The sequence below is a fragment of the Limnothrix sp. FACHB-406 genome, assembly GCF_014698235.1.
Taxonomy (GTDB): domain Bacteria; phylum Cyanobacteriota; class Cyanobacteriia; order CACIAM-69d; family CACIAM-69d; genus CACIAM-69d.
Genome location: NZ_JACJSP010000008.1, coordinates 57,672 through 115,342, shown reverse-complemented (window position 1 = coordinate 115,342; position 57,671 = coordinate 57,672). Strand labels below are relative to the sequence as shown.

Here is a 57,671-nt window from a genome sequence, read left to right as displayed (position 1 = left end):
GCCACCCCGATCGACACCCTCTACTCCCTCGCAAGATTCTGCAAATTTCGGCTCAATCAGTGGGTTACCAACGATCAGTCCAGCCTCGCCCTGATTTCCGAAGACCGGGGACAGGAAGCGAACTTATTAGCCTGTTTGCGGCAGTTTTGCGAAACCTCCTCAGAACCTTTGGAAATTGAGATCCTCAAGAGCGAGGCGATCGATCTGAGCGAACCCAGATATCAGAACTGGCTATTTCAACTCTGTAATTATCGGTTGTGCAGCATTTTCAAAACCATTAATCCCCATAGCGCCAAGAAAGTTCAAGAAACTCGCAAACGAATTTATTCCAACGAACCGCCGATGCAAATTCGGGATCCCCAAGGTCGAATTATTGCCGAAGCAAGACGATATTTAACCTTTGATTTTTGGCAAAACTCGGCGGGATTTCTCTTCCTAACCTTGCACTTTCGGAATGAATACCAATCCATTGGTACGATCGACCAATTCGATTGGCAGCAGTTTCCGACCCAACAGCGCCTGATTCATACTTACGATGGCAAAAGTTGCCAATTTCTGGGTGTTGCACCGATCACCATTGGTCAACCGCTCGCGGAATTAGGCAACCAAAGCCTATTAGACTATCACCGCGATCGGCAAAATCTGCCCCCAGAATTGGCCGCACAACTGGATCCCAATCAACCCGCCGTTGCAGTGGGCTATCCGCCTCGCTACCAACCGTTTCATCATCTACCGCAACTATTAAAACGAATCTATGCCCGTGAAGACCTACCCAGTAAATCGCTGAACCATTGCATTTTGCCACTGGCTAAGCGTCGGGAATTAATGCAAAAGACCATCGACCTTTTAAACAAACGAGAATTTATTTGTGGAGATCGAATTGAATTTGATCCTAACCCTTGGCATCCCGATCACCTCACTCAATTGACCGCTGGCTCCATGGCCAGAAACCTATCCTTTGGAGCAGATCCACAACAGCCCGATCGACCAATCCTCGTAGACGAAGCTTGGCGTGGTTGGAAGCAACGTGCCCTTCACCAAAAACCAGCAGAAATTCGGACGCAAGTGCTGTATCCCCAAGCCTGGGAAGCAGAGGTGAAAAAGTATATGTCAGCCCTCAAAAGTCGGTTCCAAGAATTTGGAATTACACTCACGAGGGCTGGCGATTTACGTCCCTACGATCCGCAAAATTCCCTTTCCCTACGTCAGGTTTGCCAGAACTTGCCCGTGAATGCTAATGACCTAATTTTTGCCTTTGTCCCCAACGGAGCAGACCCAATTTACAACGCCCAAGTTAATCCCTACTTCACCTTAAAAAGAATCCTCAATCAACAGAGTTACTGTTCGCAAATGGTGACGCGCGAAACCATGCGCGTGGTTAACAAGGAGAACTATAACCAAAAGCTGCATGAGGGGTGCGATCAAAACGTGGTGTTCGGTATTCTGGCAAAACTGGGCTATGCTCCCTGGCAGTTGCACCAAATGCCGGGTACTGCCCAAGCTTTTGTGGGGCTAGATTTGGGCCGCAAAGAGGAACGGACGATCGGGGCCTCTGCCTTTGTGGTCAACCGCCAAGGCCAGGCGATCGGCTGGTCAAGCGCCTCCATGCAGCGGGGCGAAACCTTCAGCGAAACCAGCCTGCGCAATATTTTGCTCGACTTATTTGGCGCATTCACTGAGCAAAGCGGTGAACCCCTACGCCACGTGGTGATTCATCGCGATGGAACCGTCAAAAACAGCGAATTAGCCACCCTGCAAGCCCTAGAAGCCGAATTGCGACCCCATGGGTTGGAGCAATTGGAGGTGGTGGAAGTGGTGAAGGATGTGCTGGCGCGGGCGGCGGTGCGGGCGATCGACCCCAACACCAACCAAGAACAGTGGCAAAACCCCGATCGAGGTTGGGCTTGGGTTCACAACGATCATGAGGCGATCGTCCTCACAACCGGTGCTAAACAGGCCAAAGTTGCCCCCAACGCCAGTCCCCAGCCCCTTTTGGTGCGTCGCCGCCACGGCCAAACGGACATCCTGACGATCGCCGCCCAAATCTATTGGCTCAGCGAAATGCACATCGGCAGCACCCAAGTGATTCGCCTGCCGATTACCACTTACTACGCCGATCGAATTGCCGAAGTTGCCCTCAAGGATTGCCTTCCAGCCGATGTGCGCTGCGAACGCCGCCTCTATTTTGTTTAGAGGATGTTTAACAAGTATTCTTTGGCACGGGCAAGCACCAATAGTCGGGGGGACAAGGGGCTTAAGCCCCTTGTTTAAGTCGATCACTGGGGCGTACAGAGTAGCAATTTTGGCTTTTCAGGCATCCTCTTTAGGTTTCTTTTTCGTTTAGGTTTATTTAGGGAATATCAACCCATTCAAAGTCATTGGGGCCTGACCCAAACTAACACTAATCCAAGCCTCGATAGAGTTGCTCAAGGGGGAAGGTTAAATTAATACTTTGAAGCGCAATCTGATCCCCTGTTCCATAGATCACCGTTGTCCAAGTATTGTCCGGTTGGCGGCGGTGGCATTCCACCCAGCGCTGATCCTGATCGATGAGAACGTATTCCTCTAGGTCTGGGATTTGCCGATAATCCTCGAACTTTTGACCCAGATCAAAGGCTCGCGTGCTTTGGGATAGGACTTCGGCAATCAATTTTGGGTGGCGTTTGATGTAGCGGTCGGCGCGATCGCGGGGATCGCAGGTCACGAAGGCATCAGGGTAATAGTAAAACTCATCTTTGTAGTTGACCTTGACCTCGTTGTAAACACGGCACGGCGTATTTTCTAGATGACGGTCAATCAGACCCAGTAGCTTGATTGCAATCTGTGAGTGGGCATCGCTGCCGCCTGCCATCGCGTAGACGAGGCCGCGACGGTATTCGTGGCGGGTGGAACTATCGCGATCGATGATCAGGTATTCATCAGGATTGATGTAGTTTGGAATGGCGATCATGGCAGCCTATAAAGTCGTTGTGGTGTTCGGCTTGGGCGATCGAGTGGAGTTTGGGAGTATTGGGTTGAAAGTGGCGATCGGGGATTTGTATGGGGGTGTGAGTGTCTTGTGATGATTAGTCGAGATCAAGATAGAGTTCGGCCACATCAAGTTCAAGACCAATGCTGTTCAAGGTGACGCGATCGCCATTTTTGTAGACGGTGGTTGCCCAGGTATTGTCGGGTTGGCGGCAGCGGCATTCCACTTGCTGAGTGTCTTGGGAGATGAGGACGTATTCTTCGAGGCTTTCGAGCTGCTGGTAGTCGGTAAATTTAAGGTTACGGTCAAAGTCTTTGGTGCTGTCTGAAAGAACCTCAGCAATCAGTTTGGGATAGCGTTTGATGGTGCGATTTTCGCGATCGCGTGGGTCACAGGTAACGAAGAGATCTGGGTAGTAGTAGAATTCGTCGCGATAGTTGACTTTGACATCGCCGTTGTAGAGACGGCAGGCTGTGCCTCGAAGGTGAAAGTTAATCAAACTGAGGAGATTAATGGCAATTCGGGCGTGAGTGTCGCTGCCGCCTGCCATGGCATAGACAAGACCGCGACGGTATTCATGGCGGGTATTGCTATTGCGATCAAGCAGTAGGTATTCGTCAGGATCGATGTGGTTTGGAATGGCGATCATGGCAGCCTGTAGAGTCGTTGTGGTGTTCGGCTTGGGTGATCGGGTGATGCTTGAAAGTATTTGGCCGGCAGCGGCGATCGGGGATTTATACCGAGGAAAAAATATTTGAAATTGGCGATCACAATCTTAATTAGAGGCTGATGCTATTTTGATTCTGACTGATCAAAAACCAAAAGCACGTCGATCGGGTGGATCGGCGTGCTTTGGTGAAAACGGGATGGACTTCGGCAAGAAGCCCCAAAACGGTGCGGTAATGGTACTGCTGATGCTGGCCAGTTCGTGGCTTACCAGCTCGACTTGACCACACCGGGCAGCAAGCCTTGGTGAGCCATTTCGCGCAGAGCATTCCGGCACAGACCAAAATCGCGGTAGTAGCCACGGGGACGGCCAGTTAACCAGCAGCGGTTTTGGTGGCGGTTCCGGGCGCTGTTGCGGGGCAGGCGCTGAATTTGGCGATGCAGGGCCAGCTTTTCCATCGGATCCTGGGCGGATTCAAACTGCGCCTTCAGATCGGCACGCTTGGCGGCATATTTAGCAATCAGGCGATCGCGCTTCTTTTCGCGCTCGACCATGGACTTTTTAGCCATTGCGGTGTTTCTGCTTGTTGACTAAGGGTTGGACTGTCGAAACTCGACAGGGGCTAATGCTTGAGACCGCTGGACTGCACAGCCCTAAACAGATGCTGGGTCTTGGCGGCAAAAAAGGGTATAAGCAAGCATCCTATTGTACGGCAAGGCGACCGATCGCGATCAACGGGTCATGATCAACAGGTTGCAATCAACTGGTGGGCGGGATTAACCCGATCGGGGGGTGGTGGCTTTGGGTGGCGGCCGGCTCCAGGGACTGACCGATTCGCAACTCAGCGATCGCCCGGCCCAGTTCCCAGCGTTGGGCATGGGCCACGGCTTTTAGGTAGTGGAATTCGGGCACTCGGGGAGCCAAGGCTAAGGCTTGTTGGATGGCGGGCCAGGCGGCATCGGTTTGAAATTCATAAAGCCGCACCACGGCCAAGTAGGCCTGGGCCCAAGGGTTGCGTGGTTCCGCTTGGGTGATTTGCTCGAAGGTGGCGATCGCGCCGCTGGTGTTTTGATCCAACACTTGGGCCAAGCCGAGGGCATAGCGCCAACCGAGTCGATCGGGCTGTTGACTGAGGCGATAACGGAGGGTCAGTTCCGCTTGGGCCACGTAGGTTTGATTGGGATTGTATTGGTTAATTCGGCCAATGGTGTTGAACACGGATTCCAAGCCCGATCGCCCCGATCGCAATTGCAATCCCAGCAGCCGCAGTTGGGCCACGCCGTCCAGTTCGGGAGCCGGTTGGGCCGAGGCGGCCGGGTCAATCACCACGGTGGCTTCTGTGGGAATCGCGATCGGCTGGGCCCGATCGCCCAATTGGGGATCGTTGGGCAACAAACTCGCCCAAAGACGATACCGACCGGGGGCCAAGTCCGGCGGTAAGACCATGGCCGATCGATCCCAAACCTCCCAGGCCTGGCCGGCAGACGGGGGAAGAGGGGTCATTAACCGGCCGCGACCAATGGCCCGATCGTCAATCCAACCGGTGCGACCCGCCGGGCGATCGGGCGTGGGTTCCCGCTGCCAGGTCAACAGGGCCAAGCCCCCTTGCAGTTGGGCCGCCGGGCCCTGCCAACGGTAGGTGACCGGCGCAACTTGGCCCGGGGGCAGCCGCTCCGGCAGTTGGGCCATGAGCTTCAAGGGAGCCGGATTGGCCAAGGGGGTGACCGTCACCGATGGAGATCGCCGCTGCCAAAGTTGCCATTCGGAATCCGCCGCCACGGGCCAATGTTCCACCAACTGCAACTCGGAACTTTGGCGCAGGGTTTGGCTGGTGGCCGCTTGGGCTTCTCGTCGTCGTCGGCCGCGCATTGATCCCTGGTCACCGGTTTTCAGCAAATACCAATCGAGCGATCGGGCATCTTGGGCCACGGCTTGCGGATCAGTGCCCACCTGCCGGCCATAAACCTGAAAATTGCGGGCGGCTCCAAAGAAGTTGAGGTTGTGTTGATTTAGTTCGGCGGTGGAGGGCAACACGCCCACAGTGGATTGTAGATGGGGTGCGTGATCGATCACAGCCTGCACCACTTGGGCATGGGGCAAGGCGGGCCCCCATTGCACCACCCGCATTGGCCCGGGAACCAAGGGAGCCACCCCGGCGGCCGTGGGCGGCAACCAACTGAGCACCGACAGCAACACCGTCAGCCCCAACAGGCTCCACCGCACCCGCGCTCCCCAAACCAGCCAGCCTCGGGCCAAGACGATCGCCCCCACGGGCCAATAGGGCAAAACGTAGCGCCAGTCTTTGTTCACCAGCAAGGAACACAACAGATAGGCTCCGAGCCAAAAGCCCAACGTCCAGAGCCACCCCCGGCGATCGTCCTTGGGGACTGGTGAACTGGGCCAGGGCCGATCGGGCCAGGCCAGTTGTTGTTGATATTTCAGAAAGGCCAAACAGCCCCCCGAGATCGCCAGACCCAGCAGGGGCCAAGACAGATGTTGCGGAAAAAGCTTCAGGTAATAAATCCAAGCATCAAGGGTGTTGAGGGCCGGGTCACCCTCCACGATCGCGGAATCCACCGTGGCCCGCTTGCCGCCACTGAGCACAAAGAGCCAATTCGCTTGATACCAAGGAGCCGCTACGATCCAGGCGATCCCCAGGGCCAACAGGCCTTGGGTGACCCGTTCCCAGCGCGATCGCCAGAGGGCAACGGCCAGCAATCCCGCCCAGGGCAACCCCAGGAAGAAAACCACCGGTTGCTTGGTCAGCAGCCCAGCTCCCAACAACAGCCCCAGCCCGATCGCCCACAGCCAATGGGCCAAACGTCCGCGCCAGGGGCCAAACCGGCCCCCCGTTGCCCAAAACACCAGGGCCGCAAAGGCCGCCGTTACCACGGTCACCAAGGGGAATTCGGTGAGATAGTCCAGCCGCACGCGCCACAGGCCGGGCATCACACTGCACAGCAGGGCGGCCCACCAGCCCGTGGTGCGATCGAACAATCGCCGCCCGATCGCATAAACCGACCCCAGCAAAAGCAGCGAACAGGCGGAATTTAACGCCGTCGCAGCATCGGCCGTGGGGCCAAACAGCCATAAAAACGGCACGGTGATGATTGCCACCAGGGGCGGCACTTTGGGGGAGAGTCGCCAAAAATCCACCCACCAGGAACCAGACAACCACTGGGGATCCCGCAGGGCATCGGCATAGGTCAGGGCCGCCGTCAGATATTCCGCTTGATCCCAGGCGGGGGCTGATTGGTCGATCGCGAACCAAGCCCGATCGACCAGCAACACCAACAGCCACAGACCCAGCAGCTTGGCCCAATCGGTCTGCCACCGACCCTGCCACCGGCTTTGCCAATGGTCTGGATTGAGCCAGTGGTGAAACCTGTGAATTCTGAACCCGTGAACCTTGAACCCGCTGCCTAGTTGGCCGGCGCGATCGCCCAAATCTTGACCCATGCTCAAAATGCTCTCCCAAAACCAAAGGCAGGGGATGATCAGCCGATCCCCTGCCCCCATCGGCGGGCCCAACGCAGTACCCGATGGACTTTCTCTGTCCCATGTTCGATCGTCGTTGGTTGACCCGCCACTTCCGTTCTCAGTTTTATATCCGTGCTCGATTATCCTTCCGGCATCGGATTATATTCATCACTTGGCTCAGTGGCCCCGATCGCCCCTTGATCTTGGTTAATGCAACCTCCCCGATCGGCTACAAATTTACAAACTCGGCTCCAGAGACGCGCCCTCGTGCCTGGGCTGCCATAGGAAAACAGCACTCGATCACCCAGCGGATTCATTTCAATCCGCACACCGCAAGTCGAGCAAGTCTGCACATTAGCCATAGGGGATCTCCTCGCGCCAAAATCTGGCATAGGGCGGCACTCGTAAACCGATCCCCAAGGCAATTGTCGGGGATCGGCACAAGTTCCATACACCATAGCGCGCCAATTCAATTTGGCAATTGGCCCAGGCAAATAACCAAATTCGGGAAACCTAGACTCTATTTGGCAATTGGCCCAGGCAAATCAGCCGATTCGGGGAACACGGCAGCAACGATCTCAGCGGTTTCTACAGCGGTAGATCCATGGTGGAATTGGGGGCACTCATGGGAGCATTGACCGTTGGGTCGATCGCCCCGGGCCCAGGGTTAGCCGGTTGCGTTGCGGTCGCTGTTGGTTGGGGCTTGGCCGTGGCTCGGGTGCTGGCGGAGCGGCTGGCTTGGGCCCGCAGTTGCAAGAGTTCCGGCATGGTGACGAAGCGGTAACCCTGGGCTTTCAGTTGCCGAATGATGATCGGCAAGGCTGCCACCGTGTTGTGTCGATCGCCCCCGCCATCATGCATCAGCACAATATCGCCCGGGTGCATGGTTCGCATCACCCGATCGACAATGGTGGCCGCCGGAGGTCTGCGCCAATCGCCCGTATCCGTGCCCCACAGAACCGTGGCGTATCCATGACCTTGGGCGTAGGTATCCATCCCATTGTTCAAAACGCCACCCGGCGGCCGATAGAGGCGAGCCACCTGGCCGGTTTTGGCTTGGATGATGGCGGCGGTTTGGTCAATTTCACGGGCCGCCGCCGCCGGAGCATGGCGATGGTAACCATGGGACCAGGTGTGATTCGCAATCACGTGACCTTCCCGGGCCACGCGCTGCCCGATCGTCGGGAAGGCCTGGAACATGCGACCAATCACAAAGAACGTGGCCTTCACGTCTTCCTGTTTCAAAATGTCCAGCACCTGATCGGTGTAACGGGGGGCTGGCCCATCGTCAAAGGTCAACGCCACCACCTTCTCACCACTGGCCAGGCGTTGATCCCGCACCAGTTTGCCCACAAAAGCTTGGGGCAAATTCCCCAAAGCCATCAAAATTTCCTGCTCTTGGCTGGTCACTTGCTGGCGAAAGTTACCAATGCTGCGATCGAGTGCCTCACCTAGGGAAAGGGGCGGAGCCGACTGAGAGGCCACGGCGGAATTGTCCAAGGCGGTTTTCAGCGAAGCATTGTTGGTCGTCCAGGCATAGCTGCCTCCCAACACCGCCGCACAGGTCACCAACGCCAACAGCCACCATCGCCAAGAAAACCGCGATCGCTGATTGAAGTTTTGCCCCACCTTACTGGAACGATAGCCACGGGCGGCTTGGGATCGCGAAGAGCCAGATCGTTTAGAAAACAGCCGAGTCATAGGGGCAACAGGAAGAGCCGGAAGGGTAGGAATAGCGGTTGAGAAAACATCGCGGAGCAACGGAACTAACCGACAGACTCACGATGAACGAGGCAAGTTGAGGGTTGATGCGGTCAGGGGACGTGAGCAATAGGTATCGGTGGTTATCAGTTGCTAAAAATTAAGGGTTCTAAATCCATAGAATTGGATGATGAATAGAACGAAATTCCGTTTAGTTCAAGAAAAGCTTTTGAAAATGAAACTGCAATGACGTGAAAAATGACATGAAGAACAGCAAAATTCAGACGAAATTAGAAATTTAGCCAACTCCTAAGCATTTTGAATGGGTTATTTAGAGACAAATATTTAGGGTGCATGGGAATGCTACTTAGCCTTTCAGCAAACTCCCCATCAGTTTTACCCGATCGCGCCGGTTATGCCACCTTGATTGCATAACCCGATCGCTCGGTGCTGAAAACCGGATTGTTCATGGAGATTTTGAACAACGGCTTTGAACAGCGGCTTTGAACAGCGGTTTGGAATAGCCGGGGGCGGGGTGAGCGATGATTGCGGCCTTGGCACGATACAGCGCAAGGTAGCAGAAATTTTGGAAATTGAGGGGGAAATTCTGTCCCTAGCGCAAAATACCGTGGCCGACCGCCATGGACTGGCTAGATTTTTGACTCAGCGCCTGGTTAATGCCGGGTCAAGGCTTGGTCAAAGGCTTGGTCAATGGTTAACGGGGGCGTTAAACGAGGGGTGGCCCATCTGGGATGCGGTTTGAGTCTGTGGAATAGCCTTCACGCTAGGGTTCCAGCGTTGCGGCGAATCTGTTCGATCGCCCCAATTAACCGAGTCGCAACTCGATCGATCGTGGCGAAGTCATGGAAGCGACCCAATCCAAACCGCAGCGTTGTGGTCAGGGGGCCGGCTGACTGCCCGAGCGCTTTGAGCACATGGGATTGGCGGCCGGTTTCCGATTGGCAAGCGGAGCCGGAAGAGACAGCGGCGATCAACTGGATAGCTTTCAAAACGGCTCCGTTGGGCAAGCCCTCGATCGTGACGTTCAAGTTACCCGGCAGGCGGAGGCTGGGGTGGCCGTTGAGTTCCAGGGCCAAACCCGGCGCGGTGGCAAAGTAGGTTTGCAATCGCTCCCAAAGCCGATCGCGCAGCATTTGCAGTTGTTCTGCTTCAGTGGCCAGGTGCTCCATTGCCAGCTCGATCGCCCGGCCAAACCCAACAATTTGCGACACGGGCAAAGTTCCCGCCCGCAGCCCCCGTTCCTGGCCGCCGCCGTGTAATTGGGGAGCCAAGGCCACGCGGGAGTTGCCCCGCCGCACGTACAGGGCCCCAATGCCCTTGGGCCCATAAACCTTGTGGGCCGTCAGGGACATGAGATCGATCGACTGGGTTTGTACATCAAGGGGTACTTTCCCGATCGCCTGGGCCGCATCCGTGTGAAACAGCACGCCCCGATCGCGACAGAGGGCCCCAATTTGCTCGATCGGCTGCAAAACACCGATCTCATTATTCGCCACCATCACCGACACCAGCACCGTTTCCGGTCGCATGGCCTGGGCCAGGGCCTCCAGATCCAACAAACCCAGGCGATCGACCGGCAAAACCGTCACCTCAAACCCCAGGGACTGCAAATAGCGACAGGGATCCAGCACCGCCGAATGCTCCGTGGCCACCGTAATCAAGTGCCGCCCTTTGTTGAGATAGGCCTCGGCCACGCCCTTGATGGCCAGATTGTTGGCTTCCGTTGCACCGCTGGTGAACAAAATTTCCTCAGGGCTGGCGTTGATCGCCGCAGCCAAAGTAGCCCGGGATCGATCGACCGCGGCCGCCGCGGCCCAACCATAGGCATGGTTGCTGCCTGCGTTGCCAAAATAGTCCGTTAAAAAAGGCCACATGGCCTCCGCCACTCGGGGATCGGTCGGGGTTGTGGCATGACAATCTAAATAAACCAAATTCGCCATCTTGGGCCAGGCGGCTTTGGCAAGTGGGAGCTGCTGTAGTTTAGTCATCGTCCATAATTGCGTTCATATCAAAATTGCGAGTTAAACGCCGCTCCACCCCATTCAAGCGCAAGACTAGGAAAGCCATCAGGGCCCCTAGGGTGGCCACCCCTAACAAGCCGCAGCCCGCCGCGAACCCCAATCCGGCTGAGACCCAAATGGCTGCTGCTGAGGTCAATCCCTTCACCTTCTCTTCGCTGCGTTTGGTGCGTAAAATTTCCCCCGCGCCCAAGAAACCCACCCCGGTGGCCACACCTTGGGCCGATCGGCTAATGGCATCAATATTCGCCCCCATTTCCGCCGGAATGATGGCAAACAGGGCAGCTCCCAAACTCACCAGCATATGAGTGCGCATTCCGGCGGGCTTGTGTCGCAACTGGCGATCGATCCCAATGGCTCCCCCCACAAACAGAGCCAGCCCTAAACGAATCAACAAATGGAACCAGGAGGGATCGGGGGGAAGATTCATCAGAAGTTGAGGAGAAGTTCAGAATCGGCGGTATTTTAAGGAGCGGTTTGGCGGTGACCGTTGGGCAACGGCCCGGGGCGGGGCCATAGGGCTAATCAAGGGCGAATTAACAGGCAGCGAATGACGGAAACGATGGCGCAATTCACGGGCGATCGGGCAGCGGACGATGGGACAACTCCGGCAACATCACCGACGGCAGCACCAAGAGCAACACCCACAACAGTACCCACGACAACACCACTAACAGCGCCAGTCACGGCAAAAATAACGCCGCAGATGGAACCTTTGCCTTGCCCCCAGGACAGCGATTCGACTTCGGGGCAGAATTTGGCGGATTCTATGAATCTGGCACAGAGGGAGCCAACGCATTCAACACCCACGTATTCAATACCCAAGCATTCAACATCCAAGCATTCAGTATCCTGTGCGATCCCCTGTGCGATCGCCCTGGGGGGCAACTTGGGCGACGTGGCCGCCACCTTTGAGCGGGCCTTGGCGGCTTTGGATGCCACACCGGGAATTCAGGTCACGGGTCGATCTCGCTGGTATCGCAACCCGCCGATGGGCCCACCCCAGCCGGACTTTCTGAATGGTTGTGCCCTGTTGAAGGTCGCCCTTAGCCCAGAGGCCTTGCTCGATCGGCTACAAGCTCTGGAAAACGAGGCGGGGCGAGTGCGGACAGTGCATTGGGGGCCGCGCACCTTGGACTTGGATTTGTTGCTTTATGGCGATCGGGTGATGCAAACGCCTCGGCTACAAGTGCCCCATCCAGGATTGGGCGATCGGGCATTTTTTGCGGTTCCCTTGGCGGAAATTGCCCCCGACTGGGTGGAACCGCTCACGGGCCGGGCGATCGCGCAAATCGTCCAAACGCTAGACTGTTCAGCAGTCATTCCCCTAGCCTAACTCACGATTCATCCGTCCTATGCCCCTTGGAACCGAACTCGCCCACAAACTCCGCGATCGCCTCACCTATCGCGGTCGTAAGTTTGCCTTTGAGGTTGCCCAATTGCGGTTACCCAACGGCGCAGAGGGGGAATGGGAATGTATTCGCCATCCCGGCGGGGCCTTGGCCGTGCCGGTCACGAACGATGGGCAACTGGTGTTGGTGCGGCAATATCGCTTCGCCATGCAAGGGCGCTTGTTAGAGTTTCCGGCTGGAACCGTGGAATTGGGTGAAGATCCGGCGGAAACCATTCGGCGGGAAATTGAAGAAGAAACGGGCTATGCGGCCGCCACTTGGCATTGTTTGGGAGATTTCCCGATCGCCCCAGGCTATTCCGATGAGCTAATTTATGCCTTCTTGGCCACAGATTTGACCAAGCTAGAAAAACCACCGCTACAGGATGACGATGAAGATATTGAAGTGGTGTTGATGACTCCTGAAGTGTTTGAAGAAACAGTGCGATCGGGGGCGATGGTCGATGCCAAAACCGTCACCAGCTATTTTCTAGCCAAACCCTTTTTCAGCAGTCTCTAGCTCAGCAGTTCCTTGCTCAGAGACTATCTGATCAGTCATTTGGAGATCTTGCAAAGTACCCATAGTCGTCGGGGCCAGAAGCTCAAGCCTCTGATCTTTGTCGATCAATCAGGCTTACAGTTACAGGGGCATAGTTCTGGCTTTTCAGGTATCTTCTAAGGCGTGATCGGTAGCTTAATTGTAAATGTTGTGCCTTGACCAGGGCAGGAGTTGACCTCAATCACGCCATGATGCATATCTGTGATGATTTGGTAACTCACGGCTAACCCAAGTCCTGTTCCTTTTCCGATGAGCTTGGTTGTGAAGAATGGGTCAAAAATTTTGGCTTGAACTTCCTCTGAAATCCCCGAGCCGTTATCAGAAATTGAAATTTGAATTTGGTGCTCTGAAATCAGGAATGTTTGAAGCCAGATATGACGAGAAAAATGATTGAGCGAGTCGCTTTTTCGGTCAAATTGCTGTTGTTGATCGAGTTCTTCTAAGGCATCAATGGCATTGTTCAGAAGATTTAAAAATACCTGATTGAGCTGTGCAGGAGAGCAATAAATATGGGGTAAATTACCATAGGTTTTGTTAATGGTGATCTTTGATGTTAGTCCCTCGGCTTGTAAGCGCCCCTGCACAATAACTAAAACAGACTCCAGACTTTCATGAATATCCACAAACTTGAAAGTCGATTCATCCAGGCGTGAAAAGGTTCGGTAGGACTTCACAATGTCGCCAATTCGCTGGGAACCTTGCTGCATAGATTGAAACAGTTGATAGATGTCTGTTCTTAGAAAATCAAGGTCGATCGCTTCCAGCTTATCTTGAATGGCTTGGCTGGGCTGAGTATGTTCTTGTTCGTAGAGTCGGATCAGCTCCAATAGCTCATCAAAATATTGACGAGCATGGGATAGGTTTCCATGAATGAAACTAATCGGATTATTGATTTCATGGGCAAGGCCCGCGACCATGTTTCCTAGGCTTGACATTTTTTCCGCATGAATCAATTGCATTTGAGTTTGCTTGAGCTGATTCAGCGTGGTCTCTAAGCGGAGATTTTTTTGTTTTAGTTCGCGTTCGGTTAGTTGTCGTTCAATTTCTGCTGCTGAACGAGCCGCAAAAATTTTGAGAATGGCTGCCTGCTCCTCATAACTGCGGGTTAAGGGCTGGACGTGTAAACCAGCAATGTGACCAATCGTTTCTCCTGCCATATTACAAATTGGGATCCCTAGATAGCTCTCTGCCCCCATGGTCACGAGGTCAATGTCTTCAGGGAATTTTTGCTGAATTTTGCAATCATAAATTTGCAGCCCCTTATTAACCACAACTCCACAGGGTGTTCCCTCCAAAACATAATCAAAATCCATGCCAAAATCATCACCAGCCCAAAAAGCTAGGGTTTTTGCCTTAGGAGGTTCACCATCAATAAATTCAGCAATTAATGCATAGCGAATTTGCAACAGCTCTGCTAGATACCGAACACAGGCTCGAAAAAACTCTTCGCCAATTTGAGAAGCAATTCCTTCAACAATGAGCTTTAAATCTGACTCCCAATGTCGATGTTCGGCCGTGTCAGCGGGCGCTAACGAATGTGTGAGCGCAGCGTCAGGTGTATGAGGCTGAGAGTACATAGTTGTTTGATGAATTGGGGATTGATTAGGGATTGATCGAGGATGGCAGCCCGATCAGCCATTAGAGGATAAAACTCGTTTGATCGTCACCTTGGAGGCTACTCACGATCGCGCCCAGTTGCTTGATGCTGGGATTAAACAAAATCGAATAAGTCATCCTACTGGCTTAAGCTCTTCCATTTCTTAAAATACTGATTGAGAGCTACACAACGCCAAGGCATGTTACTTTTGATACATAGAAAAACGATTGATGATGACTAATTGGGCATTGCCTGTTTTGATGATTAGGAATTTAGATACAAAACATTACATTTTTCTGAATTGTGTACAATGGGGTTATCAGTAATAAATCATTTTGCCCCAGGATATCGCACAGAATCGCGAATCACGAATAGGCATTGTGTGGAAACTTGGCAGAGCTTTTGTGTCACCTATGTCCGAATTGCTGTTGTTTTGGCATCGAAAAGACCTGCGAATTTCCGATAATTTAGGTCTAGCCCAAGCCGTTGCTCGATCGCCCAAAGTTGTCGGTGTTTTCTGTCTTGATCCTGGAATTCTCGATCGGGATGATGTGGCTCCCGCACGGGTGGCTTATCTGATCGGCTGCTTGGCAGAATTGCAGCAAACCTATCAAGAACGGGGTGGGGATTTCCTGATCCTCAAAGGGGATCCCACGGTGGAAATTCCCAACTTAGCCGATCGCCTCGGAGCTGTGGCCGTGGCCTGGAATTGGGATGTGGAACCCTACGCCTTGCAGCGCGATCGGGCCCTGTTGGCTGCCCTGAAGGAGCGGGGCGTTGCTGCTCAAACCCAGTGGGATCAACTGCTCCATGCGCCGGACGAAATTCGCACCGGCTCCGGCACGCCCTACACGGTCTATGGGCCCTTTTGGAAAAATTGGCAGTCCCGATCGAAAGCGACCCCCGCGCCCGCGCCCGATCGCCTCTTGCCCCTCACCGAAGCTGAACGGGCCAAAACCCAGGCGATCCCGCTGCCCACCGCTCGCCAATTGGGGTATCCCTGGGATGGGCCTTGGATTTTGGAACCGGGAACCGCCGCCGCCCGATCGCGCTTGGAAACCTTCTGCCAACGGGCCATTGAAGCCTACGATCCCGATCGCAACTTCCCCGCCTTGGAGGGCACATCGGGCCTGAGCGCCGCTTTGAAATTTGGGGCGATCGGGATTCGGGAAATTTGGCAGGCCAGCGCCAGCGCCCTCGACCATGCCCGCAGCGAAGAAGCCATCAACAGCATTCGCACCTGGCAACAGGAATTAGCCTGGCGCGAGTTTTATCAACATGTGATGTATCACTTTCCCGAACTTGCGGAAGGAGCCTATCGTGCGCCCCTCAAAACTTTTCCTTGGGAGAACAATGAAGCTCTCTTTGAAGCTTGGTGCAATGGCCAAACGGGTTATCCGATCGTTGATGCGGCGATGCGTCAACTGAATGAAACTGGCTGGATGCACAACCGTTGTCGCATGATTGTGGCCAGTTTCCTAACCAAAGATTTGATCATCGATTGGCGTTGGGGCGAAAAATACTTTATGCAAAATCTGGTCGATGGCGATCTTTCAGCTAACAATGGCGGTTGGCAGTGGAGCGCTTCCAGTGGCATGGATCCAAAGCCGTTACGCATTTTTAATCCCGCTAGCCAAGCCCAAAAATTTGATGCGGAGGGTGACTATATTCGCCAGTGGGTTCCTGAGTTGCGCCGGTTGGATACGGGATCATTACTCACGGGAAAAATTACCCCGATCGAGCGTCGATCATTGGGTTATCCCGCCCCGATCGTTGATCACAAAATTCAGCAGGAACGCTTTAAGCAACTCTACAAAGCCCAAAAAGCCTAATCATCTAAATGAAGGGCTGAAAAGTCGGTTGTGGGCAAGGGTTAGCAGTTTAGCGAATTAACCAATTCTCCAATTGCAATCCTTGCACGCGAGAGAGATCAGAATCGTTGGAAATCAAAATCCAGTTGTGGGCGATCGCCGTTGCTGCAATCAAAATATCTGCATCTTGAATCAAGCAACCGCGCGATCGCAGATCTGCATAAATCTCGCTAGCAATTTCCACAATTTCCGGATGCGTCACTGGTAAGATATCGACCAATTGGCAAAAATCAGTAAAGGCTTGGATTTTCTTTTGCGACTTGTTCGCCAACAACCCACGCCGACATTCAAAGTAGGTAATAGCGCTAATAGCGATTGGCATCACCACAATTACCTCAAGAAACTTAGCTTTTACTGAGATATTGCCCTGAATGATGGCACTCACAATATTCGTATCCAGCAGATAGCCAACCAACACTATTTCCCCTCAATGATGGCTACGAGTTCTGCTTTTTCTGCGTCAGATTCTTCGGCTGCAATCTGACTAAATGTTTCCATAACTAGCCACAAGCTCACACGCTTCAGAAGCGTTTCCTCTGGTGTGGCTAAGATGGCTCGCCAACGATCGGGCGATTGCGAAAGGGAAGATGCCACCCGATCGAGTACCGGCCGTTTCAAGCCAGGATCCCAGTCGGGATGTGCTGCCAAGGCCTGGTCAATTAGTTGTTCAATCCGGTCGATCGCCCGTTCTAGGCTAGGTTCTGCGGGTGCGGCCGGCTCGATCGCCCCATCCCAGCCCAGGAGCGATCGCACCAAGTCCCAAATCAGCCGCAACCGATCGCCCACTGATAACCGCAGCGCTGCCGATCGCAAGTCCCCTGGATTCATCGCTTGATCCTCCATTGTTTTTTAGATTCAACGAATCAGCCAATTTTCCAATCGTAATCCTTGCACGCGAGAGAGATCAGAATCATTGGAAATCAAAATCCAATTTTGGGTGATCGCCGTTGCCGCAATCAAGATATCTGCATCTTGAATCAAGCAACCGCGCGATCGCAGATCTGCATAAATCTCGCTAGCAATATTGACAATTTCGGGATGTGTGACCGGTACGATATTCACAAGCTGGCAGAATCGATCAAATAGTTCTAATTGTTTGGGTGCGGCCTTTGCTAATAGACCCCGCCTAATTTCATAGTAGGTGATAGCGCTAATGGCTACGGACTCAGTTGCCAACAACAACCGAAGCTGAGACAGCAGTTGAGAATCCCGTTTTAAAAACTCACTGACGATATTGGTATCTAGTAAATAAACCATTCGGTTTATCGCCCTTCAATCAGTTGCTGTAATTCTGCCTGATCCGCCTCAGATTCGTTTTCACTGGCTGCTAGCAGGGCTTCAGTGGCTAACAGCAACGCTACTTTTTCTGATAACGCCGCCTCTGACATGGTTAATAGGGTTTGCCAATGGCTAGGGGATTGGGCAAACGTGTGGCGCAAGTTATCCAGCAAACGGGTCTTGAGTTGTGGTTGATAGTGCGGTTGGTGACTTGCCGCCTGGTCAATCAGCGGCTCAATTCGGGCGATCGCCCCTTCTAGGCTGGGTTCTGCGGGTACGGAGGGTTTGATCGCCCCATCCCAGCTCAGGAGCGATCGCACCAAATCCCAAATCAGCCGCAACCGATCGCCCACTGATAATCGCAGCGCTGCCGATCGCAATTCCCCTGGGTTCATTGCTTGATCCTCCACTCGATCGTCTACTGCGATCTTGACACAAGCGCTTCTGCAACGGGCGATCGCCAATCGTAAGCGCCTTCCAGACAAAGCAATCTCCCTAGCGTGTCAGGCAGCCTGCTTCCCGACCGTTCCAGTTCAAAGCATTTTCCCGCCTGCAAACGGCATCACGAAGCGCCTAATCGGCATTCCCACACACCGTCTACCATGCAGAGCAGAAATCAACTAATAATCCAGTTTATAAAGTGCCTTTTGTGATCCATTCATTTCGATATCAGTGATCAGAATCACAAAAAAGCCGTGATTAATTAAAAATTAGGGAAACATTGTTGTAATTTCATTGGAGAATGAGCATGGCGATTAAAAATAAAGCCGTTCAGCCATGAAACTGTGAAGCTCCTCAAGTCGCTTATGTTTGCCATGGACAGTTCTGATTCCTAGTTTCCCCCTCAGAATTCTCATGTCTGAATCCACATCCGAATCAGCATTCGATTTGCAGCGCAGTATTGAGGGCCTCCTAGATAGCATTTCCAGCGTTGATTTTTCTACCGTGCGGGAAGCCGTCCATAAAGCACGCATCGATAATCCCGCCGCATCACCCAAAGAGATTGCAAAAATCATCATCGGGCAGCAAGCCTTGTGGAGTGGTTTGATGGGAGCGGGAACAGGCTTATTAGGCCTGCCTTTGCTAGTGGCTACCTTGCCGGTTGCTTTAGTCAAGACACTACAATTACAAGCCTTTACTATTCAAGGTGTGGCCTATGCCTATGGCTACTCTGCTGAAACAACAGATTTCAAGACTGATGCTTCGCTGATCCTGTCTAATAAGTCCTTCGATGATATTTCTCGATCACTCCAGAAAATGCTGGCGGCTCAGATAGAACAAGCATTCACAGATCTTGAATCAGAATTGGAACGTGAAGAGCAAAATCATCAATCTAGCCACAACCTGAAAGCTACAGTTGCACAAGCAGCGACAAAGATTGCTACGGCGACCGCTGTGAAATCAACTATTTCACACAGCAGCAGGTATGTTGCTCAAGGAGCGGCTCACATGGGGAAAGATGCAATTCTGAATTTCAGCACTCAGTTATTGCCAAAGTTTGTGCAGAAAGCAGGTGCTTTTCCGCTAGTTAAAGATGCGCTTCTAAATATTAGTACTCAATCAATGCCAAGATTGTTGAAAACGGCAGTGACCTCTCCTCTAGGTAAGGATATTGTTTTTCAACATATGCCAAAGCTTGTGCAGAAAGTAGGCACTATGCATCCGTTGCGAGAAATGATTTGGAAGACATTTGGCAAGCAGATGGCTGAGAAAGGAATTAATAGAGGCTTGCGTCAGGCGCTTCCTGTAGTTGGTGCAATGATTGGCTTTGGGTTTGATTACAAAGCAATTCAGAACGTAGGGAATGTGGCGATCGACTACTACGAAAACAATGGCCCTGAACACTTAAAAGCACTCATGGAAATCTTCGGGACAACACCTTCTGAGGATCTGGATGAGGATAATCCATTCTTGTCAAGCGATCTTGATGAACTCTTTGCCATCCCTTGGTAGGGTGCATAGGAGTACGATCTCGGAGTCACGAAACAGTTAGCTTTTGTCCTACGCACCACCACCATGCATCATCGAAACCAACCGAATGGGTTTAATCAAGCTGGGTAGAGAGCTGGGGACTCGATCGCGGGTAGGGGTTCGATCGGGGCGGCGATCGGAACCCACTGACAGAAGCAAACGGCGATCGCCTCAAACGCGCTGCCCATCTCCCGGGGTTCATAAACCTCAACCCGTGTGACTTGCCAATTGCTGAGGCGGCTGTGGGTGCTGGCGGCGGGAAATTGCGGATCGATCGCCGACTCAACCCGCACATAATCGCGCAATCGATAGCCCGGTTGAGGCAAAGGGCGCTGAGACGCATCGTAATACTCAGCCAAAATATCCGTCAGGCTACCGCTGGGCATCAGTTGCCGATCGTCCCACCCTTCCGCGTCGGCCGTTTCCGTTTTGAAAATGATGTAGCGTCCCATGGTCTGCCTCAGTCTTCAGGGGTGTAATTGGGAAACTCAGTTTCACCAGCAAAAACACAATTTACTTTCAAAATACGATCGCCAGTTTTCTCAACTCTGAGCAATGTCCAATCGTATTTCTCTGCCATGTTGCGACATTTTTGTGGATCGGTGGCGGCATGTCGCGACTCTGGCATTTCCTCCGCTTCTGTGGATGTTGATGGATCAACCATGTTGGCAAAACTACGGGAAGGATAAGTTCTGTTATTTAAAGGATAACCCCAGCCGATCGCCCTGAATGAGCAACCAACTGGGGTCAAGGCATCGGGCAGCTCATCACCACCCGATCGCCCTAGGAAACTGAAACTAAACCGTTGCGGCTACCTTTTCCTCGGCGGGGTTGGCATTCGCTTCCGGTGTGTTCGCTTCCGACGGCGGCACGACTTGCCAGAACTTGGGCAAGCTATTCGCCCAATCGGCCAGGATCGCCTTCGCCTTCGGGCTGCCGGTCTTTTCGGCATGGGCTTCGATCAGCGTTTTCAGTTGCTCTTCGCCCGCCGGGGTGCAAACCCGCTGGATCTTGACGATTTCGCCGTTCACCTTGCCGGGGAAGCTGCCGTCCTCGTCGTAGCAGTAGGCCAAACCACCGGTCATGCCCGCGCCCACGTTGCGACCCGTGGAACCGAGTACCACGATCGTGCCGCCGGTCATGTATTCGCAGCAGTGGTCGCCTGCGCCCTCGATCACCGCTTGGCCCTTGGAGTTGCGCACGCCGAACCGCTCACCGGCCCGACCGCTGGCGTAGAGCACGCCGCCCGTGGAACCGTAGAGGCAGGTGTTGCCGACGATCGCATTGTGTTCCGGCGCAAAGGTGGCTTCGGCGGGCGGCCGGACGATGATTTCACCGCCGTTCATGCCCTTGCCCACGTAGTCGTTGGACTCACCAATCAGCTCCAGGGTCATGCCGTTGATGTTGAAGGCTCCGAAGCTTTGGCCGGCGCTGCCCACGAAGGTGAGGTGCAGATGGCCTTCAAAGCCCTTGTCGCCGTAGCGCTTGGCGATGTTGCCGGAAACCCGCGTGCCCACGGAGCGATCGGTGTTGATGATCTTGATCGTCTTTTGCACCGTGCCCTGGTGGCGGATCGCCCGTTGGATGTCCTCATCGCCCAGGATTGCGTTGTCCAGCACCACATCGTTGCTGTGGGGGCGGGGGCTGTGGTTCAGCCAGGCGCGATCGCTCCGGCTGTCGGGCAAATTGGTCAAGATCGACAGGTCGATCGCCTGGGTCTTGGTCAGGCTGGCATCTTCGCGCCGCTTCAGCAGGTCAGCGCGCCCAATCACCTCATCCAGGCGACGGAAGCCCAACCGAGCCAGCAACAGCCGCACTTCCTGAGCCACGAAGTAGAAGAAGTTGACCACATGATCCGGAATGCCGGGGAACCGCTTGCGCAGGTTTTCCTGTTGGCTGGTCACGCCCACGGGGCAGGTGTTCATGTGGCAAACGCGGGCCATGATGCAGCCCTCGGCGATCATCGCGATCGTGCCGAAGCCGAATTCTTCACCACCCATCAGCGCCGCCATCAACACATCCCAGCCGGTCTTGAAGCCGCCATCGACGCGCAGAACGACGCGATCGCGCAGGCCGTTTTCCATCAGGGACTTGTGCACTTCCGCCAAGCCCAATTCCCAGGGGCTACCGGCGTGCTTGATTGAGCTGAGGGGCGAGGCTCCCGTGCCGCCGTCGTGGCCGGAAATTTGGATCACGTCGGCGTTGGCCTTGGCCACCCCGGCGGCCACCGTGCCGATGCCCACTTCGGCCACCAGCTTCACGGACACCTTGGCGCGCGGGTTGATTTGGTGCAGATCAAAGATCAGTTGGGCCAAATCCTCGATCGAGTAGATGTCGTGGTGGGGCGGCGGCGAAATCAGGGTTACGCCGGGCTTCGATCGCCGCAGCATGGCAATGTAAGGGCTGACCTTCTTCCCGGGGAGCTGACCGCCCTCACCGGGTTTCGCCCCTTGGGCCACCTTGATTTCGATTTGCTCGGCGCTCATCAGGTATTCCGGGGTCACGCCAAAGCGCCCCGAAGCCACCTGCTTAATCGCGGAGCTGGCCGTGTCGCCGTTCCGCAGGCCCTTTAGGTGCGGGAAGGTGGCCGACAAGCCGTTTTCGTCCACATCATTCAGGGTGGTGTAGCGGCGCGGATCTTCGCCGCCTTCGCCGGAGTTGGACTTGCCACCAATCCGGTTCATGGCGATCGCCAACACCTCGTGGGCTTCCGGCGACAACGCCCCGAGAGACATACCGCCCGTGCAGAACCGCTTCAGAATCGATTCGATCGACTCCACTTCGTCCACGGAAATCGGGCTGCGGCTGGTGTCGAAGTCCAGCAAGTCCCGCAGGGCCGTGGGCGTGCGCTGCTGCAAATAGCGCTTGTAGACGCTGTAGTGGTCGTAGGCTTCGGTGCTGAGGGCTTGCGCGCCGGGCATCCATTCACCCTCGGGCGTTTGGGCCTTGAAGGCATCCACGGCCTTGTGTAGGGCCTTGGCCATTTCCGGCGAATTCATGTGGTATTCGCCACCCTTGCGGTACTGGACGAAGCCCATGTTTTCCAGCTTCTTGGCCGTCAGTTCGGGGAAGGCGGTCGCATGGAAGGTCATCACCTCCTGGGCCAGTTCCGCCACGCCCAAGCCACCAACGCGGGACGGCGTGCCCACAAAGGCCAGGTCGATCAGCTCGCGGCCAATCCCGATCGCCTCGAAAATTTGTGCCCCATGGTAGCTAGCCAGCAGCGAAATCCCCATCTTCGAGAGGATCTTCAGCAACCCGGCTTCCACGGCGGCCCGGTAGTTGGCCTGGGCCTGCTCGATCGAGCAGGCCGGCAACTTACCGCTGCCCATCAGGTTTTGGGTGCGATCGCTGTTCCACCAATGGCGGATGCTTTCCAGGGCCAGGTAGGGGCAAACGGCGCTGGCCCCGAAGCCCACCGCACAGGCAAAGTGATGCGTGCTCCAACATTGGGCCGTGTCCGCCACGATCGACACCTGCATCCGCATTCCTTGGCGGATCAAGTGGTGGTGCACCGAGCCGATCGCCACCAGCGGCGGAATGTAGGTGGTGTCCGGCGACAGGCCATCGGTGCGATCGCTCAGGATCAGGATTTCTGCCCCGCCTTGCACCGCCGCCACGGCCCGTTCTTGCAGGGCTGTAATCGCTGCCCGCAGACCCGCCGGGCCATCGGCCGTGCTGTAGAGCGTTGAAAGGGTGACCACTTGCATTCCGGACTCGGACAGCTTGCCCAGTTCCGTTTCATTCAGCACGGGCGAGCTAATCTTCAGCAGGCGGGCCGCTTCCGGAATGGGATTCAGCAGGTTGCCGCGCCGTCCCAGGTGCATTTCCAGCGACATTACCAGCTTTTCGCGCAGGGGGTCGATCGGTGGGTTCGTCACCTGAGCAAACCGCTGCTTGAAGTAGTCATAAAGCAGGTGGGGGCGAGTCGAGAGCACTGCCAAGGGGATGTCATCGCCCATGCAGTAGGTCGGCTCCTTGCCGTTGGCCGCCATGTCCACAATCACCAAATCAATATCCTCGGCGGTGTAGCCAAAGGCCGTTTGGTGTTGCAGCAGGCGACCCTCATCCAGGGTTTTATCGGTGGCGAAGGGTTGGGCGGTCAACTGTTGTTGATGGTCGCGCACCCAGTCGCCGTAGGGATGCTGGCGAGCCACCTTCAGCTTCAGATCCCAATTTTTCAGGACTTCACCGGCTTCCAGATCCACGGCGATCGCCTGGCCGGGGCCGAGACGACCCTTTTCGAGGATGTTCTCGATCGGGATGTCCACCACACCGGCTTCCGAGCCAACGATGATGTAGTCATCGCGGGTGATGCAGTAGCGGGCGGGGCGCAGACCGTTGCGATCGAGCGTTGCGCCGACGATCTTGCCATCGCCAAACACCAGCAGTGCCGGGCCATCCCAGGGTTCTTGCACCCCGCGATAGTAGTTGTAGTAATCGACGATTTCCGGGTAGTCGGCCAAATCCGGCTGATTTTCGTAGGCTTCCGGAACCAGCAGGGTGACGGCTTCCAGAATGCTGCGGCCCGATCGCACCAACAGTTCCAAGGAATTATCCAAGTTGGCTGAGTCGCTGTTTTCGTAGCTGACGATCGGCTTGAGGGCGTTCAGCTCCTCGGTTGTCCAATTTTCATGGGCCAAATCCGCCTGTTTGGCCAACATCCAATTCAGGTTGCCCAGCAGAGTATTGATTTCGCCGTTGTGGCCCAGCATCCGCATCGGTTGCGCCAGGGGCCAGCGGGGCATCGTGTTAGTGCTGAAGCGTCGGTGGTAGACCGCCCAAGCGCTGGTGTAGTCCGGGTTGGTCAAGTCTTGGTAGAAGCGACCCAAAACCTCCGATCGCACCATCCCCTTGTAAATAATCGTGTGGTTCGAGAGGGAGCAAGCGTAGAATCCTACGGACTGGGATGTGACTTTTGTATCATCCTCACCGAGGGCCTTCACCACCGCATTTCCGAGCCGACGGCGCAGTTGGTAGAGTTGCCGTTCCAGGGCATCGCCGGTTAGGGTGGATTCAATAATCACCTGCTCGATCGTCGGCAGGTTCTCGCGGGCTTGGATGCCCAGCACCTCGGGGCGGGTGGGCACAACACGCCAACCCAGCAGGGTCAAACCGACCTCCGCGATCGTTGTGTCAATGGCGGCCTTGGTTGTGGCCAGCTTGTCCGCATCCAACGGCAGGAACAACATCCCCACCGCCGTGCGATCGCGATCGATGGTCTTGCCTTCGGTGGCGGCCCACTGCTCAATCAGGGTCCAGGGAATTGCCGTCATCACCCCTGCGCCGTCGCCCGAGTCGCGATCGGCACTGCAACCGCCCCGGTGCTCCATGCAACCCAGGGCGATCAGAGCTTTCTCCACCAAGTCGTGACTGGCTTGGGCCTGGCGCTGGGCAATGAAGCCTACGCCACAGGCATCGCGCTCCTCAGTCAGGTAGCGCAACCCGGATTCCGGCATTACCGGCAACGGATTGCTGGAAAACACAGGGGCTTGGCTGGTGCGGTCACTCATAGTGGATCGGGTGGACTAGGCGATCGGGGTGAATAAAAAAACAGACAGCGAGGGCGATCGAGCCACAGCGGCAATCAGGTAGCCGCTGCTGAGATCGATCAAGTTAGAGTCGATCGGATGCGATCGAAACTACAGAGTTTGCGTTATGACTGGGTTAAAAGACCGTCTGTTGAGCTTGGTCTTGAGTCCCCGGCAAAACGACCGGAATACATAGCCAGAGGGCCTTACTGATTGTCCGGTGAACGCGGTTGCACTGGTTGTATTGGCAACTACTGATTAGCACTGATCGGTAACGATCGTGTCAATCGCTGGCGGAACCGGCATCGGGAGCACGGGGTTAGCACGCGGGCGATCGACTTCAATCCCATGACCCAGGGCCAAAACCGCTGGAAGCAGAACCAGTTAACCGCGATTGGGTTGGTCGGATCGGAAGATTGGTGCGCACATCCGCCAGCACAAATCGTCATTCATCGAGTCGTACAGATGACTGGGGAGTGAGGGGGTGCACCAAAATGATTCGAGCCTTCAGGATAGTCAGCAAACCCAATTCTAAAGAAACTGTAGCGCTTTAATCTAGATCGGCCCTTGGCGTTTATGCAACTGATCGGCCAACGAATGTTGATCGAATGTTGATTGGACTCGATCTGAATTGCTAACTCAGTTGCCTAAACTGCTCGTTGGGTTGCTCATCTTTGCTGCCATTTCCCCGCGAGCGAAGAGACCCGGATGGGTTTCCTAGTCCCAATCCTGCCGTTGTGCAGATCCCTGGCGGCGATTCGACCCGATCGCGCTACACTTTTGCCAGGGTTGGCTGAGCCGCCCCGCGACCTGCGCCCTTCATTTTCGCGTCCCTGCTGTCCCATGCCCATTGCCGTTGGAACGATCGAAACCCTTGGCTTTCCCTCCATCCTGGCCGCCGCCGATGCCATGGTGAAAGGCGGGCGCGTCACCCTGGTGTTCTTTGACAAGGCCGAAAAGGGCAACTTTTTCATCACCATTCGCGGCCCCGTCTCCGAGGTGGAGCGGGCCATGGAAGAAGGGATCAAAGCGGCGAAAGCGGTTTATGGCGGTCAGGTAATGAGCCACTACATCATTCCCCACCCCTACGAAAACACGGAGGGCGTGATGCCGATCGACTACACCCCCGAAAGCGAACCCCACCGCGTCACCTAAACTTTCAATTATTTTTCTGTTCAAGCGAAAACGGGAATTGGATCAAGGGATCTGAGATCGCAACGCTGAAATGGTCAAGGTGGAGCTACATCGTGATTGCTCAAATTCAGCCTTCATTTCCGTCTCAGTTCATGACCGCTGCGGAGTATTTGGCTTGGGAATCTGAGCAGCCCATTAAGCATGAATATATCCATGGGCAGGTGTATGCCATGGCTGGCGGAACCTTGCCCCATAACGATATTGCGGTGAACTTAACCAGCGCCCTGCGGTTGTTTTTGCGGGGGACAGGCTGCAAAGTGCGGATGGCTGATGCCAAGGTGCAGGTCAGCGCTGCCGGGCCATACTTTTATCCCGATTTAGTTGTGAGTTGTGACGATCGCGATCAACGGGCGATCGAGGCCATCAGTTATCCCAAATGCATTGTTGAAGTGCTATCCCCCAGTACCGCTGGGTTCGATCGCGGCGACAAATTTCGCTACTATCGCCGCATTCCAACCTTGGAAGAATACGTGCTAATCGATGCGGAAAAGGTGGGAGTTGATTGCTACCGCAAAACGAGCGCGGGGAAGTGGGAATTAACCGCATATCCTGACGATGAAGCCGATCCGAACCAGCCGATTCTTGAGCTGGTGAGTCTCAATTTTGCTTGTCCGCTGTCGTTGGTTTACGAAGAAGTGGAACTGAGCCAAGCGATCGATCCAAATCCCACAGATTCCACTCGATCGGCTGAGTCATGATCGCCTGTCTCTGTTCAGCTCAGTTGTGCTCGATCGCCCTCTGCGCCGCCGCCACTGGCACAAGATAGGCGACTTATGCTCCTATGGATGAATTGCTGGGAGAAACGACATTCTAGCTTCGAGGAGTAATCAATCTTCAGGTTTCAAAACTCCCGCTTCCAACTGATCGAGATAGATAAATTCTGGTGCTTTCACACCGGCTTGTTTGCGGATTTCTACCAACTTCGGTGACTCAAAAAACGTCCTAGCATCTTGAATTGAAGTCCAATGGGAGAAGTGAACAATCTTGTTAGGATCGTATTCATCTCGCAATACCTGATAGGAGCGCTCGCCTGCCTCTTGGCGAAGGTTGGCAGCGCCGTCAAAAATCGCTTTCCAAGTGGCGTAATCTTCCACTTCATGAATGATCAACACATGGGCCATGATGCAATCAACCTCTTGCACGAATATCACAAATATTAGGTGAAAAATCCCCAAGGACACCTAGGAGATGGCGCGATCGCCCATCGGCGCTTGGTGTTGCAAGAGGTGAACTACGGCTTGAGTGCGATCGCGCACGCCCAGTTTTTGCAAGATGGCATGGACATGCACCCGCACCGTGCCGGGGGCAATGTGTAAGGTTTGGGCAATGTCTTGGTTGCTTTGGCCTTGAGCAATCAGATGCAAAATTTCCTGTTCCCGGTGGGTGAGTTCCTCGATCGCCCCCGTGGCCAGGCGATCGCCCCGACTCGTGACGGTTTTGGAAACGCTAGATTCCCCCGATTGAGCCATGGCCGCTTGGATTTGGCTGGTGGCCAGGTCATCCCACCAGGAGGCCCCGGCGGCGATCGATCGCATCGCCAGAATCAACGTTTCGGCGCTGATCCCCTTGCGACAATAGCCGCGTGCTCCGGCGGCCACCAACCGGGCGATCGCGTCGGGTTCAGCACGGGAGGTGAGAACCAACACGGGCAAAGCGGGCTGAATCTGCACCAGTTGCCGACAGGTTTCCACGCCGCCTAGCCCCGGCAACCCAATATCCAGCAGTGCCACATCAAAACATTGTTGGCGCGCCAGCTCGATCGCCTGTTCGCCATCGGCCGCCGCCGCCACCTGCCAATCGGCTTCCTGCTGGAGCCGGATCGTCAGCCCCAGGCGAAATAGCTCGTCGTCTTCAATCAGCAGAATTTGCATGGACTGCGGGGGTAATTGGCGGAGGACAAGCGGCCAGCTCCACCAGGAAGGTTGCGCCTTGGGGCGATCGATTCTCTGCCCAGATTCTACCGCCGTGGGCTTCGATGATTTGGCGGCTGAGATAAAGACCCAACCCCGAGCCGGTGAGCTGGCGATCGCTGCCCGCTTGATAGAACCGATCGAACAGCTTGGGCAGCGCCGCCGGGGGAATCCCGGGGCCCGAATCAGAAACTTCCAGCCGATGGCAAGACCCGAGCGATCGCAACTGCACCAAAATTTGCGAGTCGCGCGGCGCGTGGTTGAGGGCATTCAGCAGCAAATTATCGATCGCCCGTTCCAACTGCAAGGCATCGGCTGCCACCCAAAAGCTGGCCCAAAAGCCCGAATCGCCGCGCTCCAGCCGAATCGTGACGCGCCGCCCCGCCGCCAACACCCGCAACGGCGCGATCGCCCGTTCCGCCAACTCTCCCAACTCCCAAGGCTGGCGATCAAGCAAGACCCCTTCCGCGTCGTTGCGATAAATTTCCAGGACGCTTTCCAGCAGGCGCAAGCTGTTGCGATGACTGCGTAACATCACTGCCAACACCTGTTGCTGTTGTTCGGTGGCGGGGCCCAGTTGTTGGGCTTGGAAGGCTTCCAGGGTGGCGATCGCCCCAAGTAGCGGCGTTTTCAGGTCGTGGGTCAAGGTGGCGGCAAAGTCTTCGCGCAGTTGGGCGAGCTGGCTTTGGGCGGCCAGTTGGGCCTGTTGTTGAGCCAGCCGGGTGCGATCGCGCCGGGCCCGATCGCTCAACAGGGCCGTGACCAACAGGGCCAAACAAACCAATAACCGATTGGTGATGGCGGCCGGTGAACCCATCGCCCCGGCCGGCACCCACAGGTTGAGCAACACCAGCCCGATCGCCCCCAGGGTGACGACCATGGTGGTTTTGGGCCGGCCATAGGCCCCCACCAGCCCGACCGGAACTACATATAAATAGCCCAACACGTAATCGGTGGGGGTCAAAAATTCAGCGGCGATCGCCAGCACCGTCCAAAGCACCGTGGCGCTGCCGATCCAAACCCGTTGCCGGGCCAAGGGAACTGATGGGGTCGATCGCCGAGTCATGGCATTGTCCTGGGGTTAGCAGTGGGAGCGATCCGGTGGCGTTTATAAAGATCATCTCGTAGGTTGGGTTGAGGCACGAAACCCAACGCCTGTAACCCTTGCATTGATCGCGTTGGGTTTCGCACAGCTCAACCCAACCTACAGGACTAAACGGTTGGTATAGATCGACGATCGCCTAGGCCGGATGTTTAGACCGATTGATAGATGGCGGATGCGGGGCGATCGCCCGACGATTGAGAGGATTCCCCAGCGCCCGCGATCGGGTGGATGGGGGTCTGGTCTTTCGTCCGATCGAGTGGATCGGGTCTTTATGCTATCGGGCTGGTTGCAAATTGCCCTGACGTTGTTGATCGTGGGGGCGATCGCCCCATTTTTAGGGCGCTACATGGCGCGGGTATTCCAAGGGCCGGACTGGCTGCCCGAACGCTGGCTATACCGGCAAATTCGCCACCGCACCGATGAGCCGATGACCGGCGGGCAATATCTGCGGGCGGTGTTGGCCAGTAACTTGGCGATCGCTCTAGTGGGGTTTGGCGGGTTTTGGCTGCAAGACCGCTTGCCCCTGAATCCCACGGGTGTGGGTGCGCCCAGTTGGGACTTGGCGGTGCATACGATCGTCTCCTTTCTAACCAACACCGACCAGCAACATTACTCGGGCGAAACGGCGATTAGCTACGGTTCCCAAGTGGGAATTTTGGGCTACTTGATGTTCTTCTCGGCGGCCACGGGGCTGGCCGTGGGGATCGCGTTTATTCGCGGCCTAAGTGGGCAACCCTTGGGCAATTTCTATCGGGATTTGACGCGATCGATCACGCGGGTGTTGTTGCCCCTGTCGATCCCGATCGCCCTGTTGCTGTTGCTGAATGGTGCGCCGGAAACCCTAGCTGGGCCAGCAATGGCTAGCACCTTGGAAGGGACAACCCAGGCGATCGCCCGCGGCCCCGTGGCCCACTTTGAAGCGATTAAACAACTGGGGGAAAACGGCGGCGGATTCTTTGCCATTAACTCCGCTCACCCCTTTGAAAATCCCAACAATTTCACCAATAGTTTAGAAATTGTGGCGATGTTGCTAATTCCCGTGGGGTTGATTTTTACCTATGGGGAAATCAGCCAAAATCGGCGACAAGCTTGGTGGTTATTTGGCTTGGTGGGCAGCATTTTTGTGGGCTTAATTGCCCTCAGTGCGATCGCAGAGTGGCAAGGCAACCCGACCCTGGCTCCTGGCCCCAACTTGGAAGGCAAAGAACAGCGCTTTGGTTGGGCCCAAACGGCTCTTTGGGCAGTCACCACCACGGCCACCATGTGCGGCGCTGTGAATGGAATGCATGATTCCCTGATGCCGGGGAGTGGTTTGGCCACCTTGCTGGGTTTGTTTTTGCAGATGGTTTGGGGCGGCCAAGGCACTGGCACGGCTTATCTGTATGTGTTCCTGATTTTGACGGTGTTTTTAACCGGCTTGATGGTGGGTCGCACGCCGGAATTCCTAGGCCGCAAAATCGAAAAACGGGAAATCATTTTGGCCAGTGCGATCTTGCTGGTTCACCCGGTGTTTGTGTTGATTCCCGGGGCGATCGCCCTGGCCTTTCCGGAGCAATTGGCGGGCATTTCCAACCCCGGCTTCCACGGGGTTTCCCAGGTGATTTATGAATACGCCTCGGCAGCGGCCAACAATGGCTCGGGCTTTGAGGGCTTGGGTGACGGGACACTGTGGTGGAACCTGTCGGCAACGGTCAGCATTTTGGCGGGGCGCTACCTGCCGATCGCGGCGTTGCTGTTGCTGGCGGACGGCATGGCCCAAAAGCAACCGGCTCCGGCCACCTCGGGCACGCTCCGCACGGACACGTTTTTGTTCACGACGGTGACGGGCGTAACGATTTTGATTTTGGGCTTGTTGACCTTTTTCCCGGTGTTGGCCCTGGGGCCGATCGCCGAAGGATTCGCCCTGCGTTAGGTCGCTTCGTAATTTCCCAAGACCCTGATTCCACGATCCCGAAACCGTTGAAGACAAGGAATTTTATCTAACGGCTTTAAAGTCTTCAATTAAAACAGAACTTTTTTGCACAAACTAATTTGTCACAATAAAGTATATTTTGTGATAATAAATAATTTTGCTTTTGCCTCATGAATGCCTATTTTGCTCTCAATTCAATTTCATGACTCCTGATCATCATGAGTGCTAAAATAAAAGAAGTGTTTGAGTGTTTTTGTAGCTCACTGCTACTAATCAAAAACTTTTTCTGGATATTAAAATCAATGCAGCACTATAACAGTTACTCTCAATGTGGTGAAGATGCTGTTCTAAGGCATTTACTGTCAGTATTAAGTATTGATATTAGGTGTCCTGGTTTTTATGTAGATGTTGGAGCGTTTCACCCATCTCTCTACTCAAACACAAACTTCTTGTACAATGTCGGCTGGAAGGGAATTAACATTGATCCTAACCCCCACTCCATTGCTTTATTTGAGTCTGCAAGACCAAGAGATATTAATTTGAATTTTGGCGTAGGAAACACATGTGGCCTTGAAAAATTACATATGTTTTCTGATGGTGCAGTTAACACATTCTCCGATGCTATGGCTCAGGGATTTAAAGACTCAGGATTTCACTACCTGGGATCAAGATTAATTGAAATGCGAACACTCAACTCAATTCTTGACCAATATCTTCCCCCTAAACAATCAATAGATATCCTGGATATCGATTGTGAGGGTCTAGATGAGGAAATTTTGTGGTCATTTGATATTCAACGATTTTGCCCGAAAATTCTTCTTGTAGAAGCTCATGGATTTGATTTCTCTAAGCCCCTTCAGCATCCAGTGTTTAGATACATGGTTGGTCAAGGGTATAAGGTTGAGGCTAAGGTTGGTCCAACTTTAATTGCATCTCATAATTGAAGACCTCGACAAAATTTGTGAGATAATAATTTTTTTGATAGTTAATCACTTGGGTCACAAAATTTTACTACTTTGTCATTACTTAAGGCACTACTAAAAACTTTGGTTTTAGTAATTAAGTTTTCTTTAAGTTCGCGCTCTCAGTAAGCCTGCTTTCTCGGTAAGTCCGCTTTTCTGGTGTTGACCCTGGGGCTGATTGCCGAAGGATTTGCCCTGCGTTAGGTCGCTCCCTATTTCCCAAGACCCTGATTTCACTATCCCGAAACCGTTGAAGACAAGGGGCTTAAGCCCCTTGCCCCGGGTGGTGGAGCCGTTAATCCATTCAGCGCTTTTGTTAGGAACCGTCTGTTTATGAACAGTCTTGCAAATAAGATGCGGCGCACTCCGGGCGGCCCCCGATCGCAACGTCGCCACACGCCCAAAGTCAGTCACCAAGGGTTATATGGCCGCGCCATTCAGCAGGCCTTTTGGAAGCTCGACCCGCGCCAGGCGGTGCATAACCCGGTGATGTTCGTGGTCTGGTTGGGCACGGTGGTGACGCTGTTGGTGACGATCGCCCCGGATTTGTTTGGCCCCGTGGCCGATCCGAATGCCCGGGCCGTGAATGGCGCGATCGCCCTGATTTTGTTGGCGACGGTTTGGTTTGCCAACTTGGCCGAGGCGATCGCCGAAGGTCGCGGCAAAGCCCAGGCCGATGCCCTACGCGCCACCAAAGCAGACACGATCGCCCGGCGGTTGTTGCCCGATGGCAGCGAAGAAGCCATATCTGCATCTCGGTTGCAACGGGGCGATCGGGTACGGGTGGCCGCGGGCGATGTGATCCCCGCCGATGGGGAAGTGTTGGCCGGGGTGGCTTCGGTGGATGAGTCGGCGATTACTGGCGAGTCGGCTCCGGTGCTGAAGGAGCCGGGATCGGACACGGCCAGCAGCGTCACGGGCGGCACGCGGATTGTGTCCGACGAGCTGACAATTCGCGTCACCGCCGATCCGGGGCAGGGGTTTATCGATCGAATGATTGCCCTGGTGGAAGGAGCCGAGCGCCGCAAAACCCCCAACGAAATTGCCCTCACGGTGTTGTTGGCGGTGTTGACCCAGGTGTTTTTGTTGGCGATCGCCACCTTGCCGCCCGTGGCTGCCTATGTGCAAAGTCCCGCCAGCATTGCGATTTTGATTGCCCTGTTGGTGGCCTTGATCCCCACCACGATCGGGGGGCTGTTGAGCGCGATCGGGATTGCCGGGATGGATCGGGTGGCCCAGTTCAACGTGATCGCCACCTCGGGCCGAGCCGTGGAAGCCTGCGGCGACATCAACACCCTGCTGCTGGACAAAACCGGCACGATTACCCTCGGCAACCGCCTGGCAGAACAGTTCATTCCCGTGGGCGGCCACCCGATCGACACCGTGGCCCGCGTGGCCTGGGCCGCCAGTTGGTTTGACCAAACCCCCGAGGGCAAGTCGATCGTCCGGCTGGCAGAAAAACTGAGCGATCGCCCCAATCCCACGCCGGAAGCCGCCACGGGCCTGGACTTTTCCGCCCGCACCCGGATGAGCGGCACGGATTTGCCCGACGGCACAGAATACCGCAAGGGCGCGGTGGATGCGATCAAGGGATTTGCTCGATCGCGCGGTGGCTCGATTCCCGCCGATTTGGACGCGGCCTTCGAGCAGGTGTCGCGGTTGGGGGGCACACCCTTGGCAGTTTGCGAAAACAACCAAATCTACGGCGTGATCTATTTGAAAGACATGATCAAACCCGGCATCCGCGAGCGGTTTGACCAACTGCGGCGAATGGGAATTCGCACCGTCATGCTCACGGGCGACAACCGGATCACCGCCGAAGTGATTGCCCGAGAAGCGGGGGTGGATGACTTCATCGCGGAAGCCACGCCCGAAGACAAAATCGCCGCCATCCAACGGGAGCAAGCCCAAGGCAAGCTGGTGGCCATGACTGGCGACGGCACGAACGACGCGCCCGCCCTGGCCCAAGCCAACGTGGGGGTAGCCATGAACTCCGGCACCCAAGCGGCCAAGGAAGCGGCGAACATGGTCGATCTCGACTCCGACCCCACGAAGTTGATCGACATCGTGACGATCGGGAAGCAACTGCTGATGACCCGGGGAGCCTTGACCACCTTCTCGATCGCCAACGACGTGGCCAAGTATTTCGCGATTATCCCGGCCCTGTTTGCCTCGATCGGGCTGGGGCCCCTGAACGTGATGGGCCTGACGAGTCCCAACTCGGCGGTGCTGTCCGCCTTGATCTACAACGCCCTGATCATCCCGGCGCTAGTGCCCTTGGCCCTGCGGGGGGTGGCGTTCCGGCCCCTGTCGGCCGATCGCCTCTTGCAGCGCAACATTCTGGTCTACGGCCTGGGCGGCACGATCGCCCCGTTCATTGCAATCAAGGCGATCGATGTGGCAATCGGCCGCTGGGTCGGTTGAGTTCGTTATTAATGCCCTCATCCCCCGGCCCCTTCTCCCAAGGAGGGCGAAGGGGAGAAAAGATTGCCCCTCTCCCGACCTGGGAGAGGGGTTGGGGTGAGGGCAATCCAAGGAACCGTCCCGTAGGTCAAGCAAGCATTTGAGCGTTTATCCAGCCGGAGCCTAATTTCCATGAAAACCCTGTTGCACCATTCAGCACCGGATCGATCGCCCGATCGCCGCCTCACGCCTTGGGTGCGCTGGAGCCTGCGCTGGGGCCTGGCTTGGCTCGCCGCCCTCGCCGCGATCGCCCCGGCCACGGCCGCCGCTACGGGCCAAGCCCCCCTGAACAGCGGCCAACTGGGGGCGATCGCCCTGTTGGGCCTGGCCACCATTGCCCTGTCGATTTATCTGTTCGTGGCGATTTTTCAACCGGAGCGGTTTTAGATCATGGACTTCCTACGCGAAATGGGGCGATCGCTGCGACTGTCGGCGGCCCTGTGGTTGTTGACGGCGGTGATTTACCCGGTGATTTTGTTGCTGGCGGGGGCGGCCCTGCCGTTCCAGGCCAATGGCAGCTTGCTAACGAATGCTCAAGGTCAGGCGATCGGGTCAGCCCTGATTGGTCAGCCCTTCACGAGCGATCGCTACTTTTGGCCCCGCCCCAGCGCGATCGCCTACAGCACCGATCCCCAGGTGGCCAAAACCGGCATCTCTGGCGCAAGCAACCTGGCCCCCACCAACCCGGCCCTCGCGGAACGGATCGCCACGGAAAAACAGCGCCTCCAACAGGCCGGCATCGAACCCACGGGCGATTTGCTCTACAGTTCCGGCTCTGGTTTGGATCCGCACATCAGCCCCGCCAGCGCGATCGCCCAGCTCGATCGGGTAGCCCGCGCCCGGCAAGTCACTCCCGACCAACTGCGGAGCCTGATTGACCAAGCCACCGATCGCCCGTTCCTGAATCTGTTTGGCGAGCCGGGGGTGAATGTGCTGAAGCTGAATCTCGCCCTCGATCGGCTCAATCGTTAGGAGACCGGCAGAGGAACCGCCGCTTCCCAACTTGTAATGGCGATTTTTTAAGATTGAGGTGCGGGGCTGGCCCTGCACCTCATTCTGTGCGTTGATAGCAGGATTCATTGACCTGATTTCGTTTTTGTTGCTCCCCTATTTCGCTCAAAAAACTCATGTTCGCTCGCTTCTCTGAACGCACCTTTCATCGGGTTCGCTGGGTGCTGACGATCGGGTGGTTAGGCACGATCGCCTCCCTGTTTTACGACCCCTTTTCCTCCGCCTTGACCCGCTGGGAACAAACCTGGAGTCCGTTTCGGGTTGACCCCACCCAATGCGTCACCGTCCAGGGCAACTGCTTGCCTGAGCAGCCCTACCCGATCGGGACTTCCCTGTTTTGGGGGATTGTGGTTCCGGCGGGGATTTTGATTTTGTTGGTGTTTGGCCACGAGCTGTGGCGGCGGATTTGCCCCCTGTCGTTTTTGTCGCAAATTCCCCGGGCCTTGGGTTGGCAGCGACAACGCACCAAAACCGACCCGAAAACCGGCAAGGTGAAATCGGAACTGGCCAAGGTGAAACCCAATTCCTGGCTGGGGCGTAACTATCCCTATTTGCAATTTGGCTGGCTGTTTGTGGGCCTGTGCTTGCGGATTTTGGTGATCAATTCCGATCGCCTGGCCCTGGGCCTGTGGCTGTTGGGGACGATCGCGATCGCCATTGCGGTGGGCTATTTCTACGGCGGCAAGTCCTGGTGTCAATATTTTTGCCCGATGGCTCCGGTGCAGCGGGTTTATGGCGAACCGGGCGGCCTGTTTGCCAGCAAGGCCCACACCAGCGAAACGCCGATTACCCAGTCCATGTGCCGGACGATCGACCCGGAAGGCAAGGAACGCAGCGCCTGTGTGGCCTGCCAAAATCCCTGCATTGATATTGACTCCGAGCGATCGTATTGGGATGACATCACCGATCGCACCACCCGCTGGCTCTACTACGGCTATGTGGGCTTGGTGGTCGGCTACTTTGGCTATTACTACCTCTACGCCGGGAACTGGAACTACTACATGTCCGGCTATTGGGCGCGGCAAGCCGACGCGATCGGCCAATGGCTGAAACCTGGTTTTTATCTGGCGGGCCAGGCGATCGCGATTCCCAAACTGCTGGCCGTGCCCTTGACCTTGGGGCTATTTACGGTGCTGGGCGTGGCGATCGGACTGGCGGCGGAGCGGGCGATTCGGCAACTGTGGGCCGGCAGCGCCAAGTTGCCCCGCGAAGTGCTGCAACACCGAATTTTCACGATCTGCACCTTTGCGGTGTTCAACTTCTTCTTTATCTTTGGCGGCCGGCCGATCATCACCCAACTGCCCTATAAAGTGCAGTGGTTGTGGGATGTGTCTCTCGTGCTGCTCAGTGCCTTTTGGTTGCAACGGGCCTGGGCCCGCAGCCCCCGGCTTTATTCGTTGGAGAACTTGGCCAACCGCTTCCGCAAACAGTTGGTGAAAATGCGGTTGGATGTGGCGCAATATTTTGAGGGCCGGTCGATCGACGATCTGAACCCCCACGAGCTGTATGTGCTGGCCAAAGTGCTGCCCGGCTTCACCCAAAATCAACGGCGGGAAGCCTACAAAGGCGTGCTGCGCGAATCCTTGGAAGAAGGCTTTACGGACACCGCCAGCAGCTTGGAAGTATTGCGGCAATTGCGTCAAGAGTTGGATATTTCCGATGATGATCACCGGGAAATTCTGGCCCAGTTGGGCGTGGAAGATCCGGCCCTGCTCGATCCGAACCGCCAACGCAGCTTGGAAAATCTGGTGCGCTTGACGGGCTATCGGCGCGCTCTGGAGCGGACGATCGCCCTGCAAGAAAATCGGGGCGGCCCGCGCCAAAGTGCCCTGGAATCCTTGGCGGTCAACCCCGAGGAGTTGGCGGCCCTGCGGTTGGAATATGGGATTAGCGCCAGTGACGAAGAACGGGCGATCGCTCAGCTCGATCGCGTCCAGGCGGCGGAACAGCGGGGCGATCGACTGATCGCGCGGCTGACCGTGGAGGTCGATCGGTTCCGCCGCTTGCACCAACCGCAACTGCTGGCCCAGCCGGCCCTGTCGTCGTTGCTCACGGTGTTGCGATCGACCGTGCGCCACCAGCAGGAGTTGGTGATTCGCGGGCTGCTGGAAATTCTGGAGCGGTTGGGCAACGACCCGGTGGCCGAGCGGTTTGCCCAAACCCTCAGCACCTTGGCGGCCGTGACCCTGCCGGATGTGCTAGCCGATCCGGACGATCGCTGGAGCGATCGACTGACTCCCGAGATTTGGCAGCAGCTCAATGCACCGGGGGGCGGCGCTTGTGCGATCGACCTGCCCGCTTCGGACATTGCCGATGACCTGGCCCATTTGCTGGGCGAGGTGGAAATGCCGCCCACGGCCCAGGCGGTGGCCCTGTTTGGCTTAGCGCGGGTCGATCGGCCCCGGGCCGTGAGCTTGGCGCGGGATTGGCTGGCGGCTCCTGACCCGATCGTGGCGGACACGGCCCAACGGGTGGTGGATGCCGACCCCGATCGGCCCCTGCTGTTGGTGGATTGTCCGACCCTGGAAAAATTGGCGGCCTTGGCCAATACCGATTTCTTCGCGGATTTGAACGGGCAATTGCTGCTGGAGGTGGCGGCGCGATCGGAAGTCCGCAGCTACCGGGCCGGCGCTGAAATCGTCGAGGCGGGCGACACCTGCCGCGAACTGCTGGTGTTGATCGAAGGCGACGCGCAAATCACCCGACCGGGCGAGCCGGAGCCGACCGCGTTCCATCCGGGGCAAGTGCTTGATGAGCTGGAAGTGCTGGCCCATTCGGAGCAAACGGGCACGGTGGTGGCCCTGTCGGAGCCGACGCGAATTTTGGCCATGCCGGTCGATCGCTTTGATGACCTACTGGATCAGGATCGCGAGCTGTCCCGCCGGGTGCTGGAGCTAGAAAGCCGCCGTCTGCAACAGGTCTTGAGCCTGCGATCGACCCTGGCGACCGCTGGGGCCGTGGGCTAACCGTTCCGATCGCTGGGGCTGCATGGCCAAACGGCATCAGCCCAATGCCATGAACTGAATAGTTGAAAGGGGGGGCGCATTTCGGTGCGCCCTTGCTTTTGGGGCGATCGCCCTATGGCTGGTGATTGCTGGGAGCTGGCCCGTTAGCTTTCCTGTCCGTTGCCTGGCCAGAATGCGGCCGATCGCCTAATCGCCCGATCGCCCCGTAATCGACAGGCCATCCACCACGATCGAGGGTGTGTAGCAAGAGCCGTTCCATTCCGCATCTCCCCCCAGCGCCACCACCTGTTTCAAGGCGGCATAAACATTGCCCGCCACCATGGTGTCCTTGACTCGGCCGACAATTTGCCCCTGCTCCACCCAAAAGCCCAGGTCAATATTCACGGAAAAATCTCCGGAAATGCCTGCGCCGCCACCCAACATTTGGTCAATGATCAGGCCCGAGGGCAAATTGGCAATCAGTTGCTCCAAACTATCTTGGCCGGGGGTAATTACCATGTTGAACAGGCCGGGAGCCGGATAGCTGCCCAAGCCGGGCCGGAAACCGTTGCCGGTGGTGCCAATGCCCAGGCGGCGGCCGGTTTTGCGATCGGCGTAGAAACTTTGCAGCACCCCGTCTTTCACAAAATCAATGGCCCGGGTGGCCGTGCCTTCGTCATCAAAGGGGCAACTGTAGGGCCCCGCTTCGGGCTGCTGAGACAGGGTTACTCCCCCATCCAAGACCCGATCGCCCAGGCGGCTGCCTTCCAACTTGCCCGTTTGCCCACCCCAAGGCGAGGCTCCTTCGAGGGCTTGCTTGCCATTGAGGGCGGCTTGGACGGTTCCCCAAAGCATGTCGGCGGCTTTGGCTGTGAACAGGACGGGCAACCGGCCGGTGAGGGTGGCGGCGTTTTGCCGAGACCAATCGAGCCGCTGCACCACCTGTTGGGCGATCGCGATCGGGTCGAGTCGATCGCGCTGGGTTTGTCCATCGGCCACATATAAAAAGTCATCGCCCCGCACCCACTCGGCGGACAGGTAACAGCCCAAGGTGGTGTCGCTGTAGCCACAGTCGAGGCCGCGGGAGTTCACCAATCGGGTGGTTTCCACATCCGCTTCCCACTCCGCAGAACAGAGCACATCGGGATGGCGATCGCGAATATGGGCGATCGCGCTTTTGCCCCACTCAATTAACTGTTCCACGGCGATCGCCTGGCCCAAGTCTGGGTAGTGGTCGGCGGCGGCGCTGTCAGCCAGTTCAATGTCTTCCGGGTCGTTCAGCGCACTGAGGGCGATCGCTCGTTCCACCAAGGCCTGGGCATCCACGGGCCCATAGGCCACCGCCAGGCCGGGCCGACCATTTTTCCAAAGCCGCAGGGCCGTGCCCGCGGCCTGGGCGCTTTCAATTTGCTTCAGGCGGTTTGCTTCAAAGGAAACCGGCCGCGATAGGGACTGGGATTGATAAACTTCAGCGGCTTCGGCACCGGCCCGCTGGGCTAAATCGAGTAATTGCTCCGGTTCGATCGCACCTGTGGCGATTCCGTTGGTTGCAGAAACTTCCGGCCACTCAGCAGCACCCATAGGGCAATTCACAGGGGCAATTGACAACATCACTGCGGCTTTTGGGATTAGCACAGGGTCGGCCAGGGGCCGGCCAACACCAAGGGAGCCACGCGGGCAACCCCTCATTTCACCAGCGATCGTGCGCCAGCAAAACCGCGCCAGACCGCAACGCTGCCCCAAATTGTACCGTTGCGGGGGCCGCGCAACCCGCCCATTCCCGGCCCAGTCCTCCGAAAGTCAAGGGGGCGATCGCGAATCGATCGCCCAAGATTCTAGAAGCGATCGCGCCGTCTGCTAGATTTGATACCCTAGCTGGAATACATTTCGCCAACCCGCTCAATCACCCCCCGAATTCGCTCTGCAAAACGAATTCTAGGGTTATCTATATGAGCGATCGCAAACCTCGATTCGAGCCAAGGAGCAAGCAAGCGCAGTGGACATTCAATTGGGACGAGGCAAAACCGCTCGCCGGGCCTACGGTATTGATGAAATCGCCCTGGTGCCGGGGGGCCGCACCGTTGATCCAAACGTCACCGATACCCGCTGGACGATCGGCGGCATCGAACGCACGATCCCGATTATTGCCAGCGCCATGGACGGCGTGGTGGATGTCCAAACCGCCATCAAGCTGGCCCAGTTGGGGGCATTGGGCGTGTTGAACCTGGAAGGGATCCAAACCCGCTACGAGGATCCCGAACCGATTCTCGATCGGATTGCCTCCGTCGGCAAAGATGAATTCGTGCCCTTGATGCAAGAACTCTACGCCGAACCGATCAAAGAAGCCTTGATTGCTAAGCGAATTCAGGAAATGAAGGCCGGCGGCGGCATCGCAGCCGTCAGCGCCACCCCGATCGCCGCCCAAAAATTCGGCAGCGTGATCGCCGAAGCCGGAGCCGATATCCTCTTTATCCAAGCCACCGTTGTTTCCACCAACCACGTCTCCCCCGAAGGCGTGACCCCGCTGAACTTGGCAAAATTCTGCAAAGAAATGCCGATGCCCGTGGCCCTGGGCAACTGCGTCACTTATGAAGTGACCCTGCAACTGTTGGAAGCCGGAGCCGCCGCCGTGTTGGTGGGCATTGGCCCCGGTGCGGCCTGTACCTCGCGCGGGGTGTTGGGCATTGGTGTGCCCCAAGCGACTGCCGTGGCCGACTGCGTGGCCGCTCGCGACGAATTCCACGCCAAGACGGGTAAATACGTGCCGATTATTGCTGACGGTGGCTTGGTGACCGGCGGCGACATCTGCAAGTGCATCGCCTGCGGAGCCGATGCGGTGATGATTGGCTCGCCCTTTGCGCGGGCGGCCGGTGCGCCGGGTCGCGGCTTCCACTGGGGCATGGCCACGCCTAGCCCCGTGCTGCCCCGGGGGACGCGAATCAAGGTGGGCACAACGGGAACCCTGGAAGAAATCCTGATCGGCCCCGCGAAGTTGGACGACGGAACCCACAACCTGTTGGGCGCACTGAAGACCAGCATGGGCACGTTGGGAGCCAGCACCCTGAAGGAAATGCAGCAAGTGGAGGTGGCCGTTGCGCCGTCGCTGTTGACCGAGGGCAAGGTGTATCAGAAGGCCCAACAGTTGGGCATGGGCAAATAGTCGATCGCCTGCTGAGGTTGTCGATTCGTCTCAATTTATAGGGCGATCGGCCACAATCCTTATCGAGAGGCAAACTCAGCGTATAGAATAGAGGTATAGCGGAGACGCATGTTTCCGTTCACTCCTCACACCACACCCCGCTCGAACAAGCTTCGGGCGGTTTTTTAATGCTTTTGAATCGTCTGAAGCATGTGCGATCGCGTTTTTCCCGCATTTGGAACTGGATTTTGAACAGTCGAGAACTCTAGAATGGACTGAGAAGTGATTAGCGATCGACCAAAGCAGAGGGGAACCCAAGCCATGATTAGCTGCCTCGATGCTGCTCAATACTTCATTGCCCGAGCCTATGAAGATGGCTTGGAAGTCGATATAACCAATATGAAGGTGCAAAAGCTGCTCTATTACGCCCAGAGCTTGCACCTGGCTTTGTATGATCAACCGCTCTTTGCTGAAGAGATTCAAGCATGGCGATATGGGCCCGTTTGCCCACCTGCCTATCGATTTTATAGTGACTTTGAAGCCCAGCAATTGCCATTTCCTGAGCGAAAAAAGCTATCTCATCTTTCAAAAGAAATCCAATCGGTTCTCGATGAGGTTTGGGATCACTTTGGTAACTATCATGCCTACCGATTGAGTGATATGAGTCATGGTGAATTTCCTTGGCAGAAGGCTCGTCGAGGACTGCCTGCGGAAGCGAGCTCAACACAACCCATTTCACTGAATGATCTCAAAGCATTAGGTGATCAAAAATTAGAGCAAATTGAGCGATCATCGCCAGTTTATGATGCGGCGATGACCCAGATGCTCCATACATCCTTAACAAATCCACCCACCGCTACGATTGAGAAAGGAGCAGTGAATGACTGGCTTAACTCCCTTCTCGATTGAGAGTTCTGAGCAATTTCAGCGCTCTTTTAAAAAGTTGGTTAAGGCTACAGGTCAAGTGATGGTCAGTCAGATGACCTTCATATTAGAACAGTTGATGGATGATCCTCATCCACCAAGTTCTCGCCAAGAACCATTACCTAGTCGCTTCCGGTTGCCTGATAACTGGACGTTTCACAAACTGGAGCTGAAAGTAGGGCGCGGGGCATCTGGCCAGATTCGCTTAATGTATCTTGTGGACGCTGAAGCACGAATTATTCGGTTGGTGTGGCTATATAGCCATGAGCAGTTTGCTAAACGTCCATCAGATCCTGACTTGAGAAATGTTTTAAAAGCAGTTATTGATTGATCTGGTCTTCCTAGATTCTCCTTCGACTTCTAAATTGATATGGGTCACTCTCTATAGGCAATAAAAATCCCCGATCGCCCTGATGGGGCAAACGGGGAAGAAGCAAAGTTGCTGAGGAGAAAACTGAAAAATTGTCGCGCCTATTCGTCGTCGTGGGCGTAGCGATTGAATAGGTAATCGAGGGCGTAGTTCCGCAGATCGTAGTAGCGCGGATCTTCCATGATCAGATCGCGATCGCGCGGGCGATCGAACGGAATTTCCATCACTTCCCCAATTTTTGCGGAAGGGCCGTTGGTCATCATCACCAACTTATCGGCCAAGAAGAGCGCCTCATCAATGTCGTGGGTGATCATCAACACCGTGCAGCGGCGACCACTCCAAATTTTCAGCAATTCCTCTTGGAGTTCTTCCTTGGTGATCGCATCCAGCGCACCAAAGGGTTCATCGAGAATCAACACTTCCGGTTGAATAGAAAGGGCGCGGGCGATCGAAACCCGCTGCTTCATACCCCCGGAAATTTGCGGTGGCTTCTTTTCCATGGCTTCGCTGAGACCCACCATGGCCAGGTTGTCGCGAGCCATAGCACGCTTTTCCCGTTCAGGTTTTTCGGGAAACACCGCATCGATCGCTAGATAGACGTTTTCAAACACCGTCAACCAGGGCAATAGGGCGTAGTTTTGGAACACCACCATTCGATCGGGCCCGGGCTTTTTGATGTCTTGACCCTTGAGGCGCACCGTGCCGTGGGTGGGCTGGGCAAACCCAGAAACCATGCTCAACAGGGTCGATTTCCCGCAACCGGAGTGACCGATTACGCAGATAAATTCACCCTCATTAACGGTGAGGTTCACCCCATCCAAAACGACGTAGGGGCCTTTGCCGGTGGGGTAGGTTTTGTTAACCCCTTTGAACTCTAGAAAGGGCGTGCCGGAAGACTGGAGCGGCGCAACTTTTTGAGCGCTGTTGGTGGCGATCGACATCCTAAAAACCTCCGACGAATCGGTTAATTCGGATTGCAAACTGAAGCGATGTTTCTCTGTAGGGGCGCACCGCCGTGCGCCCTCTTCGGAATTTAGGCAGCCAAGATGCGTGGCGGATCGAGGTGAACTTCGGCGATCGAGATGTTGGCCTTAATCGCCAGACTGTTCAGGTAGCTGATCGGGTCTTCCGCGTCGAAGGCCGAGCCATCAAACAGTTCGATCGCCCCGCGCCGGAACTTCTCATCCAGCAAGCCCAGCTCCCGGGCGGCGATGCTGTAGGTGGTTGGGCGCACCACCCGCTCCAGCACTTCCAGCCAGTTGCGCGGGAAGGGCACATCGCCCCAGCGAGCCATCTGCGCCATCATCCACAGGTGTTCCGTGCGGCTGGGACGGTTGGCCCCTTCGCCATAGAACCAGTGGTGGGCATATTCGATCGGGTTGCCCAGGTCGCAGGTCAGCTCCTTTGGATCGCCCAGGTGGATGTATTCCTCGCGGGTGCCCACATAGGCGCGATCGCTCAGGATTTTGCGGACTTCCAAGTGGTTCGCCGGGTCGGAGCAGTAGCGGCAGGCATCCAGCAGCGCCTTCACCAGGGCCACGTGGGTGTTGGGGTAGGCGTTGGCCCAGTCCTCGCGCACGCCCAGGACTTTGCCGGGGTGTCCTTGCCAGATTTCCAGGTCGGTGGCGATCGTCACGCCCACGCCTTCCATGGCGGCCCGCAGGTTCCAGGGCGAACCGACGCAATAGCCGTCAATGCTGCCCGCTTTCAAATCCACCACCATTTGGGCCGGCGGAATCGTTTCCAAATGCACATCATGATCGGGATCAATTTCGTTGGCTGCTAGCCAATAACGCAGCAGCAAATTGTGCATGGAAGAGGGGTGAACCATCCCCAAAATGTGGGATTTACCCGGCGTTTCCCGCAGCAGCTTTTTGAAGTCGGCGGCGGTTTGGACACCCGCATCAAACAGCTTTTTGGAAAGGGTGACGGCGTTTCCGTTGCGGCTCATGGTCAGGGAAGTGACCGTGGGCAAGGGGCGATCCTCATGGCCGCCAACGGTTAACCAAATTGGCATCCCCGAGGGCATTTGGGCCGCGTCGATGTAGCCACCGGCAATCCCATCTACGATGCCGCGCCAACTGGTTTCCCGCACCAGGTTGACTTCATCAAGACCATATTTTTCAAAGAAGCCCTTTTCTTTGGCCACAGCCAGGGGAGCGCAGGCGGTGAGGGGCACAAAGCCGATTTCCAAATTGACTTTTTCCAAGCCATGTTTGGCGACCACTTCCACCTTGCGGGCGCGGATCTTCTTCACCCGTTTCTGTTGGTTTAGGAAGTAGATCATTTCCGATCGCAGCTTGTAGTAGCTGGGGTGTTCCACCACTTCCATCCGCTTGCGAGGGCGGGGAATATCCACTTCCAAAATTTGCCCAATCTTGGAGCCGGGGCCGTTGGTGAGCATCACGATTCGATCGCTCAACAACACCGCCTCATCCACATCGTGAGTCACCATCACGGCGGTGACTTGGTTTTCCTCGCAAATTTGCATCAGCTTTTCTTGCAAATTGCCGCGAGTCAAGGCATCAAGCGCACCAAAGGGTTCATCCAACAGCAACAGCTTGGGCTTGAGTGCCAAGGCACGGGCGATCGCCACCCGTTGTTTCATCCCGCCGGACAGTTGACCGGGGCGCTTTTCGGCGGCTTGTTTCAAACCCACCATATCAATGTGGGTTTGCACCATCGCATCGCGCTCGGCCTTGGGCAAATCACCCATCACTTCATCGACAGCCAGGGCGATGTTTTCGCGGGCGGTCAACCAGGGCAGCAGCGAATAGTTTTGGAACACCACCATTCGATCGGGCCCGGGTTTTTTAATCCGTTGCCCTTCCAGGGTGACGAGGCCATCGGTGGGAAAGTCCAACCCGGAAATCATGTTCAGCAGGGTGGATTTGCCACAGCCGGAGTGACCAATCAGGGAAACGAATTCACCCTTTTTAATCGTCAGGTCAATGCCCTTGAGGGCGAGGTATTCACCTTGGTTGAGGGGAAAGACTTTTTCGAGATTCTCGATCGCAACGAATGCACTCATGGGGCAATCCTCTAAAAACCAGCGGAGGGAATAGGTAGGGGCGCAACGCTTGCGCCCTTTGAAACTGGCGATTTACCGATTTATTCCGGCAGGATCAGGGTTTGGATGTAGGCAACAGCGCGATCGAGAATCAAGCCCACAGCTCCGATGTAAACCACGCCCAGAATGATTTCGCTGACGTAGTTTTGCTGATAAGCATCCCAGATGAAGAATCCGATACCCAATGTGCCACCAATCACGATTTCAGCCGCAATAATTGCCAACCAAGACAGACCGATCGCAATCCGCAAACCCGTGAAGATATAGGGCAGGGCCGAGGGGAACAGAATCTTGAAGAAGAAGGTTTTTTGCTTGAGTTGCAACACCTGTTTGACGTTGATGTAGTCCTGGGGAATTTGCTTCACACCCACCGTGGTGTTAATCAAAATCGGCCAAACAGCGGTCACAAAAATCACGAAGATTGCCGAAATTTCCGGTTGTTGGAACGTCACCAGGGCGATCGGTACCCACGCCAGCGGTGCAATCATCCGCAAGAACTGAAAAACCGGATCCAGTGCCTTATCAATGGCCGGTGAAAGACCCACTAAAATCCCCAATGAAATGCCCACGACCGAGGCGATCGCATAACCCTGGGCCACGCGCACCAGGCTCGCCATCGTTTGCCAAAACAGACCCTTATCCAACCCGCCGCGATCGTAGAAGGGATAGAGCAGCAGGGTGCGGGTGCGCTCGTCGGTAAACACGCTCAGGGGGCCGGGCAACCGGGTCACACCCGACCAAGCAATCAGTTGCCAGATGGTCAGGAATCCTAAAATCCCGATCGCAGGTAATAGGATCGTGCTGCCATTTTTCTTCAGCCATTGGTCAAAGGCGGAGGGCTTGGAAATGCCGTTCGATCGAGATACAGAAGGTGCCATGGTGATGTTCTCTCGAAAGTCGAAGAAAGAAGTTGAATGAAGCAGAATTCAACCAATTGGGTGTGTGAGTCGTCCTGAAGGAGTTGGTTCCTTGGGAGCGAATTCCTAAGCCTTAATGGCCAAGCTCTTGAGGTAATCCTCGGGCTTTTCAGGATCAAACTTGATGCCGTCGAAGAAGGTTTCTACCCCACGGGAAGGGCTGCTGGGCACATCGGTAATCCCTGCTTCCTTCGCAGCTTCCAGCCAAATGCTGTCGCGATTGACTCGCTCAACCAAATCCTTAGCCTTGGCGATTGTGAAACCGTAATCCTTGTGGAAGCCCCAACGAATAGTTTCCGTGAGGAACCAAAGATCATGGCTCTTGTAGGGATAGGAAACGCTCCCGATCGGGTCTTTCCAATAGAGCGGGCCCTTGTTGAAATCGTTGATGTCCGGCTTGCCATCTCCCATGGCATATTTGCCTGAGAAAGGCGGCTCCAGAATGTTGGCAGGAATGTTGAAATAGTTCCGACCGGAAACAATTTTCACCAATTCTGCGCGGTTTTCGGGCTTGTCGCACCATTGCTGGGCTTCCATGATTCCCTTCAGCAATGCCTTGGTGGCCTTGGGGTTGGCATCCACCCAATCTGCCCGCATCGCGAAATATTCTTCGGGATGGTAGGGCCACATTTCGGTGACCAAACAAGACATAAACCCAATCTTGTCGTTGACAATTCGATAGGGCCAGGGGTCACCGGTACTGAAGGCATCCATCGTCCCGATCCGCATCCCTTGTACGGTTTCTGGCGGGGGAACAGCCAGCAGGTCGATGTCTTTGTTGGGGTCAATTCCACCGGCTGCAAACCAATAGCGGATCCAGAAATCTTGGTTTACGTTGGGAAAGGTGTGGGCTGCTTTGAATTTGCGACCATTAGCCTTGGCATAGTCCTTGATGTAGGCCTGAGCACCTTTGAGATCTAAGCCCAATCCTTTGCCGGCATTTTTGCCAGAAACAGCGATGCCATTGGCGTTGGTTACCAGTTGAGCCAACACATACATGGGCACTTTTTTGCCGTTGGTGATGATGCCCTCGGTGATTAAGTGGGGCATGGGCATTTGCCACTGACCCCCATCAACCCCACCCGCTTGGGAACCGATCACCACGTTGTCGCGAGCGGCGGCCCAGTTGGCTTGCTTGGACACCTCCACTTCGGTCATGCCGTACTTGGCGAAAAAGCCTTTTTCCTTGGCAATGATCAGGGGAACAGATTCGGCGATCGGGATGTAACTCAGCTTGGCTTTGGTGACTTCCGGGGTGGTTTCCGGGGTCAAGGCTGCGGGGCTACCGGTGCTGGCGGGCGATCCTCCGGCGGGACTAGCGGCAGTGCCACCGGGTTCTGGGGGATTTCCCAAACATCCTTTTAAAAGAATGGAGCCTGCGGCGGAGGCTCCAGCGGTCAATAGAAAGCGACGACGCGAAAATCCGAACTCATCAGACATGGCGCTAGCAACCTTAAGTGAAAGTTGAGCACGACAAACCGGGCGATCGGGGGGTCGCTAAATTTGTCATGAGTTGTGAAAAAGCTGATCGCTAAGAGCCAAGAAAATTTAAATCGGAGCTTGATGATAGGGGCTGAATCCCGCTTGTCAAGCGCCTTCCCGCTTTAGCAACTTCAGACATGCTAAAGGTTCTTTCATAAAAAGTCTAGATACTTGATCGACTTGGGAATAACAAAAACTAAATTGTCTTCATAAGCTTCTCTTTATGATTCTTTTGTTGAGAACAAGTTTTGATTATCTTGATTAGCTCTCACAATCTAAGATTTCACAGATTTCACAAGTTGACTAATCGATCGAGTCAGGCTGCTTTATGGATATCCCGGCCGATGCTTTGCCCGCCCCGATCGATCAGCCGCTCCACAAGGGCGGGGCTTTAAACCCATTTTTTTGGTAAAGTCTGGGCAAGCTCCATGATTAAGGTGGCCAAGATTAAGGTGGCTAATTAAGGGTCACTGGTTGTTTGGGGCGATCGCCGCTGGCAACCAAGCTGCCTTGGAACGAATGTTGATGAGTGTGTTGATGGGTAGTTTGCTGCGGCAGCAGTTGTTGTTGTTATAAGGATCCCGGGCCGATGCCGAGAACACCTGATGAGTTTGCGGTGCATATCCTGTTGGCGGGCGGTCACCGCGAGGAAGTTCGCTTCCGCACGATTCAAGACTTCCAAAAGTGGTACAGCACGGACTTGGTTCCGAAGCAGGACTCTTCGGCCTTCATTAGTGTGCCGATCCAAAATCTCCAGGGTGAATATATGGTGGTGCGGCCATCGCAGGTGTTAGGTATCCGGGTGGAACCGGTGTTTAACTCCAGCATTGATCGATCGTTTTAAGGATGCCTGGGATGCCAAAGCTGCTCCTTTGTGGGTCTCTTCGATCGACTAGGAGTTCTTAAGCAGTCGCTTCAGGGGCGATCGGGGTTGAACGGTGGTTGGCCATTGGTCTCAAAACTGGTGTGGCGATGCAATGGGGCGATCGAGGAAGCAATTCCCCGATCGGGGCTTGCGCGATCACCCGCCAGTCTGATAGCAATAGTCCGTCGATCCCCAACCCGATCGCCTCTGAGCCGATCGCTGTCGCCCCATGCCGATCGGGGATCGCGATTGCTCCTCACCGCTTCACCCCAACCACCCCCATGAGTCTGAAAGATTCCCTGAAAGATCTCCTGTGCCATCGCTTCCGCCATCGCTCCGATCAATCCGATCAATCTGAGCTAAGGGCTAAGTTCGATCACCTGGCCACCAATCGCCGTTCTGGCCATCATGCCGCTCCCAAGTTTAGTTACTGGGGGGCGGTTTTTAGTCTGAGTTCTCTTTTGGGTTCTGTGGCGTTGAGCGGCTCCACCTTCAGCGGCTCTCCGGCCTTGGCCCAGCGGTCTACTCCGCCGCCTCTGCACCAGGGAGAAACCCCCCTTTCGCCAGCGGAACAGCGGATTCCCCTGCGGCCGGTACAGGCGCGATCGATTGCGGGTCTGTTGGGTTTAGATGAGCAACTGTTCGGCCAATCAGGCGATCGCCGTAACCTGTTGCAATCGATCGACCACAGCTTGCGCTATTTGCAATCGCCAGCGGCCGCCACGGCTTACCAAAACTATCCCGTCGCTGGCATCACGCGCGATCGGGTGTTGCGGAGTGTGCGGCGGTTTCGGCAACTGGTGACCCAGGCGCGATCGGCCCGCGAGTTGGCCACCTTGGTCGATCGGGAATTTACGCTCTACCAATCGATCGGGCGGGATGGCAACGGTGATGTTTTCTTCACGGGCTATTACGAACCGATTTATCGCGCCAGCCGCACCCCCTCCGCCACCTATCGCTATCCGATTTATCGGGAGCCGGCCGACTTGGCCAGTTGGCGCACCCCCATGCCCACCCGCGAAGTCTTGGAAGGAAAAGACGGCCAAGGCACCAACAGCCCCCTGCGTGGCCAGGAAATTGCTTGGTTGAGCGATCGCCTAGAAGCCTTTTTGGTGCATATCCAAGGTTCGGCCCGGCTGCAATTGCCCGATGGCAACGTGATCACCGTCGGCTATGCCAACCACAACGGCTATGGCTACACCAGCGTGGGCCGCGAGCTGGCCAAAGATGGCAAGCTGCCCTTTGAAGGGTTGACCCTGCCGGTGATGATTCGCTATTTCCGCCAAAATCCCCAGGAATTGGATAACTACTTGCCCCGCAATACGCGGTTTATCTTCTTCCGGGAAACCTTTGGCGCGCCGGCCACAGGAACCTTGGGTTTACCCGTTACGCCTGATCGCTCGATCGCCACCGATCGCTCCCTGATGCCCCCCGGAGCCTTGGCTTTGGTCAACGCAACGCTGCCCTATGCCAGCGCGGACGGGCGCGTGGTGAATCGCAACGTCAGCCGGTTTGTGTTGGATCAAGACACCGGCAGCGCCATGATTGGCCCCGGCCGAGCCGACTACTTCATGGGCACGGGCCCGATCGCCGGGAATCGAGCCGGGGTCACCGGGTCGCGCGGCCGGCTCTACTACCTGTTGCTGAGAAATTAGTTGCTGAGAAACTAGTTGCTGAGAAATTAGTTGCTGAAAAATCAGTTGCTAAGGAATTAGTTGCTGAAAAATCAGTTGCTGAAAAATTAGCAATTGTCCGTAAGCAGTTGGCAACCATTCGGAGATCGGCCATGAGCAACCAAGGGCTGAATGGGGCAGGGCCCCTGTCCCACGAACAGGTCACCCAATGGATTGGGGAAATTCAAGCCCTCAAACAACAGGTGACCGACCTGAAACGCGATCGGGATGCGGCCTACCAGGCCGCCGACGCTTGGCAAGCCCGTTACACCACGGAAGCCCAACAACGCCGAGCCGATCGGGAACAGTTTCAGCAACAACAGACCCGGCTGCAAGGGGAAGTCGATCGGCTGCGGGGCAATCCCGATGCAGTGCTGGACGGGTGGGAACCGCTGGGAGAGGCTGCCAGCGTTGGGGCCGCCCTGCCCGCCAGCACTCCGGCCACCCTGGCCGAGGCTCAAATTGAATGTCGGCAACTGCGCGAGCAACTGGCACAACTGGTACGACAACTCCAGGCAGAACGAGAAGCCCACGATCGCACTCGACGGGATTTGACCACGGCCCTGGGCGATGCGATCGATGCCTTGGAACGGGAACGGCAGCGCTAAAAAGAGTCTGATTCAGAAACAAAAGTTCAGAAGCAAAAGTTCAGAAGCAAAAGTTCAGAAGCAAAAGTTCAGAGACAAAACGGGAGCCTTGAGCGTGCAAACGGCTTGGATTGTGGGATTGGGTAAATCTGGAGTGGCGGCGGCGCAACTGTTGGCGGCCCAAGGCTGGCGGGTGACCGTGAGCGATCGGGGAACGGGCGATCGCCTGGCCCCGATCGAAGCCACACTCACCCAGTTGGGCATCCAAGTCCGATTGGGCGACACCTTCAACCCCGACCCGATCGAGCCGCAACCGGATTTAGTGGTGGTCAGTCCCGGCGTGCCTTGGGATAGCCCCGGGGTGGCCCGGGCCCGGGCGCTCGGCATCGACACGATCGGGGAAATGGAGTTGGCTTGGCGCAACCTGCAACAGACCCCTTGGGTGGCCATCACCGGCACTAACGGCAAAACCACCACCACCGCCCTCACGGCCGCCATCTTTCAAGCGGCCGGCCGAAAAGCGCCCGCTTGCGGCAACATTGGAGCCGCCGCCTGTGGCTTGGCCTTGCCGGAAGCCAACCCGATCGATTGGGTGATTGCTGAAGTCAGCAGCTACCAAATTGAGTCCTCCCAAAACCTGGCCCCCAAAATCGGCATTTGGACCACCTTCACCCCCGATCACTTGGCTCGCCACTACAGCCTAGACAACTACTTCAGCATCAAAGCCAGCCTGATCGATCGAGCGGCCCTGCAAATTTTGAATGGTGACGATCCGGCCCTGCGGGCCCAGGCGATCGCCCCCTATCCCAACGCCATTTGGACGAGTGTGGCCGGGCGTGACCAGTTGCCCGCCAACCCCGATCGGGGGGCTTGGGTCGAAGACGGTTGGGCCGTGGTGGCTGGCCAAGCGATCGTGCCCGTGAGCGCCCTGGCCATGACCGGCCGCCACAACCAACAAAACCTGCTGATGGCCGTGGCTGCGGCCCACTATGCGGGCATTGCCCCGGAAACCATTGCCCAAGCGGTGCGCGATTTTCCCGGCGTGCCCCATCGTCTGGAGCGGGTGGGCAGTTGGCAAGGCATCGACTTCATCAACGACAGCAAAGCCACCAATTACGATGCGGCGGAAGTGGGGCTGAAGGCGGTGGCCCAACCGGCGATCCTAATTGCGGGCGGCGAGGCCAAAGAAGGGGACGATCGCGCCTGGATTTCGGCCATTCAGTCCCGAGCCGCCGCCGTTTTGCTGATTGGCAGCGCGGCCGAAACCTTCCAAGCCAATCTGCAAGCGGCTGGCTATGGGGCTACGGAAATTGTGGAAACGCTCGATCGGGCAGTGCCTCGGGCCGCCGAGTTGGCCAAAGCACACGAGGCCCCGATCGTCTTGTTGTCGCCTGCCTGTGCCAGCTTTGACCAGTTCCCAAATTTTGAAGTTCGGGGCGATCATTTCCGCCAATGTTGTCTCGATTGGATTGCCCAACAAAGCTAAGGCAAACTGAGCCAAAATTGAAAGGTGAAAATTTCCAGGTCAGCGCTGGGAAATCTAATGCTTTTTCGGAGTCGGTTGCACCGTTGTTATGCTGCCTCCAACACTAGCCTCCAACACTAGCCACGAAAGTTCAAAGAGGTGGCAAATATGGCTTTTTTAACTCTTGAAGTATCGCTGGATATCTTAAAACAAGCGATCGTGGCTTTGTCCCCGGATGATCAGGCAGAGCTACGAGCCTGGCTGAATCAAGATCCGCCACTTTTGACAGATATGGGCCCTGAGCGATCGCCCAAATCAACAGGGCGATCAATTTGGGAAGCTCTGCAAACAATTGGCGCGTGGGTTGGTGATGATTTGGATGAGTGTTTACAGCAAGTTCGCGCTAATCGCAGCGCAGCTCAGTTTGACTGGCAGCCCAATCCCTTTGATTCAATTCTGTAATTCTTGACGTTTGCTTTAGGGTTGCTGTGATCATCCATAAGTCCCAGAAGGAGAATTCTCTTTTTGGGGCTTTCACTTTTTTGCTAATTTGGGATGTAAAGTGCTTAAATCATGGATCTAGAAAACTGCGCTTGAGTTCGGAAATTCTCAAAACAAGCTCATCAACCTAATCAGGAGGAAGCAATGGCTTTTTTACTTGACACAAATCATTGCAGCAAAATAATTCGCAGAGATAGCCGTGTCCTAAGTCATCTTCAAAGCCTTGACCAAGATACCGTTGCAACTTGCGCCATTGTTCGTGGAGAGCTGATTTATATGGTTGCCAATTCAAAATATAAATCCGAAAATCAGATAATAGTTCAAAGGTTCCTAAGCTCTATTCATGTCTATGAGATCAACTCGGACGTGGCTGATACTTATGGAGTGCTTAAGGCAAGAATCATTGAAAAATTGAGACCTAAAGATCAAAGAAAGCGTCAAAAGAATATTTTTCGCGATTCAGGTTTTAGTGACAATGACTTATGGATTGCTGCAACTGCAATCACTCATCAATTAGTTCTAGTGTCGGCAGATGATGACTTTCTCCGAATGCAGGAAGTTATTGACCTCCAAGTAGAAAACTGGCTTTAATCATCTCAGTACAAGTTAGACTTTAGCCAGAACATGTTTACTCAGAGCGCTTGGTTTTTGCGATGAATTAGCGCTCTGTGAGTTTTGACCCTAATCTGGAAGCATCAATGGCTTTCTTATGCTACTGATTCGCTCGATCGACCCCCAGGCGATCGAGCGCCCAGGGCCCGACGATCGCTTCACCTTGTTGTTCTTTTTCTGCCAATTCCAAATTCAGCGCCAACAGTTTTTCTAAAATGTCGTCGCTGGCTTTGAATCCGTAGGCTTTCAGCACCGCCTTATCAAGTTTGGCGTGGAGTTTGGCGAGGCCGCTGGCGGGTTCGTGGAAATAGCCGTTATAGAGCTGGGTGATGCCCCATTGGCGTTGTTCCATGATTTGGGTGCGGTAATCGTGCAAATCCTGGGCAATTTGCCGAATGTCGTTGATGATTTTTTGGCTCGGTTTTTGGGGAAATGGAAAGGTTTCAAAACAAGTGTTATGGGTATAAGCCGTATCAGCCTTAAGGGTTGAAGCTTGCACAGAAACCCAAGCACGATGAGTAGAAGAAAGCAAAATCCCTAAAATATATCGATCATCGGAAGCCACAACAGTTGATTTATCACCAGGTAACCATTCTTGAGGGAAGTCTACAAAAATTGCCCATTTAGAAACCCTAGGAACAGCAAAGTAACAAGATAGAGGTTTAAGTGCCGCTCTCATTGCTGGACGTTTTTCGCCATACTGCCACCAATTTTCACGAGTGACGGTACGCCGGTTTCGATCTCGCTCAGGCTTGACAAGTTTCTTGACGTGATCAAACGGTTGAACATATTCCGATGCAGAATCAAAGCTTAGATCATTGAAATCAATGATCCAACGTTCTGGTTTTCCATGAGGATTTTTGGCTAAATTTGCTCCCATTGAAAAGAGCTTCAGAACTTCAGCATTCTTAGGATTGGCCTTGATCCACTCCTTAACCTGATCCTCAGTGACAATAAAACCTTTACCAACTGGAATCACACCTTGAAAGCACCAATTTAAATTTGCTTGCAAGCGAGCAGCAATGGTTACATCCAAAGTTGCCTTCAGTGAAGTATTAATGGTTTCGACTAGTACCTCATCCAACGAAAGCTGATACGGTTCTAAGATTGGCTCCTTGACCCAATTCACAATGCTGACATGCACATTCGCTTCACCCGACCAGGGCTGCGTGGAAACAGCACTATGAATCACACCACCATTTCGAGCAATGTAGTCCAATGAAGCAGCGCGGCTTTTGCCTTGGGAAATAGAGTTCGTAGCGACTAATCCAGCCCGACCGCCATCGGGCAATGCATCATGAGCCAACCGAAACCAATAGCTACAAAAATCAACGGAATCTTTGACTTCTGGAAACCGAGCAAAGACCCGATCGATATATTTGTCACCCAAATTCAATCGCAGATGTTTACCACCTAAAAAGGGTGGGTTGCCGATGATCGCATCTGCTTGGGGCCAGGGCTTGAACAGCGCATCTTGGCGCACAATGTTTTGATCCAATGTGTCCAAAGGCAGGGCTTCTTCCTTGATTTGGAGCCGATCGATTGCTACTTTTCGGGCGATCGTCATCGTCACCTGCGCCAACTGCACCGCAAAGGAATTCGTATCAATCCCAAAAAATTGCAGCGGACTCACCGACCTCAGCGGTATTTGCACCGACTGCTTCAGATCACAGATGCGATCGAGAATCACCTTCTCCAGATCCTTCATTTCCTGATAGGCCACGTAGAGAAAATTTCCCGACCCACAAGCCGGATCAAGCACCCGATACTCGATTAATTCCTGGTGCAATTTCTCAAAATCGTTCACCGTTTTAGCTGTTTCGATCTTCGCTTCCCAATAGTGCGAAATCGTCGGCCGCACGATTTTCATAATGTCAATTTCTGACGTGAAATGCATTCCATGGGCCCGCCGCTCATCACCATTCGCCGTGCCCTCAAAAATGCTGCCAAAAATCGCCGGTCGAATCTGGCTCCAATCCTCTTGGGCCGCAACCTTCAGAATTTCTAGCTCCTTCGAGTTCAGCTCGATCGGCAACACCTTGGCAAACAAACCACCGTTGAAATAGCCCACCCCCTGAAACCGACCCGCAGGAGCTATATGATTCCGATTCATTTCATCAAATAGCGCACCGAGAATCTGATAAGAACTCTCACCTTCTAAACAGTCCAAAACGCAGCGCGTAAACAAATCCGACGGCAACAGCCCCCGATCTTCCGCGAACATTGCCAAAACGCACTGCAACACAAACCGCTGAATATCAATCGGTTTAAAATTTCCGAATTTGGTGCAAAGTCGCTTCTCTAAGTCTCGATAAAGCTGCCCCATCCGCATGGCAGCTTCTTGGGTAATTTCCTGTTGATTGTTGTTAAAAACCGGCTTTGTTTCACCCGGCTTCATGAACGCAAATGCACTCGATCGCTGGCTGAGATCTGCCAAAGCAATCCGATCGACCGGCTCATCAATTTGCGTATCGAAATCGTAAATCCAAAACCAATCGAAATTGCACAACACCACGTAGCGCGGCCGGTTTGGAACCAGGCGCTCCCAATAGGTGAAGGCTTGGCGGCGATGTTTTTCTAGGGGTTCACCGCGCTTTTTCATTTCAAACAGCACCCCCGGCCGGGGCGGTTTGTCGCTCGATCGCCACACCAAATCCGCAAAGCCTGTGTGGCCGCTGGCGCTGCCCTTGGCCACCCGCGTTTCAAACACCGCCCCCGCCGCGATCGCGTCCGCATAGCCAAAGGCCGCAAAAAAGCGATTCAAAAAGGTTTGGGCCTCGCCTTTTTCATCGCCTCGAAAAACTTTTGCTGCTTCCGAAAAGGCCAACAACGGAGCCGGATCAATCAAAGCCATAGGGGCAAAGCCATGGGAAATGTGCGATCGAACTGCTCCCTATTGTCGGGCCAAATGCTGAGTTCAAGGCCTCGTTCAAGATCGAAGCCGCCGCAGTTAATGCCAATCTCGAATTCGATCGCCCGTTAATTCCGTTACCGACGACAACACAACATCTGCGCCATTGGCCTTCAAAGTGGCAGTGTAGCGATCGCGCGTGGCCGAATCAACCAGGGCATGGGGCGGCAAAATGCCCACCGCAATCCAACGGCGATCGGGGGCGATTTTGCGCGCATTCAGCACCGTTTGCATGTCCGCCGCCGTGTCGCCCGCATAAATCACCGGCAGTTGCAACCCGGCCGGTTCCAGGCGATCGACCACCATTTGCAAGCCCGTGGGGTCAGGTTTTTCCGGCGCATCATTCATGGCCACCAACACCGGATCGATTAGCCCCACCCGCTGAGTTAAAACAAAATTGGCTGAGGCCGGTGTTGCGCCGCTAAAAAATCCCCAGCCCGTTTGGGCCGCGGTGAGCTGTTCAAAATAGGCGCGATCGACCAGCAGCGGTTCATCGCAAATGTAGCCCGTCCAACTGCTGGGATCTTCGGGATTGGGGCCGCGATATCGCTGTTGGAAAAACAAGACCAATTCGTCATAGTTCAGGGCCAATTCTGCGCGC

48 protein-coding genes (2 of these 48 cut by a window edge) are annotated in these 57,671 nt (G+C 55.3%); 22 read left to right on the top strand and 26 right to left on the bottom strand.

The annotated features are described in order from the left end of the window. Positions 1–2,193, top strand: the 3' portion of a protein-coding gene (locus H6G53_RS19260) for a Piwi domain-containing protein (protein ID WP_190532599.1). Its footprint begins 87 nt before the window's first position; 2,193 of the gene's 2,280 nt are visible here — the last part of the coding sequence; its start codon lies beyond the left edge, outside the window; the stop codon is at positions 2,191–2,193. 208 nt (positions 2,194–2,401) lie between these two features. On the opposite strand, the gene H6G53_RS10210 is transcribed toward H6G53_RS19260, so the two are convergent. From H6G53_RS10210 to H6G53_RS10175, 8 genes are all read right to left on the bottom strand, one after another. After that, positions 2,402–2,950, bottom strand: coding sequence for a Uma2 family endonuclease (locus H6G53_RS10210; protein WP_190532596.1), 549 nt, complete (start codon positions 2,948–2,950; stop codon positions 2,402–2,404). A 115-nt stretch (positions 2,951–3,065) separates the two neighbouring features. Next, positions 3,066–3,617, bottom strand: coding sequence for a Uma2 family endonuclease (locus H6G53_RS10205; protein WP_190532593.1), 552 nt, complete (start codon positions 3,615–3,617; stop codon positions 3,066–3,068). 284 nt (positions 3,618–3,901) lie between these two features. Then, a complete protein-coding gene (gene rpsN, locus H6G53_RS10200; protein ID WP_099531687.1) occupies positions 3,902–4,204 on the bottom strand; it encodes a 30S ribosomal protein S14 in 303 nt (100 codons plus the stop codon). A gap of 190 nt (positions 4,205–4,394) precedes the next feature. Continuing rightward, positions 4,395–7,094: a glycosyltransferase family 39 protein gene (locus tag H6G53_RS10195; protein WP_190532590.1), complete on the bottom strand. Its 2,700-nt coding sequence runs from the start codon at positions 7,092–7,094 to the stop codon at positions 4,395–4,397. 161 nt (positions 7,095–7,255) lie between these two features. Further along, on the bottom strand, positions 7,256–7,477 hold the full coding sequence (locus H6G53_RS10190; protein ID WP_099531689.1) for a hypothetical protein: 222 nt from the start codon (positions 7,475–7,477) through the stop codon (positions 7,256–7,258). A gap of 226 nt (positions 7,478–7,703) precedes the next feature. Next, the gene (locus H6G53_RS10185) at positions 7,704–8,816 is read right to left on the bottom strand and encodes a polysaccharide deacetylase family protein (protein ID WP_099531690.1); all 1,113 of its coding nucleotides are present in this window, start codon (positions 8,814–8,816) and stop codon (positions 7,704–7,706) included. A gap of 779 nt (positions 8,817–9,595) precedes the next feature. Then, the gene (locus H6G53_RS10180; protein ID WP_190532587.1) at positions 9,596–10,777 is read right to left on the bottom strand and encodes a cysteine desulfurase family protein; all 1,182 of its coding nucleotides are present in this window, start codon (positions 10,775–10,777) and stop codon (positions 9,596–9,598) included. A 40-nt stretch (positions 10,778–10,817) separates the two neighbouring features. Further along, complete coding sequence (locus H6G53_RS10175) at positions 10,818–11,285, bottom strand: MgtC/SapB family protein (RefSeq protein WP_099531692.1); 468 nt, start codon at positions 11,283–11,285, stop codon at positions 10,818–10,820. A 387-nt stretch (positions 11,286–11,672) separates the two neighbouring features. Between H6G53_RS10175 and folK the strand changes: the two genes are divergently transcribed. Both folK and H6G53_RS10165 read left to right on the top strand, forming a co-directional pair. Then, complete coding sequence (gene folK, locus H6G53_RS10170; protein ID WP_347343137.1) at positions 11,673–12,191, top strand: 2-amino-4-hydroxy-6-hydroxymethyldihydropteridine diphosphokinase; 519 nt, start codon at positions 11,673–11,675, stop codon at positions 12,189–12,191. Positions 12,192–12,210: 19 nt separating this feature from the next. Beyond that, positions 12,211–12,765 (top strand): NUDIX hydrolase, encoded by a 555-nt coding sequence (locus H6G53_RS10165; RefSeq protein WP_099531695.1) that lies wholly within the window; start codon positions 12,211–12,213, stop codon positions 12,763–12,765. 155 nt (positions 12,766–12,920) lie between these two features. Here the strand turns inward: H6G53_RS10165 and H6G53_RS10160 are convergent, their stop codons facing one another. Further along, positions 12,921–14,381: a sensor histidine kinase gene (locus H6G53_RS10160; protein ID WP_099531696.1), complete on the bottom strand. Its 1,461-nt coding sequence runs from the start codon at positions 14,379–14,381 to the stop codon at positions 12,921–12,923. Between the two features lie 433 nt (positions 14,382–14,814). Here H6G53_RS10160 and H6G53_RS10155 point away from each other — a divergent pair, with 433 nt between their 5' ends. Continuing rightward, the gene (locus H6G53_RS10155; protein WP_190532582.1) at positions 14,815–16,233 is read left to right on the top strand and encodes an FAD-binding domain-containing protein; all 1,419 of its coding nucleotides are present in this window, start codon (positions 14,815–14,817) and stop codon (positions 16,231–16,233) included. 49 nt (positions 16,234–16,282) lie between these two features. Here the strand turns inward: H6G53_RS10155 and H6G53_RS10150 are convergent, their stop codons facing one another. Genes H6G53_RS10150 through H6G53_RS10135 form a run of 4 tightly spaced genes read right to left on the bottom strand, consistent with a single transcriptional unit; the run spans position 16,283 to position 17,945 of the window. Beyond that, a complete protein-coding gene (locus H6G53_RS10150; RefSeq protein ID WP_347343135.1) occupies positions 16,283–16,690 on the bottom strand; it encodes a type II toxin-antitoxin system VapC family toxin in 408 nt (135 codons plus the stop codon). Then, positions 16,690–17,100 (bottom strand): hypothetical protein, encoded by a 411-nt coding sequence (locus H6G53_RS10145; RefSeq protein WP_190532580.1) that lies wholly within the window; start codon positions 17,098–17,100, stop codon positions 16,690–16,692. The genes H6G53_RS10150 and H6G53_RS10145 overlap by 1 nt, the downstream gene beginning before the upstream one ends. A gap of 27 nt (positions 17,101–17,127) precedes the next feature. Further along, a complete protein-coding gene (locus H6G53_RS10140) occupies positions 17,128–17,529 on the bottom strand; it encodes a type II toxin-antitoxin system VapC family toxin (protein ID WP_190532577.1) in 402 nt (133 codons plus the stop codon). A gap of 5 nt (positions 17,530–17,534) precedes the next feature. Then, positions 17,535–17,945, bottom strand: coding sequence for a hypothetical protein (locus H6G53_RS10135; protein ID WP_190532574.1), 411 nt, complete (start codon positions 17,943–17,945; stop codon positions 17,535–17,537). Positions 17,946–18,405: 460 nt separating this feature from the next. Here H6G53_RS10135 and H6G53_RS10130 point away from each other — a divergent pair, with 460 nt between their 5' ends. Continuing rightward, complete coding sequence (locus H6G53_RS10130; RefSeq protein WP_190532571.1) at positions 18,406–19,503, top strand: hypothetical protein; 1,098 nt, start codon at positions 18,406–18,408, stop codon at positions 19,501–19,503. 95 nt (positions 19,504–19,598) lie between these two features. On the opposite strand, the gene H6G53_RS10125 is transcribed toward H6G53_RS10130, so the two are convergent. The 3 genes from H6G53_RS10125 to H6G53_RS10115 are packed head-to-tail and all read right to left on the bottom strand — an operon-like array spanning position 19,599 to position 25,034. Then, positions 19,599–19,973, bottom strand: coding sequence for a hypothetical protein (locus H6G53_RS10125; protein ID WP_190532568.1), 375 nt, complete (start codon positions 19,971–19,973; stop codon positions 19,599–19,601). Positions 19,974–19,981: 8 nt separating this feature from the next. After that, entirely contained in the window at positions 19,982–20,272 is a 291-nt protein-coding gene (locus H6G53_RS10120; protein WP_199309205.1) for a hypothetical protein, read from the bottom strand. Between the two features lie 46 nt (positions 20,273–20,318). Continuing rightward, entirely contained in the window at positions 20,319–25,034 is a 4,716-nt protein-coding gene (locus H6G53_RS10115; protein WP_190532565.1) for a glutamate synthase-related protein, read from the bottom strand. 861 nt (positions 25,035–25,895) lie between these two features. On the opposite strand from H6G53_RS10115, the gene H6G53_RS10110 reads away from it, so the two are divergent. Next, entirely contained in the window at positions 25,896–26,207 is a 312-nt protein-coding gene (locus tag H6G53_RS10110; protein WP_099531705.1) for a carbon dioxide-concentrating mechanism protein CcmK, read from the top strand. A 92-nt stretch (positions 26,208–26,299) separates the two neighbouring features. Beyond that, positions 26,300–26,944, top strand: a complete 645-nt coding sequence (locus H6G53_RS10105) for a Uma2 family endonuclease (protein ID WP_370567805.1) — start codon at positions 26,300–26,302, stop codon at positions 26,942–26,944. A gap of 129 nt (positions 26,945–27,073) precedes the next feature. Here H6G53_RS10105 and H6G53_RS10100 read toward each other — a convergent pair whose 3' ends face one another. The 3 genes from H6G53_RS10100 to H6G53_RS10090 are packed head-to-tail and all read right to left on the bottom strand — an operon-like array spanning position 27,074 to position 29,222. Then, positions 27,074–27,367 (bottom strand): putative quinol monooxygenase, encoded by a 294-nt coding sequence (locus tag H6G53_RS10100; RefSeq protein WP_190532562.1) that lies wholly within the window; start codon positions 27,365–27,367, stop codon positions 27,074–27,076. A 60-nt stretch (positions 27,368–27,427) separates the two neighbouring features. Then, on the bottom strand, positions 27,428–28,117 hold the full coding sequence (locus tag H6G53_RS10095) for a response regulator transcription factor (protein WP_190532559.1): 690 nt from the start codon (positions 28,115–28,117) through the stop codon (positions 27,428–27,430). After that, positions 28,098–29,222 (bottom strand): sensor histidine kinase KdpD, encoded by a 1,125-nt coding sequence (locus tag H6G53_RS10090; RefSeq protein ID WP_190532556.1) that lies wholly within the window; start codon positions 29,220–29,222, stop codon positions 28,098–28,100. Before H6G53_RS10090 ends, H6G53_RS10095 begins: the two co-directional genes overlap by 20 nt. 310 nt (positions 29,223–29,532) lie before the next feature. On the opposite strand from H6G53_RS10090, the gene kdpA reads away from it, so the two are divergent. The 6 genes from kdpA (at position 29,533) to H6G53_RS10060 (ending at position 38,575) form a co-directional block, all read left to right on the top strand. Next, positions 29,533–31,173 carry a potassium-transporting ATPase subunit KdpA gene (gene kdpA, locus H6G53_RS10085; protein ID WP_190532552.1) on the top strand — a complete coding sequence of 547 codons (1,641 nt, stop codon included), beginning with the start codon at positions 29,533–29,535 and terminating at the stop codon, positions 31,171–31,173. 218 nt (positions 31,174–31,391) lie between these two features. After that, positions 31,392–32,117, top strand: a complete 726-nt coding sequence (locus H6G53_RS10080) for an FkbM family methyltransferase (protein ID WP_190532548.1) — start codon at positions 31,392–31,394, stop codon at positions 32,115–32,117. Between the two features lie 351 nt (positions 32,118–32,468). Next, positions 32,469–34,559 carry a potassium-transporting ATPase subunit KdpB gene (kdpB, locus tag H6G53_RS10075; RefSeq protein ID WP_199309204.1) on the top strand — a complete coding sequence of 697 codons (2,091 nt, stop codon included), beginning with the start codon at positions 32,469–32,471 and terminating at the stop codon, positions 34,557–34,559. 171 nt (positions 34,560–34,730) lie between these two features. Further along, entirely contained in the window at positions 34,731–34,985 is a 255-nt protein-coding gene (gene kdpF / locus H6G53_RS18545; RefSeq protein ID WP_199309203.1) for a K(+)-transporting ATPase subunit F, read from the top strand. A gap of 3 nt (positions 34,986–34,988) precedes the next feature. Further along, the gene (gene kdpC, locus H6G53_RS10065; protein WP_190532546.1) at positions 34,989–35,570 is read left to right on the top strand and encodes a K(+)-transporting ATPase subunit C; all 582 of its coding nucleotides are present in this window, start codon (positions 34,989–34,991) and stop codon (positions 35,568–35,570) included. Between the two features lie 155 nt (positions 35,571–35,725). Further along, on the top strand, positions 35,726–38,575 hold the full coding sequence (locus H6G53_RS10060; RefSeq protein ID WP_190532543.1) for a cyclic nucleotide-binding domain-containing protein: 2,850 nt from the start codon (positions 35,726–35,728) through the stop codon (positions 38,573–38,575). A gap of 186 nt (positions 38,576–38,761) precedes the next feature. Here H6G53_RS10060 and H6G53_RS10055 read toward each other — a convergent pair whose 3' ends face one another. Beyond that, entirely contained in the window at positions 38,762–40,135 is a 1,374-nt protein-coding gene (locus tag H6G53_RS10055; RefSeq protein WP_190532540.1) for a TldD/PmbA family protein, read from the bottom strand. A 415-nt stretch (positions 40,136–40,550) separates the two neighbouring features. On the opposite strand from H6G53_RS10055, the gene H6G53_RS10050 reads away from it, so the two are divergent. The 3 genes from H6G53_RS10050 to H6G53_RS10040 all read left to right on the top strand — a co-directional run bounded on the left by H6G53_RS10050 (position 40,551) and on the right by H6G53_RS10040 (position 42,948). Beyond that, positions 40,551–41,714 carry a GuaB3 family IMP dehydrogenase-related protein gene (locus H6G53_RS10050; RefSeq protein WP_190532537.1) on the top strand — a complete coding sequence of 388 codons (1,164 nt, stop codon included), beginning with the start codon at positions 40,551–40,553 and terminating at the stop codon, positions 41,712–41,714. Between the two features lie 300 nt (positions 41,715–42,014). After that, positions 42,015–42,602, top strand: a complete 588-nt coding sequence (locus H6G53_RS10045) for a Panacea domain-containing protein (protein ID WP_190532534.1) — start codon at positions 42,015–42,017, stop codon at positions 42,600–42,602. Continuing rightward, the gene (locus tag H6G53_RS10040; RefSeq protein ID WP_190354030.1) at positions 42,574–42,948 is read left to right on the top strand and encodes a hypothetical protein; all 375 of its coding nucleotides are present in this window, start codon (positions 42,574–42,576) and stop codon (positions 42,946–42,948) included. The genes H6G53_RS10045 and H6G53_RS10040 overlap by 29 nt, the downstream gene beginning before the upstream one ends. Before the next feature lie 140 nt (positions 42,949–43,088). Here H6G53_RS10040 and H6G53_RS10035 read toward each other — a convergent pair whose 3' ends face one another. The 4 genes from H6G53_RS10035 to H6G53_RS10020 all read right to left on the bottom strand — a co-directional run bounded on the left by H6G53_RS10035 (position 43,089) and on the right by H6G53_RS10020 (position 48,414). Then, a complete protein-coding gene (locus tag H6G53_RS10035) occupies positions 43,089–43,928 on the bottom strand; it encodes a nitrate ABC transporter ATP-binding protein (protein WP_099531717.1) in 840 nt (279 codons plus the stop codon). Positions 43,929–44,020: 92 nt separating this feature from the next. After that, positions 44,021–46,018 carry a nitrate ABC transporter ATP-binding protein gene (locus H6G53_RS10030; protein ID WP_190529083.1) on the bottom strand — a complete coding sequence of 666 codons (1,998 nt, stop codon included), beginning with the start codon at positions 46,016–46,018 and terminating at the stop codon, positions 44,021–44,023. A gap of 80 nt (positions 46,019–46,098) precedes the next feature. Next, entirely contained in the window at positions 46,099–46,935 is an 837-nt protein-coding gene (gene ntrB / locus H6G53_RS10025; RefSeq protein ID WP_099531719.1) for a nitrate ABC transporter permease, read from the bottom strand. 105 nt (positions 46,936–47,040) lie between these two features. Continuing rightward, positions 47,041–48,414 carry a CmpA/NrtA family ABC transporter substrate-binding protein gene (locus H6G53_RS10020; RefSeq protein ID WP_190532531.1) on the bottom strand — a complete coding sequence of 458 codons (1,374 nt, stop codon included), beginning with the start codon at positions 48,412–48,414 and terminating at the stop codon, positions 47,041–47,043. 631 nt (positions 48,415–49,045) lie between these two features. Between H6G53_RS10020 and H6G53_RS10015 the strand changes: the two genes are divergently transcribed. From H6G53_RS10015 to H6G53_RS09990, 6 genes are all read left to right on the top strand, one after another. After that, positions 49,046–49,300, top strand: a complete 255-nt coding sequence (locus tag H6G53_RS10015; protein WP_099531721.1) for a hypothetical protein — start codon at positions 49,046–49,048, stop codon at positions 49,298–49,300. A gap of 470 nt (positions 49,301–49,770) precedes the next feature. After that, entirely contained in the window at positions 49,771–50,976 is a 1,206-nt protein-coding gene (locus H6G53_RS10010) for a murein transglycosylase A (RefSeq protein WP_370567809.1), read from the top strand. Between the two features lie 131 nt (positions 50,977–51,107). Beyond that, on the top strand, positions 51,108–51,602 hold the full coding sequence (locus H6G53_RS10005; RefSeq protein WP_190532527.1) for a hypothetical protein: 495 nt from the start codon (positions 51,108–51,110) through the stop codon (positions 51,600–51,602). Positions 51,603–51,696: 94 nt separating this feature from the next. Next, entirely contained in the window at positions 51,697–53,067 is a 1,371-nt protein-coding gene (gene murD / locus H6G53_RS10000; RefSeq protein WP_190532524.1) for a UDP-N-acetylmuramoyl-L-alanine--D-glutamate ligase, read from the top strand. Between the two features lie 147 nt (positions 53,068–53,214). Continuing rightward, on the top strand, positions 53,215–53,508 hold the full coding sequence (locus H6G53_RS09995) for a hypothetical protein (RefSeq protein WP_190532521.1): 294 nt from the start codon (positions 53,215–53,217) through the stop codon (positions 53,506–53,508). A 183-nt stretch (positions 53,509–53,691) separates the two neighbouring features. Continuing rightward, positions 53,692–54,138 carry a type II toxin-antitoxin system VapC family toxin gene (locus tag H6G53_RS09990; protein ID WP_190532519.1) on the top strand — a complete coding sequence of 149 codons (447 nt, stop codon included), beginning with the start codon at positions 53,692–53,694 and terminating at the stop codon, positions 54,136–54,138. A 121-nt stretch (positions 54,139–54,259) separates the two neighbouring features. Here H6G53_RS09990 and H6G53_RS09985 read toward each other — a convergent pair whose 3' ends face one another. Continuing rightward, positions 54,260–57,013 (bottom strand): DNA methyltransferase, encoded by a 2,754-nt coding sequence (locus H6G53_RS09985; RefSeq protein WP_190532516.1) that lies wholly within the window; start codon positions 57,011–57,013, stop codon positions 54,260–54,262. A 96-nt stretch (positions 57,014–57,109) separates the two neighbouring features. Continuing rightward, on the bottom strand, positions 57,110–57,671 hold the 3' portion of the coding sequence (locus H6G53_RS09980) for a TIGR01548 family HAD-type hydrolase (protein WP_190532513.1). It continues 233 nt past the right edge of the window; only the last 562 of its 795 coding nucleotides appear in the window; its start codon lies off the right edge, out of view; the stop codon is at positions 57,110–57,112.

Bases quoted from the DNA above. Each gene is read 5' to 3' on its own strand.
- H6G53_RS10210 (WP_190532596.1), bottom strand. From the start codon at position 2,950: ATGATCGCCATTCCAAACTACATCAATCCTGATGAATACCTGATCATC.
- H6G53_RS10205 (WP_190532593.1), bottom strand. From the start codon at position 3,617: ATGATCGCCATTCCAAACCACATCGATCCTGACGAATACCTACTGCTT.
- rpsN (WP_099531687.1), bottom strand. From the start codon at position 4,204: ATGGCTAAAAAGTCCATGGTCGAGCGCGAAAAGAAGCGCGATCGCCTG.
- H6G53_RS10195 (WP_190532590.1), bottom strand. From the start codon at position 7,094: ATGGGTCAAGATTTGGGCGATCGCGCCGGCCAACTAGGCAGCGGGTTC.
- H6G53_RS10190 (WP_099531689.1), bottom strand. From the start codon at position 7,477: ATGGCTAATGTGCAGACTTGCTCGACTTGCGGTGTGCGGATTGAAATG.
- H6G53_RS10185 (WP_099531690.1), bottom strand. From the start codon at position 8,816: ATGACTCGGCTGTTTTCTAAACGATCTGGCTCTTCGCGATCCCAAGCC.
- H6G53_RS10180 (WP_190532587.1), bottom strand. From the start codon at position 10,777: ATGGCGAATTTGGTTTATTTAGATTGTCATGCCACAACCCCGACCGAT.
- H6G53_RS10175 (WP_099531692.1), bottom strand. From the start codon at position 11,285: ATGAATCTTCCCCCCGATCCCTCCTGGTTCCATTTGTTGATTCGTTTA.
- H6G53_RS10165 (WP_099531695.1), top strand. From the start codon at position 12,211: ATGCCCCTTGGAACCGAACTCGCCCACAAACTCCGCGATCGCCTCACC.
- H6G53_RS10160 (WP_099531696.1), bottom strand. From the start codon at position 14,381: ATGTACTCTCAGCCTCATACACCTGACGCTGCGCTCACACATTCGTTA.
- H6G53_RS10155 (WP_190532582.1), top strand. From the start codon at position 14,815: ATGTCCGAATTGCTGTTGTTTTGGCATCGAAAAGACCTGCGAATTTCC.
- H6G53_RS10145 (WP_190532580.1), bottom strand. From the start codon at position 17,100: ATGAATCCAGGGGACTTGCGATCGGCAGCGCTGCGGTTATCAGTGGGC.
- H6G53_RS10140 (WP_190532577.1), bottom strand. From the start codon at position 17,529: ATGGTTTATTTACTAGATACCAATATCGTCAGTGAGTTTTTAAAACGG.
- H6G53_RS10135 (WP_190532574.1), bottom strand. From the start codon at position 17,945: ATGAACCCAGGGGAATTGCGATCGGCAGCGCTGCGATTATCAGTGGGC.
- H6G53_RS10130 (WP_190532571.1), top strand. From the start codon at position 18,406: ATGTCTGAATCCACATCCGAATCAGCATTCGATTTGCAGCGCAGTATT.
- H6G53_RS10125 (WP_190532568.1), bottom strand. From the start codon at position 19,973: ATGGGACGCTACATCATTTTCAAAACGGAAACGGCCGACGCGGAAGGG.
- H6G53_RS10115 (WP_190532565.1), bottom strand. From the start codon at position 25,034: ATGAGTGACCGCACCAGCCAAGCCCCTGTGTTTTCCAGCAATCCGTTG.
- H6G53_RS10110 (WP_099531705.1), top strand. From the start codon at position 25,896: ATGCCCATTGCCGTTGGAACGATCGAAACCCTTGGCTTTCCCTCCATC.
- H6G53_RS10100 (WP_190532562.1), bottom strand. From the start codon at position 27,367: ATGGCCCATGTGTTGATCATTCATGAAGTGGAAGATTACGCCACTTGG.
- H6G53_RS10095 (WP_190532559.1), bottom strand. From the start codon at position 28,117: ATGCAAATTCTGCTGATTGAAGACGACGAGCTATTTCGCCTGGGGCTG.
- H6G53_RS10090 (WP_190532556.1), bottom strand. From the start codon at position 29,222: ATGACTCGGCGATCGACCCCATCAGTTCCCTTGGCCCGGCAACGGGTT.
- kdpA (WP_190532552.1), top strand. From the start codon at position 29,533: ATGCTATCGGGCTGGTTGCAAATTGCCCTGACGTTGTTGATCGTGGGG.
- H6G53_RS10080 (WP_190532548.1), top strand. From the start codon at position 31,392: ATGAGTGCTAAAATAAAAGAAGTGTTTGAGTGTTTTTGTAGCTCACTG.
- kdpB (WP_199309204.1), top strand. From the start codon at position 32,469: ATGAACAGTCTTGCAAATAAGATGCGGCGCACTCCGGGCGGCCCCCGA.
- kdpF (WP_199309203.1), top strand. From the start codon at position 34,731: ATGAAAACCCTGTTGCACCATTCAGCACCGGATCGATCGCCCGATCGC.
- kdpC (WP_190532546.1), top strand. From the start codon at position 34,989: ATGGACTTCCTACGCGAAATGGGGCGATCGCTGCGACTGTCGGCGGCC.
- H6G53_RS10060 (WP_190532543.1), top strand. From the start codon at position 35,726: ATGTTCGCTCGCTTCTCTGAACGCACCTTTCATCGGGTTCGCTGGGTG.
- H6G53_RS10055 (WP_190532540.1), bottom strand. From the start codon at position 40,135: ATGGGTGCTGCTGAGTGGCCGGAAGTTTCTGCAACCAACGGAATCGCC.
- H6G53_RS10045 (WP_190532534.1), top strand. From the start codon at position 42,015: ATGATTAGCTGCCTCGATGCTGCTCAATACTTCATTGCCCGAGCCTAT.
- H6G53_RS10040 (WP_190354030.1), top strand. From the start codon at position 42,574: ATGACTGGCTTAACTCCCTTCTCGATTGAGAGTTCTGAGCAATTTCAG.
- H6G53_RS10035 (WP_099531717.1), bottom strand. From the start codon at position 43,928: ATGTCGATCGCCACCAACAGCGCTCAAAAAGTTGCGCCGCTCCAGTCT.
- H6G53_RS10030 (WP_190529083.1), bottom strand. From the start codon at position 46,018: ATGAGTGCATTCGTTGCGATCGAGAATCTCGAAAAAGTCTTTCCCCTC.
- ntrB (WP_099531719.1), bottom strand. From the start codon at position 46,935: ATGGCACCTTCTGTATCTCGATCGAACGGCATTTCCAAGCCCTCCGCC.
- H6G53_RS10020 (WP_190532531.1), bottom strand. From the start codon at position 48,414: ATGTCTGATGAGTTCGGATTTTCGCGTCGTCGCTTTCTATTGACCGCT.
- H6G53_RS10015 (WP_099531721.1), top strand. From the start codon at position 49,046: ATGCCGAGAACACCTGATGAGTTTGCGGTGCATATCCTGTTGGCGGGC.
- H6G53_RS10005 (WP_190532527.1), top strand. From the start codon at position 51,108: ATGAGCAACCAAGGGCTGAATGGGGCAGGGCCCCTGTCCCACGAACAG.
- H6G53_RS09995 (WP_190532521.1), top strand. From the start codon at position 53,215: ATGGCTTTTTTAACTCTTGAAGTATCGCTGGATATCTTAAAACAAGCG.
- H6G53_RS09990 (WP_190532519.1), top strand. From the start codon at position 53,692: ATGGCTTTTTTACTTGACACAAATCATTGCAGCAAAATAATTCGCAGA.
- H6G53_RS09985 (WP_190532516.1), bottom strand. From the start codon at position 57,013: ATGGCTTTGATTGATCCGGCTCCGTTGTTGGCCTTTTCGGAAGCAGCA.